At 66.8% G+C, this 56,577-nt stretch carries 49 protein-coding genes (2 of these 49 only partly in view); 27 read left to right on the top strand and 22 right to left on the bottom strand.

The window, feature by feature from the left end; translation table 11 throughout:
• Positions 1-219: the end of a methyl-accepting chemotaxis protein gene (locus tag OPU71_RS09210; protein WP_267727592.1), read on the top strand. It extends 1,404 nt beyond the left edge of the window; 219 of the gene's 1,623 nt are visible here — the last part of the coding sequence; the start codon falls outside the window, past its left edge; the stop codon is at positions 217-219.
• An 86-nt stretch (positions 220-305) separates the two neighbouring features.
• Here OPU71_RS09210 and OPU71_RS09215 read toward each other — a convergent pair whose 3' ends face one another.
• Together OPU71_RS09215 and OPU71_RS09220 are read right to left on the bottom strand one after the other, a co-directional pair.
• Entirely contained in the window at positions 306-446 is a 141-nt protein-coding gene (locus tag OPU71_RS09215) for a hypothetical protein (protein ID WP_267727594.1), read from the bottom strand.
• A gap of 178 nt (positions 447-624) precedes the next feature.
• Positions 625-2,322, bottom strand: a complete 1,698-nt coding sequence (locus tag OPU71_RS09220) for an ABC-F family ATP-binding cassette domain-containing protein (RefSeq protein WP_267727596.1) — start codon at positions 2,320-2,322, stop codon at positions 625-627.
• A 297-nt stretch (positions 2,323-2,619) separates the two neighbouring features.
• Here OPU71_RS09220 and OPU71_RS09225 point away from each other — a divergent pair, with 297 nt between their 5' ends.
• The 6 genes from OPU71_RS09225 to dapA all read left to right on the top strand — a co-directional run bounded on the left by OPU71_RS09225 (position 2,620) and on the right by dapA (position 9,832).
• The gene (locus tag OPU71_RS09225) at positions 2,620-4,353 is read left to right on the top strand and encodes an AAA family ATPase (RefSeq protein WP_267727598.1); all 1,734 of its coding nucleotides are present in this window, start codon (positions 2,620-2,622) and stop codon (positions 4,351-4,353) included.
• Between the two features lie 2 nt (positions 4,354-4,355).
• On the top strand, positions 4,356-5,099 hold the full coding sequence (locus OPU71_RS09230; RefSeq protein WP_267727600.1) for a general secretion pathway protein GspB: 744 nt from the start codon (positions 4,356-4,358) through the stop codon (positions 5,097-5,099).
• Between the two features lie 115 nt (positions 5,100-5,214).
• Positions 5,215-6,600, top strand: coding sequence for a response regulator (locus OPU71_RS09235; RefSeq protein WP_267727602.1), 1,386 nt, complete (start codon positions 5,215-5,217; stop codon positions 6,598-6,600).
• Between the two features lie 246 nt (positions 6,601-6,846).
• On the top strand, positions 6,847-7,983 hold the full coding sequence (locus tag OPU71_RS09240) for an RNA ligase RtcB family protein (protein WP_267727604.1): 1,137 nt from the start codon (positions 6,847-6,849) through the stop codon (positions 7,981-7,983).
• Complete coding sequence (gene prfH / locus OPU71_RS09245; RefSeq protein WP_267727607.1) at positions 7,983-8,612, top strand: peptide chain release factor H; 630 nt, start codon at positions 7,983-7,985, stop codon at positions 8,610-8,612. Before OPU71_RS09240 ends, prfH begins: the two co-directional genes overlap by 1 nt.
• Positions 8,613-8,956: 344 nt before the next feature.
• Entirely contained in the window at positions 8,957-9,832 is an 876-nt protein-coding gene (dapA, locus tag OPU71_RS09250) for a 4-hydroxy-tetrahydrodipicolinate synthase (protein WP_267727609.1), read from the top strand.
• 21 nt (positions 9,833-9,853) lie between these two features.
• Here dapA and hflX read toward each other — a convergent pair whose 3' ends face one another.
• From hflX to OPU71_RS09265, 3 genes are all read right to left on the bottom strand, one after another.
• Positions 9,854-11,206 (bottom strand): GTPase HflX, encoded by a 1,353-nt coding sequence (gene hflX, locus OPU71_RS09255; RefSeq protein ID WP_267727611.1) that lies wholly within the window; start codon positions 11,204-11,206, stop codon positions 9,854-9,856.
• 96 nt (positions 11,207-11,302) lie between these two features.
• Complete coding sequence (locus tag OPU71_RS09260) at positions 11,303-13,534, bottom strand: DUF805 domain-containing protein (RefSeq protein ID WP_267727613.1); 2,232 nt, start codon at positions 13,532-13,534, stop codon at positions 11,303-11,305.
• A 150-nt stretch (positions 13,535-13,684) separates the two neighbouring features.
• On the bottom strand, positions 13,685-14,164 hold the full coding sequence (locus OPU71_RS09265; RefSeq protein WP_267727615.1) for an FKBP-type peptidyl-prolyl cis-trans isomerase: 480 nt from the start codon (positions 14,162-14,164) through the stop codon (positions 13,685-13,687).
• 208 nt (positions 14,165-14,372) lie between these two features.
• Between OPU71_RS09265 and OPU71_RS09270 the strand changes: the two genes are divergently transcribed.
• Together OPU71_RS09270 and OPU71_RS09275 are read left to right on the top strand one after the other, a co-directional pair.
• The gene (locus OPU71_RS09270) at positions 14,373-15,350 is read left to right on the top strand and encodes a GAF domain-containing protein (protein ID WP_267727617.1); all 978 of its coding nucleotides are present in this window, start codon (positions 14,373-14,375) and stop codon (positions 15,348-15,350) included.
• Between the two features lie 48 nt (positions 15,351-15,398).
• Positions 15,399-15,836 carry a sensor histidine kinase gene (locus OPU71_RS09275; RefSeq protein WP_267727619.1) on the top strand — a complete coding sequence of 146 codons (438 nt, stop codon included), beginning with the start codon at positions 15,399-15,401 and terminating at the stop codon, positions 15,834-15,836.
• A 3-nt stretch (positions 15,837-15,839) separates the two neighbouring features.
• Here the strand turns inward: OPU71_RS09275 and OPU71_RS09280 are convergent, their stop codons facing one another.
• Positions 15,840-16,076 carry a DUF1653 domain-containing protein gene (locus OPU71_RS09280; protein ID WP_267727621.1) on the bottom strand — a complete coding sequence of 79 codons (237 nt, stop codon included), beginning with the start codon at positions 16,074-16,076 and terminating at the stop codon, positions 15,840-15,842.
• 151 nt (positions 16,077-16,227) lie between these two features.
• On the opposite strand from OPU71_RS09280, the gene OPU71_RS09285 reads away from it, so the two are divergent.
• Positions 16,228-17,832, top strand: coding sequence for a protein adenylyltransferase SelO (locus OPU71_RS09285; protein WP_267727623.1), 1,605 nt, complete (start codon positions 16,228-16,230; stop codon positions 17,830-17,832).
• A gap of 6 nt (positions 17,833-17,838) precedes the next feature.
• Here the strand turns inward: OPU71_RS09285 and OPU71_RS09290 are convergent, their stop codons facing one another.
• The 5 genes from OPU71_RS09290 to dbpA form a co-directional block, all read right to left on the bottom strand.
• Positions 17,839-18,606 carry an alpha/beta fold hydrolase gene (locus OPU71_RS09290; RefSeq protein WP_267727625.1) on the bottom strand — a complete coding sequence of 256 codons (768 nt, stop codon included), beginning with the start codon at positions 18,604-18,606 and terminating at the stop codon, positions 17,839-17,841.
• A complete protein-coding gene (locus OPU71_RS09295) occupies positions 18,603-19,634 on the bottom strand; it encodes a M14 family zinc carboxypeptidase (protein ID WP_267727627.1) in 1,032 nt (343 codons plus the stop codon). The genes OPU71_RS09290 and OPU71_RS09295 overlap by 4 nt, the downstream gene beginning before the upstream one ends.
• 125 nt (positions 19,635-19,759) lie before the next feature.
• Positions 19,760-20,884: an OmpA family protein gene (locus OPU71_RS09300; protein ID WP_267727629.1), complete on the bottom strand. Its 1,125-nt coding sequence runs from the start codon at positions 20,882-20,884 to the stop codon at positions 19,760-19,762.
• A gap of 95 nt (positions 20,885-20,979) precedes the next feature.
• Positions 20,980-21,867 (bottom strand): spermidine synthase-like protein, encoded by an 888-nt coding sequence (locus OPU71_RS09305; protein ID WP_267727631.1) that lies wholly within the window; start codon positions 21,865-21,867, stop codon positions 20,980-20,982.
• Between the two features lie 45 nt (positions 21,868-21,912).
• Complete coding sequence (gene dbpA / locus OPU71_RS09310) at positions 21,913-23,334, bottom strand: ATP-dependent RNA helicase DbpA (RefSeq protein WP_267727634.1); 1,422 nt, start codon at positions 23,332-23,334, stop codon at positions 21,913-21,915.
• Positions 23,335-23,599: 265 nt separating this feature from the next.
• Here dbpA and OPU71_RS09315 point away from each other — a divergent pair, with 265 nt between their 5' ends.
• From OPU71_RS09315 to OPU71_RS09325, 3 genes are all read left to right on the top strand, one after another.
• Positions 23,600-23,803, top strand: a complete 204-nt coding sequence (locus tag OPU71_RS09315) for a cold-shock protein (protein ID WP_267727636.1) — start codon at positions 23,600-23,602, stop codon at positions 23,801-23,803.
• Positions 23,804-23,937: 134 nt separating this feature from the next.
• Positions 23,938-24,195, top strand: a complete 258-nt coding sequence (gene infA / locus OPU71_RS09320) for a translation initiation factor IF-1 (protein ID WP_267727638.1) — start codon at positions 23,938-23,940, stop codon at positions 24,193-24,195.
• A gap of 135 nt (positions 24,196-24,330) precedes the next feature.
• Positions 24,331-24,651, top strand: a complete 321-nt coding sequence (locus OPU71_RS09325; protein ID WP_267727640.1) for a hypothetical protein — start codon at positions 24,331-24,333, stop codon at positions 24,649-24,651.
• A 1-nt stretch (position 24,652) separates the two neighbouring features.
• On the opposite strand, the gene sbcB is transcribed toward OPU71_RS09325, so the two are convergent.
• The 3 genes from sbcB to OPU71_RS09340 form a co-directional block, all read right to left on the bottom strand.
• Complete coding sequence (gene sbcB, locus OPU71_RS09330) at positions 24,653-26,086, bottom strand: exodeoxyribonuclease I (RefSeq protein WP_267727642.1); 1,434 nt, start codon at positions 26,084-26,086, stop codon at positions 24,653-24,655.
• Positions 26,087-26,161: 75 nt separating this feature from the next.
• Positions 26,162-27,139 carry an alpha/beta hydrolase fold domain-containing protein gene (locus OPU71_RS09335; protein ID WP_267727643.1) on the bottom strand — a complete coding sequence of 326 codons (978 nt, stop codon included), beginning with the start codon at positions 27,137-27,139 and terminating at the stop codon, positions 26,162-26,164.
• Between the two features lie 82 nt (positions 27,140-27,221).
• Entirely contained in the window at positions 27,222-28,358 is a 1,137-nt protein-coding gene (locus OPU71_RS09340; protein ID WP_267727644.1) for a metallophosphoesterase, read from the bottom strand.
• A gap of 170 nt (positions 28,359-28,528) precedes the next feature.
• Here OPU71_RS09340 and OPU71_RS09345 point away from each other — a divergent pair, with 170 nt between their 5' ends.
• Positions 28,529-29,095, top strand: coding sequence for a flavodoxin family protein (locus OPU71_RS09345; protein ID WP_267727646.1), 567 nt, complete (start codon positions 28,529-28,531; stop codon positions 29,093-29,095).
• 13 nt (positions 29,096-29,108) lie between these two features.
• Here the strand turns inward: OPU71_RS09345 and OPU71_RS09350 are convergent, their stop codons facing one another.
• On the bottom strand, positions 29,109-30,008 hold the full coding sequence (locus OPU71_RS09350; RefSeq protein WP_267727648.1) for a DMT family transporter: 900 nt from the start codon (positions 30,006-30,008) through the stop codon (positions 29,109-29,111).
• 258 nt (positions 30,009-30,266) lie between these two features.
• Here OPU71_RS09350 and OPU71_RS09355 point away from each other — a divergent pair, with 258 nt between their 5' ends.
• The gene (locus tag OPU71_RS09355) at positions 30,267-32,387 is read left to right on the top strand and encodes an acetyl-CoA hydrolase/transferase C-terminal domain-containing protein (protein WP_267727650.1); all 2,121 of its coding nucleotides are present in this window, start codon (positions 30,267-30,269) and stop codon (positions 32,385-32,387) included.
• 34 nt (positions 32,388-32,421) lie between these two features.
• On the opposite strand, the gene OPU71_RS09360 is transcribed toward OPU71_RS09355, so the two are convergent.
• Positions 32,422-33,423 (bottom strand): N-acetylmuramoyl-L-alanine amidase, encoded by a 1,002-nt coding sequence (locus OPU71_RS09360; protein ID WP_267727652.1) that lies wholly within the window; start codon positions 33,421-33,423, stop codon positions 32,422-32,424.
• Positions 33,424-33,823: 400 nt separating this feature from the next.
• On the opposite strand from OPU71_RS09360, the gene OPU71_RS09365 reads away from it, so the two are divergent.
• A complete protein-coding gene (locus OPU71_RS09365) occupies positions 33,824-35,050 on the top strand; it encodes an esterase-like activity of phytase family protein (RefSeq protein ID WP_267727654.1) in 1,227 nt (408 codons plus the stop codon).
• A 15-nt stretch (positions 35,051-35,065) separates the two neighbouring features.
• On the opposite strand, the gene OPU71_RS09370 is transcribed toward OPU71_RS09365, so the two are convergent.
• The gene (locus OPU71_RS09370) at positions 35,066-35,527 is read right to left on the bottom strand and encodes a hypothetical protein (RefSeq protein ID WP_267727656.1); all 462 of its coding nucleotides are present in this window, start codon (positions 35,525-35,527) and stop codon (positions 35,066-35,068) included.
• A gap of 248 nt (positions 35,528-35,775) precedes the next feature.
• Between OPU71_RS09370 and OPU71_RS09375 the strand changes: the two genes are divergently transcribed.
• Entirely contained in the window at positions 35,776-36,234 is a 459-nt protein-coding gene (locus OPU71_RS09375; protein ID WP_267727658.1) for a hypothetical protein, read from the top strand.
• Positions 36,235-36,267: 33 nt separating this feature from the next.
• Here OPU71_RS09375 and OPU71_RS09380 read toward each other — a convergent pair whose 3' ends face one another.
• A complete protein-coding gene (locus OPU71_RS09380; RefSeq protein ID WP_267727660.1) occupies positions 36,268-37,209 on the bottom strand; it encodes a DUF1152 domain-containing protein in 942 nt (313 codons plus the stop codon).
• Between the two features lie 337 nt (positions 37,210-37,546).
• Between OPU71_RS09380 and OPU71_RS09385 the strand changes: the two genes are divergently transcribed.
• From OPU71_RS09385 to OPU71_RS09400, 4 genes are all read left to right on the top strand, one after another.
• On the top strand, positions 37,547-38,134 hold the full coding sequence (locus OPU71_RS09385; RefSeq protein WP_267727662.1) for a hypothetical protein: 588 nt from the start codon (positions 37,547-37,549) through the stop codon (positions 38,132-38,134).
• Between the two features lie 118 nt (positions 38,135-38,252).
• Positions 38,253-39,863 carry a WS/DGAT/MGAT family O-acyltransferase gene (locus tag OPU71_RS09390; RefSeq protein WP_267727664.1) on the top strand — a complete coding sequence of 537 codons (1,611 nt, stop codon included), beginning with the start codon at positions 38,253-38,255 and terminating at the stop codon, positions 39,861-39,863.
• A complete protein-coding gene (locus OPU71_RS09395; protein WP_267727666.1) occupies positions 39,860-40,744 on the top strand; it encodes an alpha/beta fold hydrolase in 885 nt (294 codons plus the stop codon). Before OPU71_RS09390 ends, OPU71_RS09395 begins: the two co-directional genes overlap by 4 nt.
• A gap of 177 nt (positions 40,745-40,921) precedes the next feature.
• Positions 40,922-41,155 carry a helix-turn-helix domain-containing protein gene (locus OPU71_RS09400; protein WP_267727668.1) on the top strand — a complete coding sequence of 78 codons (234 nt, stop codon included), beginning with the start codon at positions 40,922-40,924 and terminating at the stop codon, positions 41,153-41,155.
• Positions 41,156-41,163: 8 nt separating this feature from the next.
• Here the strand turns inward: OPU71_RS09400 and OPU71_RS09405 are convergent, their stop codons facing one another.
• The 4 genes from OPU71_RS09405 to OPU71_RS09420 all read right to left on the bottom strand — a co-directional run bounded on the left by OPU71_RS09405 (position 41,164) and on the right by OPU71_RS09420 (position 47,687).
• Positions 41,164-41,916, bottom strand: coding sequence for a GDSL-type esterase/lipase family protein (locus OPU71_RS09405; protein WP_267727670.1), 753 nt, complete (start codon positions 41,914-41,916; stop codon positions 41,164-41,166).
• A gap of 209 nt (positions 41,917-42,125) precedes the next feature.
• Entirely contained in the window at positions 42,126-42,473 is a 348-nt protein-coding gene (locus OPU71_RS09410) for a hypothetical protein (RefSeq protein ID WP_267727672.1), read from the bottom strand.
• A gap of 163 nt (positions 42,474-42,636) precedes the next feature.
• Positions 42,637-43,998, bottom strand: coding sequence for a DUF3999 domain-containing protein (locus OPU71_RS09415; protein ID WP_267727674.1), 1,362 nt, complete (start codon positions 43,996-43,998; stop codon positions 42,637-42,639).
• The gene (locus OPU71_RS09420; RefSeq protein WP_267727676.1) at positions 43,995-47,687 is read right to left on the bottom strand and encodes a DUF2339 domain-containing protein; all 3,693 of its coding nucleotides are present in this window, start codon (positions 47,685-47,687) and stop codon (positions 43,995-43,997) included. Before OPU71_RS09420 ends, OPU71_RS09415 begins: the two co-directional genes overlap by 4 nt.
• 140 nt (positions 47,688-47,827) lie before the next feature.
• Here OPU71_RS09420 and OPU71_RS09425 point away from each other — a divergent pair, with 140 nt between their 5' ends.
• The 6 genes from OPU71_RS09425 to OPU71_RS09450 form a co-directional block, all read left to right on the top strand.
• Positions 47,828-49,069 (top strand): urea ABC transporter substrate-binding protein, encoded by a 1,242-nt coding sequence (locus OPU71_RS09425; RefSeq protein WP_267727678.1) that lies wholly within the window; start codon positions 47,828-47,830, stop codon positions 49,067-49,069.
• Positions 49,066-53,238 carry a response regulator gene (locus OPU71_RS09430; protein ID WP_267727680.1) on the top strand — a complete coding sequence of 1,391 codons (4,173 nt, stop codon included), beginning with the start codon at positions 49,066-49,068 and terminating at the stop codon, positions 53,236-53,238. Before OPU71_RS09425 ends, OPU71_RS09430 begins: the two co-directional genes overlap by 4 nt.
• Entirely contained in the window at positions 53,235-54,866 is a 1,632-nt protein-coding gene (locus tag OPU71_RS09435; RefSeq protein WP_267727682.1) for an ATP-binding protein, read from the top strand. Before OPU71_RS09430 ends, OPU71_RS09435 begins: the two co-directional genes overlap by 4 nt.
• Positions 54,867-54,956: 90 nt before the next feature.
• The gene (gene ylqF, locus OPU71_RS09440) at positions 54,957-55,868 is read left to right on the top strand and encodes a ribosome biogenesis GTPase YlqF (protein ID WP_267727684.1); all 912 of its coding nucleotides are present in this window, start codon (positions 54,957-54,959) and stop codon (positions 55,866-55,868) included.
• Between the two features lie 45 nt (positions 55,869-55,913).
• Positions 55,914-56,189 carry a hypothetical protein gene (locus OPU71_RS09445; protein ID WP_267727686.1) on the top strand — a complete coding sequence of 92 codons (276 nt, stop codon included), beginning with the start codon at positions 55,914-55,916 and terminating at the stop codon, positions 56,187-56,189.
• Between the two features lie 92 nt (positions 56,190-56,281).
• Positions 56,282-56,577, top strand: the 5' end (the start) of a protein-coding gene (locus OPU71_RS09450; RefSeq protein WP_267727688.1) for a hypothetical protein. It continues 823 nt past the right edge of the window; 296 of the gene's 1,119 nt are visible here — the first part of the coding sequence; its start codon is at positions 56,282-56,284; its stop codon lies off the right edge, out of view.

Here is a 56,577-nt window from a genome sequence, read left to right on the forward strand (position 1 = left end):
GTTGGCGATGCGGAGCAGGCGAGCGGCCGGATCGCCGAAGTGGCCGTCGCCACGCGCGAACAGAGCAACGTCAGCACCGTGCTGGCCGGGCAGGTCGAGCAGGTGGCGCGGATGGTCGAATCAACCAGTGTCGGCATGGCCGAAACCGCGCAAGCCACGCTTGAACTGGAGCGCATTGCGGCCCAGCTCAATACCGTGGTGTCGCGTTTTGAAACCTGATTGAACGGCTCGGGCCGGCCTGCGCCGGACACCGCGCCAAGCGCTTCCCCCCGCCGGGGCGCAGGGGAAGCCCGGATCAGTGGGCCTCAGTGATCCTTGGAGCCGGGCACGATGAACGGCGCCGGCGCAAAACGAAGATCCTTCTTCAGCTGCTTGGCAGCGCGCTTTTCCTTGGGGTTGAGCAGCGGCTGTTTCTTCTGTTCCTTGTTGCTTTTCTGTGCCTTCATGGTGCAGCTCCTTGATCGTCGGGTTGGGACTAGCGACTGAGCTGGATCGGCAGCGGCAAGAGCGTCGGGGCGTGAGCGTCAGAGGTGATTTCAGTATAGGCGCATGCCGGGGCCGCGCCTGTTGTGGGCAAACAATCTTTGCAGGCAGGGCCGTGCGTTGCGCAGGGCCCTTGCCGGCTCAAGGCCGTGGCGTTGCCGCAGCACTCCGCTTGGCCGACGCCGCGGCGGCTTCGCGCACCCGGCGCGCTTCATCAAGCAGGAACTGCTGGTAGTCGTCCAGGTCGCCATCGAAGGGCTCCACGCCGCCCTTGGTGACCAGCCAGAACTCGTCGCACACCGCGCGCAACAGGGCGCGGTCGTGGCTCACCAGCATCACGGTGCCTTCGAATTCGTTGAGCGCTACGCCCAGCGCCTCGCGGGTGGCGAGGTCGAGGTGGTTGGTCGGCTCATCGAGCAGCAACAGGTTCGGGCGCTGCCACACGATCATGCACAGCACCAGCCGCGCCTTCTCGCCCCCGCTCATCGTGCCGACGGCCTGATGCACCATGTCGCCACTGAAGTTGAAGGTGCCCAGGAAGGTACGCAGCGATTGCTCGGTGCCGCTCTGGCCCGGCCCGCGCAGGTGCACCGGGGTGTCCTTGGCGAGGCGGGTCATGTGCAGCAGCGGTGAAGCGGCCGGATCCAGCACGTCCAGTTCCTGCTGTGCGAAGTAGCCGATGTTCAGGCCCTTGCCTTCGCTGATCTCGCCGGCGATCGGCGTGAGCGCGTGCGCCACGGTTTTCACCAGCGTCGACTTGCCCTGCCCGTTTGCACCGAGGATGCCTATGCGCTGCCCGGCGAGGACGGATCGGTTGATGTTGCGCACGATCACCGTTGGCGGCGTGCCGGCGGGCGCGTCTTCCGGTGGTGGGTAGCCGAAGCTCGCATCGAGCATCGACAGCATCGGGTTGGGGACGTTGAGCGGCTCCTTGAACTCGAAGTTGAACTCGGCGTCGGCCAGCACCGGCGCGATCTTCTCCATCCGTTCGAGCGCCTTGACCCGGCTTTGCGCCTGCTTGGCCTTGCTGGCCTTGGCCTTGAAGCGGTCGATGAACTTCTGCAGGTGCGCGATCTTGTCGGCCTGCTTGGCCATCGCGGCCTGTTGCAGCACCAGCTGTTCGGCGCGCATGTCCTCGAACTTGCTGTAGTTGCCGCCGTAGCGGATCAGCTTCGCGTTATCAACGTGCACCGTCACCTGCGTTACCGCGTCGAGGAACTCGCGGTCGTGGCTGATCACCACCATCGTGCCGGTGTAGCGCTTGAGCCAGGCTTCCAGCCACACGAGTGCGTCGAGGTCGAGGTGGTTGGTCGGTTCGTCGAGCAGCAGCAGGTCTGAGGGGCACATCAGTGCGCGCGCCAGCTGCAGGCGCATCCGCCAGCCGCCTGAAAAACTGTTGACCGGGTTGTTCAGTTCGGCGGCGGAAAAGCCCAGGCCGAGGATCAGCGCCTGCGCACGCGCGGCGGCATCGTGCGCGCCCGCGTCGTGCAGATCCATGTAGGCGTGCGCCATGCGCATGCCATCGTCGCTCGCCTCGGCGGCGGCCACTTCGGCCTGCGCGGCGAGCAGCACGGTATCGCCTTCGATCACGAAGTCGGTCGCGCTCTGCTCGGTTTCGGGCATGTCCTGCGCCACCTGCGCCATCTTCCACTGCGCGGGAATCGAGAACTCGCCACTGTCTTCATGGATGCTGCCGTTGAGCAGCGCGAAGAACGAGGACTTGCCGGCCCCGTTGCGGCCCACGAGACCGACCTTCTCGCCCGGCGTGAAGGTGATCGACGCGCTGTCGAGCACGACCTTGATGCCGCGACGCAGCGTTACATTCTTTACGAAAATCATGGGGATGCACTTCGAAGAGGAGCGGCATCATAGCGGCCCCAGCCCCCGCGGCCCAGCATTTCCGCCAGCGGTGTGGCGCAGGGGCCAGGGCGCAGCCGCAAGGCTGGCGCAAAGGGCCACGCCGCAGCGGCCGTGCTTGCGCGAATCGGGCGGGCTGCCCGCAGACCGGATCACAAGGCAGGCTACACTTCAGGCTCGATCAATTCAGGCATCCCTTGTCATGTTGGCCATCAGCCATGTTCGCAGCACGCCTCTGCCGCCCGCTGCGCAACCTGTCCGCAGCGCGGGGCGAGCAGCGTGAGCGGAGCACCTGCCCTGGCGCCCTTGGCCGAGGCAGAGGCTGAGGCCGCGACCGACGGCCTGCCGCTCTACGCGCGCTACTTTGGCCTCAAGCGCGCGCCTTTCTCGATCGCCCCGGATCCGCGCTACCTGTACATGAGCGATCGCCACCGCGAGGCGCTCGCCCATCTGCTCTACGGGCTGAAGGGCGGCGGCGGCTTCGTGCTGCTGACCGGCGAAGTGGGCGCCGGCAAGACCACGATCTGCCGCTGCATGCTTGACCAGGTGCCGCCGCGCTGCAACGTGGCGTACATCTTCAACCCCAAGCTCACCGTCGCAGAACTGCTGCAGACGGTGTGCGACGAGTTCCACATTCCGCGCGCGCTGACCGGCCCGACGATCAAGGATCATGTCGATGCGCTCAACCTCTACCTGCTGCGCACGCACGCGGTCGGGCAAACCAATGTGCTGGTGATCGACGAGGCGCAGAACCTCTCGCCCGATGTGCTGGAACAACTGCGCCTGCTGACCAATCTTGAAACCAACGAGCGCAAGCTGTTGCAGATCGTGCTGGTCGGCCAGCCCGAGCTGCGCAGCATGCTCGCGGCGCCGGGGCTGGAGCAGTTGGCGCAACGGGTGATCGCGCGCTACCACCTCAAGGCGCTATCCGCCACCGATGTGCGGCAGTACATCCGCCATCGCCTCAAGGTGGCCGGCCTGCGCGGGCCGCTGCCGTTTGATCGCGAGGCCCTGCGGCGGGTGATGTTCCATTCGCGTGGTGTGGCGCGCCGCATCAACCTGCTGTGCGACCGGGCCATGCTGGGTGCTTACGCCGAAGGCAAACCCCACATCAGCCAGCGCATTGTCGACAAGGCGGCGATTGAGGCGCTGGACGCCGCCGCACCGCAGCGCAAACCGCGCTGGCGCCCTTGGGCCGCGGGTATCGGCATCGTGCTGGCCCTTGGTGCTGCGGTATGGGCGGGATGGTCTGCGCGTGATGCGCAACGCAAGCCGCCGGAAGCGGCCAGCGCCAAGCCGCTCGCCCCCTCGCCGGCGCTCAGGCCCGCACCGCCACGGCCGGAGCAGGCGGCTATCGTAAAGCCGGCCTCGGATATCCGGCCGGTATCGGTGTGGTTGCGCGCCGAGGATTTGCAAGCCCGCTTCGGCACTGATCCGGACGAGGCCACCGCGTGGCGGCAACTGGGGGCGGTCTGGGGCCTCGTGCTGAGCGATGCCGAGCCCTGCCGGGCCGCCTTGCGTGCCGGCTTGCACTGCTTTCGCGATACCGCGAGCAATCTGAGCATGATCCGGCAGCTTGGCCGCCCGGGCCTGCTGACCCTGCACGACGGCCAGGGCAACAGCACGCGCGCGATGCTGATCGGGCTCAGCAGCCAGACAGCAACGCTGCGTGCCTTTAACGGTGGCGAGCACACGGTCGCGCTGGCCTCGCTGGCGCCCCTCTGGCGTGGCGAGTTCGCCACCCTGTGGCGCGCGCCACCCGGCTTCAAGCCCGGCGCCTTCGATGTTGAACCCGGCCCGGCCGCCGACGACGTGGCGGCGCGGCTGACCCTGCTGGCGCAACAGGCGCCACAATTGGCCGGGCAACCGCAGGACAGCAGCCTGCGCAACGCGATTGCGGCCTTCCAGCTGGTGCAGGGGCTCAAGCCCGATGGCAAGGCTGGCCCGGTCACCCTGATGCACCTGAACCCGCTCACCGGCGTTGCCGAACCGCGCCTCAAGCTCGAACGCTGACCATGTCCTACATTCTTGACGCCTTGCGACGTGCCGAAAGCGAACGGGTCAAAGACCAGACGCCAAACCTGCACGACATGACGCTCGCCCCGCCCGAGCCCGAAGCCTTCGATGCACCGGCCAACCGTGCGCTGATCTGGTCTGCGGCAGCTGCTGTGGTGGTGGTGGCGGGGGCGGCGGTCGCTTGGCTCCTGCTACGTAACCCGGCACCACCCGGGGCTCAGGCGCCGATGGCGGCACGAGCGCCGGGCCCGGTGGCGCCCAACGCCCCCGCGCCGCTGCCGGCTGAGGCGGCGCCGGTCGCCGTGGCACCGCCTGTCGCCGAGGCGCCGCCGGTGCTTGCTCCGCCAGAGGTCGCACCACCCGTGCTCGCACCGATCGCGCCGGCGCCGCTTGCTCAGGCCGGCACCGCGCCACGGATCATCGTGCCGCCGCAGATCGTACCGCCGCCCAAGCCCGCCAGCCGGAAACCTGCGGCGCCCACGGCTCCGCCCGCCGAGCCTGCCGACGAGCGCGCTGCGCCAACGCTGAACCAGTTGCCGGCCGACATCCGCAGCGCCTTGCCGCCGATGCGCTTCGAGGGAACGGTGTATTCGGACAATCCCGCCGACCGCATGCTGATGGTCAATGGCCAGCTGCTGCACGAAGGCGAAAAGCTGGCCGGAGAAGTGCTGGTCGAGCGTATCAAGCCGCGCAGCGCCGTGCTGCAGTTCCGCGGCCAGCGTTTCGAGTTCTTCAAGCAGTAGCAAGTCCTTGAAACCATTGCCCGTCAGGGCAATGGCGGTGGCATAATCCGGCGCATGCCAGATGCATTGCGCGCCACCCCGGCGTGTGCTGCGGCATGCCCCCGGATGCCACGCCATGACCCGAAAACACGCGCTGATCGTCGACGATTCCAGTACCGCGCAATACCGCCTCAAGCGGATGCTGCGGCCCTACGACCTCGACATCAACGCGGTGGACTCCGGCGAAGCGGCGCTGCGCTTCCTCGAAGTGAATACCCCCGACGTGATCTTCATGGATCACCTGATGCCGGGCATGGACGGCTTTCGCGCCCTGCAGATCATCAAGTCGCACCCGGAAACGGCGACCATCCCGGTGATCATGTACACCTCGCAGGGCGGCGATGTTTACACCGGCCAGGCGCGCGCGCTCGGTGCGCTGGACGTGGTATCGAAAGACACGATCAGCGCGACCGACCTCACCCGCGTGCTGCGCATGATCCACATCGAGCCGCTGGCCGATGCGCCGGCGCAGCCCGCAGCACCGCAAGCTGCCACTCATGACACGGCGCCCGCGCCGGCCATCGTCGAACGCCGCCGCGCGCCGCATCCGGCAAGCCTTGAGCAGGCGCGCGCGCTGGAAATGCGTTTGCGCAAGCTTGAATTGCTGCAGGAAGACAGCCAGCGCACGATGACCGCGCGGCTGGTGCGCGAAATCCACGGCCTGCGGCAGGATCTGAAGAAAGAAATCCACGGCATCGAGCTCGCCGCAAGGCATGAGCCCCCGAGCCCGACGCTGCCGCCGGCTCCGCGCTCGGCGCTGCTGCCACGACTGGCTGCCGCTGGTGCGCTGGCGGCGCTAGCCCTTGGCCTTGTGAGCCTGCATCTCACACTCGAATCGCTGCAGCAGGGGCAGGACGCGCTGGGCAAGCGAGTGGCGGCGCAACTGGCCCAGCAAGTCGCTGCGCGGCCTCAGCCGATTCCCGCCGCTGTCGACGCCGCGCCCACGACTGACAACTACTTGCAGGATCTGGTGTGGGCGTTCAATCAGGGCGGCGCGCTCAACTATCACCCCGACAGCATCGACCGACGCGCGGTGATGCGGCTCAATGAGCTGCTTGGGCGGCTGGCGACGAAGGGGTTCAAGGGGGTGGTGGAAGTGCGCGTCGCGATCGGCGATTTCTGCCTGATCAACCCCGGCCAGTCGCAAGCGCAGATGCCCGCCGATGGCGCCAAGCTGGGCGATTGCGTGCTGGCCAGCAAGGTCTACCTGCCCGAGCGCACGCTTGAACAATACGTGCGTGAGATCGGTAACCTGCGCACCCAGCTGCCGCCGGGCGTGACGCTGGTGATCACCGGCCGCCCGGGAGCCGAAGCTTATCCGGAGGCGGCACTCGGCACCGCCGCGCGCGACTGGAACACAATCGCGCAACGCAACACCCGCTTCGAACTGAGCGTGACACCCGCGCCGCGCGGCGAAACTCCAGCGCCGCAGGTTCAAGCCACACTGGCCGGCAACGGCTGAACGCACTGTTGTATGCACGCCGCATCGCGCGGCGTGCCGCTTGCCAGTCCGCTGCGCGGGGCTTTAGCATCCGCCCCTCACATCCACTTCAACTTGCAAAGGAGAACGCACCATGACGTATCGCTGCCATTCACTTTGCAGGTCCTGCCCGGTTTAACTTCCCCACCGTCGCGCTCGCGACGGCTGTCGTGATTTGCCCCGGCCTCGGCCTGCCACGCATTTCTTCCATCAATTCTGGATTGGCAAATGGGCAATTTCATACAGCAATTGGCTGAGGGCGTTTCTTTGCTCGCCTCGGCAAAAACCTGGATCGAGGGTGACGCGATCCAGCAGTTACAAAACACTGCAAAACTCGAAGGCATGCGCCGTGTCGTCGGCATGCCGGATCTGCATCCGGGGCGTGGCTACCCGGTCGGCGCGGCGTTCTTCTCGTGCGGCCGCTACTACCCGGCGCTGATCGGCAACGACATCGGCTGCGGCATGGCGCTCTGGCAGACCTCGCTCGAACGCAGCAAACACTCGGCGGACAAGCTCGAAAAGAAGCTGGGCAATATCGACGGGCCGCTTGGCGAGGATTGGCGCGAGCTGATCGCCGCGGAGGCCCTCGCACCCAGCGGCTACGAAGCCTCGCTTGGCACCATCGGCGGCGGCAATCACTTCGCCGAAGTGCAGGAGATCGATCGCGTACTCGATGCGCCGGCGCTGCAGCGCCTGGGTGTCGACAAGCGGCGGCTTCTGCTGCTGGTACACAGCGGCTCACGTGGGCTGGGGCAGGAAATCCTGCGCGATCATGTGGTGCGCTTCAACCATGCTGGGCTCGTCGAAAGCAGCGCAGAGAGCGACGCCTACCTCGCGCGCCACGCGCAGGCGCTGGCTTTCGCTCAGCTCAACCGGCGCCTGATCGCGCTGCGGATGCTCGAACGCCTGCGCGGCGAGGGCCAAGCGGTGCTTGATCTGAACCACAACCTGCTCGCACCCGCCGAAGTGGCCGGCGAGGCCGGCTGGCTGCACCGCAAGGGCGCTACACCGGCCGACGCGGGGGTGGTGGTGATCCCCGGCTCACGTGGCGACTACAGCTTCCTCGTCGAGCCGATTGCCGATGCGGCGAGCCTCTATTCGCTGGCGCATGGGGCCGGCCGGAAGTGGATGCGCGGCGACTGCAAGGACCGGCTTTCCGCCCGGTACTCCCTGCAGCAATTGAGCCGCACCGCGCTCGGTAGCCACGTCGTCTGCAAGGATCGCAGCCTGATCTTCGAGGAGGCGCCGGAAGCCTACAAGCCGATCGACACCGTCATCGACTCACTGCTGGGTGCTGGCGTGATCCGCGTGCTGGCAAGGCTCAAGCCAGTGCTGACTTACAAGACCAGCGGGGAGGCGTGTTGATGATCCTGATGCAACTATCCGCCTCGCAGGGGCCGCTTGAATGCGCGCTGGCGGTCGCCAAGGCACTCGAGCAACTGCAGCGCGAAGCGAATGCTGATGGCGTGCGGCTTGAGCTTGTCGAACACCTTACCGGTGCGCGCAAGGGGACCTACCTGTCGGCAACGGTGACCCTTGAGGGCACACAGGCCGCCGCGCTTGCGCGCCGCTGGGCAGGGACAGTGCAGTGGATCTGCGCGAGCCCGTTCCGCCCTGGTCACGCACGCAAGAACTGGTTCATCGGCGTGGCGGTGTACGACGAACCGCCGCCTGCGCAGATTGGCGAGATCCGCTTTGAAGCCTGTCGAGCCTCTGGCCCGGGTGGGCAACACGTCAACAAAACCGACTCCGCGATCCGCGCAACGCACAGTGCCAGCGGCATCAGCGTCAAGGTTCAGTCGCAGCGCAGCCAGCATGCCAACAAGCGGCTTGCCACGCTGCTGATCGAACAGAAGCTTGCCGAACAGGCCGACAAGGCAGCCGGCGCCTTGCGTGCCGAGCGGCGGATCTTTCACCATGGTGTTGAACGCGGCAATCCGGTTCGGGTGTTCCGTGGCGAGCGCTTCCTGCCCGACGACGCTGCGCCGGCTTGATCCAAGCTGAAGTGTGTGAAGCCCTGTCGTGTTGTTTGCGACAGGGCTTCACGGCACAACGCAGCGCGACTAGACTGCGGGCTCAGCTTACGTGTCGACCTCTCGATCCATCATGCACAACGCGCTTGCCATCCGAGCCTGCACTGCGGCCTTCCCGGCCGAAGCAGACGCGCGCCTGTGCGGGCTGAAATCCAAAAAACGTCTGCTCCGCTGACGGGGAGTCGTGTCCCGTCGGGCGGCATGCCGGACGGGATCAGCCAGTCGTTTCGCAAGTCTGTTTGACCCCCGAATCGATGCCTTGCCCGACGGAACGGTGTTAACCATTCGTTCACAAGGAGGCAAGCATGCAATCGATTTTTGAAGGTCTCTGGATTCCCATCGTCACCCCGTTCCGCGAGGATCGGGTCGATCACCCGGCGCTTGAACGCTTGGCGCAGCATCTTGCGGGGCAGGGCATCGCCGGTTTCGTGGCCGGCGCCACGACCGGCGAGGGGGTCTTGCTCCGCGCGGGCGAGCAGGAAGCGGTGTTTGCCAGCTTGCGCCGGGCAGCCCCTGCGCTGCCGATCGTCTTGGGTGTCACCGCGTTTTCAACCGACGCGGCCACCGCGCAGGCGCGGGCCCTTGCGGCATTGCGCCCTGAGGGTTTGCTGGTGACGCCACCGGCCTATGTGCTCCCCGCGCAAGCGGGCATTCGGCGGCACTTCGAGGTGGTGGCCGAGGCGGCCGATCTGCCGCTGCTGGTCTACAACATCCCCTACCGCACGGGTGTGACGGTGGAGCTGGAAACGCTGCAGGCACTCGCGACGGACCCGCGCATCGCCGGCATCAAGGAATGTGGTGGCAGCCCCGAGCGCCTGATGCGCCTGGTGCACGAAACGCCGCTGCGGGTGCTGTCGGGCGACGACAGCCAGAATTTCGTTGCGCTGTGCCTCGGCGCGCACGGCAGCATCGCCGCCTCGGCGCACATCCGCCCCGATCTGCATGTGCGGATGCATGCCCTGCTGCGGGCGGGGCAGGTGGATGCGGCGCGGCAGATTGCGGTGTCGCTGCAGGCAATGATCGCGGCCCTGTTCGCAGAACCCAATCCGGCCCCCTTGAAGGCTTGGCTTGAGGGCGAGGGCTGGTGCGCCGCCGATCTGCGCTTGCCCTTCACGGCGGCTACGGCGCCCTTGCGTGAGACGCTCGCTCGCCATGGGCGGGTGTTGCAGGCCCTCGCTTGAGGGGGCCTTGGGCGCGCCGCCTCAGAGCGTGTGGCCGACCCGTTCGCGCAGGCGTTCGAGCGCCACAGCTTCACCGCGCAGCTTGAAGTGAGCGCCGTCTTCGTCGGCGCGCTCTTCAAGTACCTGGCAGGTTTCGTAGATGTCCTTGCGCAATTGCTGCGCCGACCAGGGCAGCAGCAGTTCGATTTCGACCAGATCGCGCTGGAAGAAGGCAACGATGGTGGCGTGCATGCGCGCCACGTCTTCCGGCCTGCGTGCGCTCATCACCACGCAGTCCGGGTACTGCGCGCGCAACGCGGCTTCGCATTCGGCCTGCGCGGTGGCGTCGCCGACATGGTCGATCTTGTTGAAGACGCGGATGCGCGGCAGCGTGTCGGCGCCGATTTCCTTGAGCACTTCGTCGGTCACCATCAGCTGGCGCTCGAAACCGGGGTCGCTGGCGTCGATCACATGCAGCAGCAGCTCGGCGTCCAGCGCTTCATCGAGCGTGGATTTGAACGAGGCCACCAGGCCGTGCGGCAGGTTCTTGATGAAGCCCACGGTATCGCTGACCAGGATGCGCGGCACGCTTTCCGGGTAGAGCGCGCGCACGGTCGTATCCAGCGTCGCGAACAACTTGTTGGCGACCAGCACTTCGCTGCCGGTGAGCGCACGCATCAGCGTGGACTTGCCGGCGTTGGTGTAGCCGACCAGCGCGACGCTGGGCAGGCTTTGGCGACCCTGCCGGCGGGCGCGCTGGGTTTCACGCGTGGCGTTCATGCCGACGATTTCGAGCTGCAGTTCGGCGATGCGGTCGCGGATCTTGCGGCGGTCCAGCTCGGTGTGCGATTCACCGGCGCCGCGTCCGCCTACGCCGCTGCGCTGGCGCCCCTGCGGGCCGGCCAGCTTGGCCGCTTCGCGCAGGCGCGGGGCCATGTAGCCCAGGCGCGCGATTTCCACCTGGGCCTTGGCGGCCGGTGAGCGTGCGTTGCGGTGGAAGATCTCGAGGATCACCATGGTGCGGTCCATCACCTCGCAGCCCACGGCCAGCTCAAGATTGCGCGCCTGCGACGGCGAGATCTCGTGATCGACCAGCACGAATTCGATGTCGCCGCCTTCCGGGTCGACCGACAGCGGGGTGCCGTCCATCTCGTCGAAGCCGGCTTCGCCGGTGACATAGGCGTGGATTTCCTGCCGCTTGCCGACGCCAAGGTAGCCGGTCTGGTCGAAGCCGCTGCGTTTCTGCGTAAAGGTGCGAACCACCGTCAGGCCCAGCGTCTTGGCGAGCTCACGCAGCTCGGTCAGCGAGGCTTCGAACTCGATATCGCTGACGTTAGGCAGTTGTACCGCCGCCACAACGGCACGTACGGGCTGGTCTTTGACTTCGTTTTGCATTCGCGGGTCGCAGCTTTTCAGATGGGCAAAGGCAGATAGTACCCGGCGGCGCGGGGCAGGTCGTGCCAGGCCGGCGCCGCCGCGTACAGGCGGGGCTCAGGCCTCGGCCTGCCGCTTGCGGCGGAACCAGCTCAGGCCGATCCAGGCGACCCCGACGAGGGTGAAGAGCTTGAGCCCGGTGACAAAGGGCGACGCGGGCCGCGGCGGTGTCACGCCGGTGAGCAGGCGCGGCGCGAAGCCAAAGGCTTCTTCAAGCGACTGCGGGTCGGCGAAAGCCGGGTAGTCGCCCACCCATACCTGGGGCACCTGGCGCGGGCGGTTGCCGCCTGGCGCATTCGGATTGCAGCCAGCACCCAGCGTGAGGTTGCACTCGCTGAACGGCACATTGCGCTTCTTGAGCCAGTCGCGGCTTTCATTGCATTCGGGGCAATCGACGCGGGTGTAGAGCGTGACCGGCGGCAGGCCCGCCGTGCCCAGCATCTTCACGTCGTAGACCAGCGGCGCGCGGCCCGGCGGGGTACCGATGCGGCGCGGGCAACTGGCGAGGGTGCCGGACTCGATGGCGGCCTTGATCGCGTCGGGCTTGTAGCCTTCGATCAGGGGGCCACAGGAGCGCGCGATCACCGGCAGCGGCACGTTGCCGGCCTCTTCCAGCAGGGCCGAGCGGCATGCCACACCGGCATTGCCGGGCTGCCGCACATTGCAGAAGTAGATCAGCACATCGCCCCTGACGGCGGCAAAGCTGGCGGCAATGTCCTCACACTCGGGGCAGTCATGATCACGGAAGATGACCACCCAGCCTTGCCGGGCGACGCGCTCGGCCACGCTCTCGCCAGTGTCGGCAGCCGACGAAGCGCCGGCGCGCTGCAGGTCGGCCGTCACCATCAGGTGCTTGGCGGCCATGCCCAGGTTCGAAATCCACAGCGCCAGCAGGCCGATCAGGACCAGGCAGCCGATTCCCAGCAGCTTGAGCGGCCCCTGCGCATCGTGTTCGGGCTCGCCGAACGCGTTGCTGGCCGGGTTGCCGGGGATCAGCATCAGGCTCAGATAGACGGTGATCGCGAGCATCAGTTCAAGGCCCAGCACGTAGTCGTGCAGGCGGAACAACTGGAAGACGCCGCCGGTGAAGAGATTGAGCAGGCAGATGCTGGCGACGAAGAGCACGACCCACTGGCCGCTGAGCCCCAGGTCGCGCAATCGCAGGGTGAGCAGGCGCAAGGCTGCAACCAGGGTCAGCACCACCAGCGTGGGCAGCATCGACAGCACGCTCATGCCCGCCGTCATGATGGCCGTCAGCCCGCCAAAGGTGGCCTGGCTGAGCAGATGCTCGATCACCACCACCGCGACCAGCATCACCACCACGGCCGCCAGTGCGCTGTAAGAGGCATAGCGCAAGCGGCCGATCCGTGAGCCCAGGTTCAACCAGCTCAGCCAGCCCGGCGGCGGGGCGTCGGGGTCGCCGAAGAGGTTGGCCTCCGCCGAGCCTGGCATCACCATCAACAGCACAAGCGCCCAGAAACCCAAGGTTCTGGCCAGCGTTCGTCCGGTTTCGCCGGCCGCCAGCAGGGCGCCGAAGAGCGCAAGGAAGCCGAGCAACCAGAGACCGCTGCGGTTCAGATCGTGCAGGCGCAGCACGCTCAGGCGCGCGCCAAGCAGCAGGATGAACAGGTAGAGCAGCAGCACCGCAACGATGCCGGCATTGCTCGCTGCGTTGCGAAAGCCGCCTTCGAAGGCCTGCAGCATGATCGCGGCGCCGCTGAGCTGGCCCACGAGGAACAGCAGGCTGATGAAGCACACATAGCGCAGGCAGCCCATGCGGCCATCCAGGCTGATGCCCCAGAAGCGGGTGTCGCTGTAGCCGGGCTCCGGCGCGAGGGCGTCCGCCTCGCTTGCGAGCCCGGTGCTGGGTGCGGCGCCATTGCTGGCCGCGCAGGCTGCGCAGAAGCCGGGCGCTTCGACCGGTGTGCCGCAGCGATAGCAACCGATCTTCTCGCCGGTGAGGCGGGGCGGGGGCTGCTGCGGCGCCAGTGCAAGGCCAGATTCGGTTGGGGCCGGCACGGCCTGCGGCGCGGGGGCTGCAGGCGGCGCGGCGGCAAGGTCCGGCTTGATCGTGACGTCCATGCCGATGTCGCGCAAACGCGCCATCAACCGTTCGGCCTGCTCCAGCGACTGTTTGCGTTTGATTGCCACCGCACGCCCGACGAACATGGCGTCGATCTGCAGGGCGGTCAGCTTGAGCTGGGTGCTCAGCGACTCGCGTACCGCCGCCTCGTCAAAACCGCTCAGGCAGCGGCCGCTGAAGATCACGATGAAGGTGTTGTCGTTCATGGGGCGGGCAGATTCAGGATTGGGGGCGGACGCAGTGTGCCCGCAGAAGGCCGGGTCTGTCTTGACGCTGGCGCGGCCGCGCGCGCCGGCAGGCCCGGAAAGCACAAACCCGCCAGGGGCGGGCTTGTGCGTCAGCAGCCGGATCGCTGCTTAGTGCTGGTGGCCGTGGTCGCCGTGCACATGTTCATGCTCGATCTCTTCCACGGTCGCGGCACGTACGTCCAGCACCTTGGCGCTGCAGCGCAAGGGCTTGCCGGCCAGCGGGTGGTTGCCGTCCAGCATCACGACCTGGCCCTTGATCTTGGTGACAAAGAAGTAACGCATCTCGCCATCGGCCCCCATGCGCTGCAGCTGGCCACCGACCTTCACGCCGGGCGGGAATTCACTCTTGGGCATGGTTTGCATCAGGCTCTCGTCGCGCTCGCCAAAGGCGTCTTCCACCGGCAGGTTCAGCGTCACCGAGAAGCCGGCTTCCTGGCCTTCGAGCGCTGCTTCCAGTTTCGGGAAAACGTTCTCGTAGCCGCCATGCAGGTAGGCCATGGCTTGCTTGCCATCGTTGTAGATGAACAAGCCCTTGGGGTCGGTCACCTTCAGCAGCAGGGTGACGGCGGTGTTCTTTTCGATTTTCATGGTTGCAGTTTGCCGGAGCGGATTGGATAGCCCGCCATTCTCGCCCGATCTGGCCGCCGCTTGTAGCCCCCGTCGCATCAACTGGGTGGGGCGGACTTGCGGCGGCGCTTGTCGCAGGCGCGCGACCCGGCGCATGATTGGGCGTTGGTCGGCGAACCACTGGGCTCGCATCGGCCAGCACCCTTCCCAAGACGTGCGGGGGGCCACCATGCGTCCAGCCCTGAGTGCCGAGGCAATCGTATGCCCGGATCGAGTCGCCGATCTGCTGAGCCTGCAGAACGAAGTGCTGGAGGCCGTGGCGGTAGGCTTGCCGCTGCATCAGACGCTTGATCTGTTGTGCCGGCGGGTCGAGGCCCTCGCAGGCGATGTCCGCTGCTCGGTGCTGCTGCTCGATGGCACGCACCTGCGCCACGGCGCGGCGCCCAGCCTGCCTGCGGCCTACACCGCCGCAATCGATGGTGTCGAGATCGGCCCCTGCGTTGGCTCTTGCGGGACGGCGGCGTTTCGCGGCGAAGCGGTGGAGGTCACCGACATCGCCAATGATCCGCTGTGGGCGGCCTACAAAGGCCTGGCCCTGCCGCACGGCCTGCGCGCGTGCTGGTCCACGCCGATCCGTGCCCGCGCGGGCAGCATCCTTGGCACCTTTGCGCTGTATTTTGGCCAGCCACGCGGCGCCGGCGAGTTTCACCGCGCTGCGGTGCATGCATCCACACAGCTGGCAGCGATCGCGATCGAGCGCGCCCGCATGGACGAAGCCGAGCACCAGCGGATCGAACAACTGGCCGATTCGAATGCGCGTATCGAACTGCTCAACCGCACGCTGGAGCGGCGGGTGGAGGAGCGCACCCGCGATCTGGATCGGCGCAATCTCGAACTGGCGCGGGCCTTCAACGAACTGCAGCGTGCCCAGGGCGAGCTGCTGGAGGCACGGCGCATTGCCAGCCTCGGGCGCATGGTGGCCGGCATCGCGCATGAGCTCAACACCCCGCTGGGCAATGCGCTGGTGATGGCGACAACGCTGCAGTCGCGTTGCGAACAGTTCACGCTGCAGGCGGCCGGGCCGCTGCGCCGGTCCGACATCAGCAGTTTCACGACCGACATGATGGACGCCACCCGACTTCTGGTGCAGGCGATCGAAAGCGCCGCCAGCCGCGTTGGCAGTTTCAAGGCCGTCGCGGCCGAGTAGCCGCAGGCCACGCGCTGCAGCTTTGCAGCGGCCGACGCGCTGCGTTATGTGGCCCATCTGTTCGGCCTGGAGCTGCGGGCAAACCGTTGCGAGATCTCGGTCGACGCGCCCGAGAACCTGACGCTCGACAGCTACCTCGGGCCCTTGCAGCAAGCGCTTGCGGCGCTGGTGGACAATGCTCTGGTGCACGGCGTGAAGGGCACCGCTTCGCCCGCGCTGAAGCTGGCGGCGCGCGAACTTGAAGCGGGCAGCATCGAGTTTGTGGTCAGCGACAACGGCCCGGGCATTGCGCCGGAACTGATCGACAAGGTCTTCGAGCCCTTCTTCACCACCCGGCTGGCCGAGGGCAACAGCGGGCTTGGCCTGCACCTGGCGCACAACGTGGTGCGGGGCGTGCTTGGCGGCACGATCCAGATCCAGAGTGAGCCGGGCAGCGGCACCCGCGTTACCTTGCGCTTGCCGGCGCACGCGCCCGGCAAGGCCTGAGGCTTACTGGATCGGCGCGAATCGGGGCTGGGTGACGCCTTCGTGCGCCACGTTCTCGATGAACATCGCGAAGGGCCGCACCCACATGCCGCCGGCCTTGTAGAGCGGGCGGTAGAGCACCAGTGCTTCGAGTGTTTCGCTGTGCCGCACGACGCCGATCACCTCGTATTCGCCGCCCTTGTAGTGCCGGTAGCGGCCGGGTCGCAGTTCGGGCAGGGGCGGCAGATCGGTATCGCTCATTCGGGACTCCGGCATCGCAGGCGCAGCAGGGACTGCGAGTGTAGCAAGCCACCCCGGCGTGCCGGTATAACAATCGGCCCCCGCAACGCGGGAACGTTGGCCGCACAATCGCTGTCCGACCGAAACGCCCTGCTGCATGACTGGACCGCGCATGACCGCCACCGCCTTCCGCCCCTTCGAGTCGCTTGAATTCGACAACCTCTTCGTCCGTTCGCACGCCGCAGACCCGGGCAGGGCGAACGTACCGCGCCAGGTGCCGGGCGCCGCGTTCAGCCATGTCTCGCCGACCCCGACGCGCGCGCCAGCGCTGCTGGCCTGGTCCGATCCGCTTGGCGCCCTGCTTGGCATCGCACGCCCGCCGCTCGGCGAAGGGCCGGTCGCTGAGGTGCTGGGTGGCTCGCGCGTCTTGCCGGGCATGCAGCCTTACGCGGCGCGTTACGGTGGCCACCAGTTCGGCCAGTGGGCCGGGCAGTTGGGTGACGGGCGCGCGATCACGCTGGGCGAGATTCTCGACACCACCGGCCAGCGGCAGGAGTTGCAACTCAAGGGCGCCGGCCGCACGCCCTACTCGCGCCACGCCGATGGCCGTGCGGTGCTGCGTTCGTCGGTGCGCGAGTTCCTTTGCAGCGAGGCGATGCACCACCTCGGCATCCCCACTACCCGCGCGCTTTCGCTGGTGGCCACCGGCGATGGCGTGGTGCGCGACATGTTCTACGACGGCAACCCGCAAACCGAACCGGGCGCCGTGGTCTGCCGCGTTGCGCCGAGCTTCGTGCGCTTCGGTAATTTCGAGATCTTCGCCGCCGAGAATGAAGCCACCAACCTGCGCACGCTGGCCGACTGGGTGATCCGTCACCACTACCCCGAGCTCGGCGAACCCGGCCCCGCCACCTACGCCGCCTGGTTCAAGGAGATCAGCCGCCGCACCGCGGTGATGGTGGCGCACTGGATGCGGGTGGGTTTCGTGCACGGCGTGATGAACACCGACAACATGTCCATCCTCGGCCTCACGATCGACTACGGCCCGTACGGCTGGCTTGAAGACTTCGATCTGGGCTGGACGCCCAACACCACCGATGCGCAGGGCCGCCGCTACTGCTACGGCCAGCAGGCGCAGATCGCCTACTGGAACCTCACCCGCCTGGCCGGCGCGCTGAGCGAACTGGTGGGCGACGACGACGCGCTGCGCGCCGGGCTGGAGACTTACCGCGTCACCTTCGGCGATAGCTGGTCACAGATGCTGGCCGACAAGCTCGGCATCACCGACCGTGGCGGCGACGACGAAGACGGGCTGATCACCGATCTGTTCGGCTTGTTGCAGCAAACCGAAACCGACATGACGATCTTCTTCCGCTCGCTTACCGCAGTCCCGCTTGGCGCGGGTGTCAGCGCCGCCGAGCAGATTGCGCCGCTGCGCGACGCCTTCTACGACCCGGCCGCGCTCGATGGCCCGCATGGTGGGGCGATGGCCGACTGGCTGGCGCGCTACGCGGCACGGGTGCGGGAAGACGGCGACGCGGCAGCGGGTCGCATCGCACGCATGAACGCCGCCAATCCCAAGTACGTGCTGCGCAACTGGATCGCCCAGCAGGCGATCGACGCAGCCAGCACCGGCGATACCTCGCAGATCGAACGCCTGCTCGACGTGCTGCGCAAGCCCTACGACGAGCAGCCCGAGCATGCCGATCTGTTCGCGCGGCGGCCGGACTGGGCGCGCAGCAAGCCGGGCTGCTCGGCGCTGTCCTGCAGTTCGTGAGCCACCTCAGCGCGATGCGGCCAGCCAGCGCGTGATCTGCGCGATCACCCAGTCGCCGTCGTCCAGCGGCAGATCGTGGCCGGCATGCGGGTGTTCGGCGTGGGCGCATTGCCAGCGCTGCGCCAGCGTGCGCGAGCAACGCGGGCTCACCAGCGCATCCCTCGCGCTGCTGAGCACCAGCAGGGGCGTCGCCGGCCGGGCCACGGGCGCGGTGTAGCGCGCGGCGGCCAGCAATTGCCGCAGCGCGTTGCGGCGCGATACCGGCCGTGCCTCGCGCAGCGCGACCCAGGCTTCGATGCATGCCGCGTTGTCGGCAACGCATCGCGTGGTGGCCTCGAAGATGGTGCGCTCCCATGCTGCCGCGCTGCCGCCCAGCAGGGCCAGGCGCAGCAAGGGCATGTAGTTGTGCGGCTGCAGGCGTTGCCAGAAGGGGCTGAAGGGTCGCAGGCTGGTGTTGATCAGCACCGCGCGTGCGACTTCCTGCGGATAGCGCTGCGCCCAAGATACGGTGAGCATGGCGCCGAGCGACATTGCAATGACGCGGTAGGGCGGCGCGACGCCTTGTCGCGCCAGTTCGGCGCGCGCGGCATCGGCCATCGCGTCGACGCGGGTCGGGCTCTCGCGCTGGTTGAGCATGCCATTGCCGGGCAGGTCGATGCAGTACACCGGGTGGCCCGCTTGTGCCGCGCGCAGGCGTTCGGGGAAGCTGCCCCAGTGGCCTTGTTCACGGGTGAGGCCGCGCAGCAGGACCCATGGGATCGGGCGGGCTTTCATGTCGCGCCCGTCACCGTGCCGTACCAGTCGCGCATTGCCAGTTCGTAGTGGCGCGCGCGTTCCTGCGGCGCCGGCAGCCAGCGGCTATGGCTGCTCGCGGCGCGGGCCATGAAATCGAGCCATTGCATGTGCCGCCGCAGCACGCGTTGCTGGCGGTGCGCGATACCGGGATTGAACATGCCGTGGCGCGAGAAGAGCTGGCGCGGATTCTTCTTCACCCACAGCCAGGAGCCCATCTCCAGCGTGAGCGGCAGGAATACACGTTCGGAGGACTGCGTGGCGCGCAGGTAGAGGTAGTCCCACAGATCGCCGTGGGTCAGGTAGCTGAGGCTCTGCGGCTCGAACACGTAGCTGTGCTGCGCGTGGGTCTGGTCGAAGATTTCCTTCAACGCATGCACTTCGGGCAGGTGACGGATTGGCTCGGAGGTATGCGCGAAGGGGAACCAGATGCGGTCGCGCAGCCCGAAGCCGGAGTGGCAGTCCACCGCCATGCTGAAGGGGCGCGAGAGCAGTTCGCGTTCGACCAGATCGCACAGGGCCAGGCTCTCGGCCTGCATCGGCGCGTTGCGGGGGCCGCGATACCAGGGCAGCCAGCGGGTGATGCGCTGGCCGCCGGCCAGGAATGGCACTTGTTCAAGCGCTTCGACCGGCGCATTGCGCATCAGGTCGACGCCGTTCGGGTTGGCGCGGGTATTGCGCCAGACACCCGCCGGGTTCACCAGCGGCATGAACACCATACGCAGGGTTTCAAGCTGGCGGTGAAGCAGCGCATCCCAGCGCAGGCGCACGACCAGGCTGCGCAGGAATTCGATCACCACCTCGGCGCCGATCCGCTCCAGGCCGTGAATGCCGCCGAAAAAGCCGATCGCGGGGGCATCGGGGGCCGGGTTGCCGAGGCTGATCGCATACACCGGAAAGCGATGGCGCCCGCTGGCCACTTCGCACAGCACTTGCGCATCGAGCTGGCCCGCACCCTGGCGGATGACGCGTTCCAGTTCAATCTGCAGCGCAAGTTCGGCAGGCGGCATCGGCTTCGGGCTCGGGGCGGGATCGGCAGCATAGCCCAGGCCGATTGCAGCAATTCGAGCCTGTCATGTGACAAGGCCGCCCGGCTTGCGCGGGGCGGCCTTGTGGGGCAAACGGCGCTTGCTGCTTACAGGCCGAACAGGCCCTTGAGCTTGTTGGCGGCGTCGATGGCGTTCACTGCGTCATTGATCGTGATGCCCTTGCTCGTTTCCTGATTGTTGCCTTGTGCCGGTGCTTGTTGCTGTGCCTGCCGCGTGGCGGGGGCCGTGCGCGGGGTGTTGGCTGAGATTGTGGTGCCCTGGCTGGCCGTTGCGGTGCTGCGCGCGACGATCTCGACCCGGCGGTTCTTTGCACGACCCGCGTCGGTGGTGTTGGGCGCCAGCGGCTGCGTCATGCCGCGACCGCTCGCGTTCAGGCGCCCCATGTCGATGCCCTGCTGGGTGGCCAGCGCCATCGCGACGGCGCTCGCGCGTGCTTCAGAGAGCTGCTGGTTGGCATCGGCGCCGCCCACATCGTCGGTGTGGCCGATGATGTCCAGCTGCAGCGCGGGGTTGTCCTGCAGCACCTTGCCCAGTTCCTTCAGCGTGGCGGCGGATGCGGCAGTCAGCGTGGCCTTGCCGGTATCGAACTGGAAGCCGTAGAGGTCCACCTTGCCGTTCTCGCTCAGCGACTTGGCGATCGGGCTGTTGCCGCTGACGGCGATGCGCCCGTCATCGAGTTGGCCCTTCTCGACCACGAACTGCCAAATACCGCCGTCGTTCACCCACATCGACACATAGGTGTTGCCGCGCTGCGCGGCGAGGTACTGGTTGTCGCGGCTGTAGTTCAGGTACAGATCGCGCGCCTTCATCAGCTTCTGGAAATCGCTGAGGTTGGATTCGGTGCAGGGGCGTTCGCAGGCGAACAGCTCCGTGAAGCCTGAGCGGCGCAGCGCCGACTGGTAGTTGCGGAAGATCTGCAGCGCCGACGCGGACTTGGGCGTGTCGTAGTGAATGTAGGTGACGGCGCCTTCGAGCGGCATCAGCTTGTCGGCGACGTAGTCGCCGCCGCGCCGGTAGGGCTTGCTGAGGATCAGCTGAAACTCCTCGTACTCCTTGAAATCGTAGTGGTCCATCTTGGCGCCCGGGTAGGGCGGAACTTCCGGGTGATCCGGGCCGGTTGCGCCGATTGCCGGGGTCGTGCCCAAACCGAGCAGGACGAAGCCGAGTCCGAGCAGGCGGCGGGAAAGGCGCTTGGAGTACTTGGGCAGCATTGTTTTGCCTCATGTGTGTTGGGGTCGCCGCGCATGATGCCGAATGGGTAGCGACATCGCCACCTCTGAATTCACACGGAATGTAAATCCGCGCGCTAACGCCGCCGACGCTCGCGCTGGGCGCTCTTGGCGAGCTTCTGTGCGAAGCCGCTGAAGTCGAGCCCGATCTTCTGCGACAAGGCGCGCGCCTCACGATCCACCGCCGCCCAGTCGGGTGGGTAGCCTTCGTCATTGAAGGCGAAGGCGATGCGGTTACCGTCGCCGGCCACTTCCTGAACGATCAGGCGGTCGCGGAACACCTCGCGCAGCAGGTCGATGTGGGCGGCGCTGTCTTCACCCTTCACCGCAAGATTGCAGACCAGCATGCCGGCTGGTTTGAGGCGGGCGCGGATGTTCAGGTAGAAGCGCTCGTCGCAGAAGGCCGGCACGATGCCGTTCTCGTCGTAGCCGTCGAGCAGCACCACGTCGGCACGATCCTCGGTGCTGGCGAAATACTCGACCGCATCGGCGCACAGCACCGCGAGCCGCTCATCGTCCGGCGGCACCGCGAACTGCTCGCGCAGCGCGATCACATCTTCGCTGATTTCCACCGTCGTCACGCGCGAGCGCAGCAGGTGGCGGTGGCAGAACTTGGTCAGCGAACCGCCCCCCATGCCGATGATCACTACATGCTTTGGCCGCGGCTGGAATAGCAGGAAGGCCATCATCTTGCGCGTGTAGGCGGCGTGCAGCGCATACGGCTCGGCGATGTCCATCTCGCTTTGCACCAGCGCCAGCGTGAAGTGCAGCCGCCGCAGCTTGCCGTCGTCGATCACGAAGGGGCGTGGGTATTCGCCGTCGCGCAGCAGGCGGATCAGGTAGTGGATGTCGGCGTCAGCAGCTTCGAGCAGGCGCACCACGCCGCGTTCCTGCAGGAACGCGGCGTGGAATTCCAGCAGGCCATCGGCGGTGATGCGCGATTCGAGCAATGCGGGGCGGGTCATCTGAAGTGTGAGCTTGGGTTGGAGCGGGCCTTGCGCACGTTCAGATCAGAGCCGCCTTACCTTGACGCGCTTGCCCTTGATCTTGCCGTCGCTGAGTCGGCGCACGGCCTTGTCGGCGATATCGCGATTCACCGCCACGTAGGTGGAGAGCTCCATCACGCTGATCTTGCCGACCTGTTCGCGGCTGAAGCCGGCTTCGCCGGTGAGCGCGCCCAGCACGTCGCCGGCGCGCAGCTTTTCTTTGCGGCCACCGAGAATCTGCAGGGTTGCCATCGGCGGCAGCAGCGCTTCGCCCGAGGCGTCCAGTTCGTCGAGCGTGGCCCACTCCGGCACGAAGCCCTGTGCGGTGGCGATCGCTTCGATGCGGCGTTTTTCGTTCGGGCTCACCAGGCTCAAGGCCCAACCCTGCGCATCGCCACGGCCGGTGCGGCCGATGCGATGGACATGGATCTCCGGGTCCGGCGTGACGTCGACATTTATCACCGCTTCGAGATCGGCGATGTCCAGCCCGCGTGCGGCGACGTCGGTGGCCACCAGCACCGAGCAGCTGCGTTGCGCGAACTGCACCAGCACCTGATCGCGCTCGCGCTGATCCAGTTCGCCGTGCAAGGCGAGCGCAACGATGCCCGCCGCCTGCAGGGTGTCGACCAGATCGCGGCACTGCTGGCGGGTGTTGCAGAAGGCCAGCGTGCTGACCGGGCGGTAGTGCTGTAAAAGGCGCGCCACGCCCGCCAGCCGCGCCTCGGGTGCGACTTCGTAAAAGCGCTGACGGATCTTGTCGGCGGCGTGCGATTCGGCCAGCTTCACTTCATGCGGTGTGAGCAGGAAGCGCGCCGCGATGCGCGCGATGCCGTCGGGGAAGGTGGCCGAGAACAGCAGGGTCTGGCGACTGAGCGGGCACAGGCTGGCCACTGCCACCATGTCGTCGTTGAAGCCCATGTCGAGCATGCGGTCCGCTTCGTCCAGCACCAGGGTGGACAGATCGCGCAGCAGGAGCGCCCCGCTTTGCAGGTGATCGAGCACCCGCCCCGGCGTGCCCACCACGACATGCGCACCATGCTCAAGGCTGACGCGCTGTGGCTTGGCCGGCGAACCGCCGCACAGCGTCAGCACCTTGATGTTGTCTTCGGCACGCGCAAGGCGCCGGATTTCGCCACTGACCTGCTCGGCCAGTTCGCGCGTCGGGCACAGTACCAGCGCCTGCACTTCCAGACTGCGCACGTTCAGCTTCATCAGCAGTGGCAGCGCAAACGCGGCCGTCTTGCCTGAGCCGGTCTTGGCCTGCGCGATGAGGTCCCGGCCTGCGAGTGAATGCGGCAGGCTCGCGGCCTGGATGGGCGTCATCGTGTGGTAGCCAAGCAGGCTCAGGTTGGCCAGCACGGCCGGCGGCAAACCCAGGGTGCTGAAGGGCGCGCCGCCCTCGGCGGCGATGGCCTCGGGGCCGGGAGTGTGGTGGATTTCGGTCATGCGTGATTATCGGCTGAGCGCCGCTGCTTGCGGAGACAAATCGACGCAAGGATTTTTTCTGAAGTGAAAATATTGGAAATAAAGATTGCTTTCCTGTTCGAAAGGGCGCATGGTTCGCCTCGCGTTTATCAAGCAGTGTCTTTGTTGTTAGTTCAGTACCTTCCGCAGTTCCGGTATTCCTGCCTTCATAGTTCCGCCGCCTTGACGACCGCCCAACCAGGGCAATCCCCTGTGCTTTCTTTTTATTTATTCAGGAGTTTCAAAAATGGCTAACGGCACTGTGAAGTGGTTCAATGATTCCAAGGGTTTCGGCTTCATCACCCCGGACGGCGGCGGTCAAGACCTGTTCGCCCACTTCTCGGCAATCCAGGGTGGTGGCTTCAAGACCCTTCAGGAAAACCAGCGCGTCTCGTTTGACGTGACCAAGGGTCCGAAGGGCGATCAAGCCTCGAACATCCGCCCGGAGTAATTGCTTGAGGCAGGCAGTTTCGCCTGCCACCTGCGTACTCCCGCATCCCGCCCCGCTGTGCGGCGGATGATGCCACCGAAAAGCCCGGCAATTGCCGGGCTTTTCGTTTCTGAATTGCCCAAGGAGCCAAACATATGGCGAAGGAAGAAGCGATCGTGATGAACGGTCAGGTCACCGAAGTGCTGCCGGATGCACGCTTCCGTGTCACGCTGGACAACGGGCACGAGTTGATCGCCTACACCGCGGGCAAGATGCGCAAGCACCGTATCCGCATCCTCACCGGCGACAAGGTCACGCTGGAGATGTCTGCCTACGATCTGACCAAGGGCCGCATCACCTTCCGTGCCATCGAAGCGCGCGGGCCTGCCACGCCGCAACGCCGCCGTTTCTGAGCGCCTCGCACCGCGCCGCCGTGTGCGCCGAAACGTCCGCTTACGACATTTACATTTCGAGATTCAGCCCAGCCAGCACCTCGCACGTTGAGGTGCATAGGGCGCAATCCTGCGCCACCCCGGCTGGAGAATCCGATGAAACCCCTCATTCGCGCCACCTTGTTGGCGCTTGGCATGCTGACCGCTTCGGGCGCCATGGCGCATGGCCGGGGCCATCATCATGGCCATGGTGATGATTGGGACGAGCACCATCGACGTGACCGCTATCGGGACGAATGGCGTTACCGGCAGTGGCAGGACGAATACCGATGGCGCGAGCACGCCCACTGGCGCCATGTTCACAGCCCTCACTGCCGGCACGCCGGCTACTATCCGCCGCCCCCACCGCCACCGCCCTACTACGGCCGCCCGGCGATCACGATCGGGATTGCGCCGATCGTGATCCCGCTGCGCTGAGTCAGGCCGGCGGCGCGATCGCCTCGGCGTAGTCGTACAGCGCGCCGAGGATCGCTTCGCCGCGCTCGTCGGCCGTTTCGCTCAGTGCGTCGATGCGATCGAAGAAGGCCGGCAGAGAACGCGCGCCGCCCACGCCCTGATGCAGCTGGGCGATGCGGTGCATTTCCCAGCGTGCCTGCTCGCTCTCGCTGAGCGTGGCGGGGAAGTTCCGTGCGCGATAGCGGAACAGCAGTTCTTCGAGTCGCCCATCGGCGAAGCTCACCTTTTCGCTAGCCAGTTCGGCCGCGTCCAACGAACGCAGCTGGTTCAGCACGCGCCGGTCTCCATTGCCGACAAAACCGCCGTAGAGGTCTTCGTCGACGTCCGTCGGCGTTTCCGGGGCCGGGCGCGCGAATACCTCGCGCCACAGTGCGGTCAGCGGCTTCATGTTGCGCGCCGCTTCGGCATGGCGCAGCGCCTGCGCGACATCGACGCCCCATTTCTCGGCCATCGCGGGGCTCAGCGTTTTAAGGTTGCCAATCACCACCGGTGACTTGTTGATGTGGATGGTCTTGATCGGCAGCCGCGTGACGCCCTCGGGCAGCGCGTCGGTGCGCGTGAACATGCGCTCGCGCACGGTGGCGGCATCCAGCGTGGCGAGTTCGCCCGGATCCTGCGCGAGATCCCACACGATGATCTCGTTCTTGTTCGTCGGGTGCGGGCCAAGCGGCCACACGATGGCGATGCAGCCGCGCTCCGGCCCGAACATGCCGGACACATGCAGGAAGGGCTTCGGGTTGGCGAGATCGATCTCGGCCAGCACCGCGTCTTTCTTGCGCAGCTTCAGGCAGAAATCCCACAGGCGTGGCTGCAGGCCGCGGATCAGGCGCGCCAGCGCGATTGTTGCGCGCACGTCGGACAGCGCATCGTGCGCCGCTTCGTGTGCCAGCCCGTTGGCGGCGGTGAGGTGTTCGAGCTTGAACGACGGGCGGCCATCTTCGTGCCTGGGCCATTCAATGCCTTCGGGCCGCAATGCGTACATGCAACGCACCACGTCGAGCAGATCCCAGCGGCCGCAGTCGTTCTGCCACTCGCGCGCGTAGGGGTCGATCAGGTTGCGCCAGAACAGGTGGCGGGTGACTTCGTCATCGAAGCGCAGGGTGTTGTAGCCGACGCCCACGGTGCCCGGTGTGGCCAGCTCGCGCTCGATCACCGCTGCGAATGCGTGTTCGGGCAGGCCGCGTTCGAGACAGGTCTGCGGCAGGATGCCGGTGAGCAGGCAGCTCTCGGGGTCCGGCAGGTAATCCGGCGCTGGCAGGCAGTAGATCATCTGCGGCGCGCCGATCTCGTTGAGTTCGGCATCGGTGCGCACGCCGGCGAACTGCGCCGGGCGGTCGCGCCGCGGCATCACGCCAAAGGTTTCGTAGTCGTGCCAGTAGAAGCTCAGGTCGGCCATCGGGCGGGTTCTCGCAGAGATCAGCCCGCGATTCTACGCACCCCGCGTGCCACGGCGGCGTGACGGGGCGCGCCGTTACATCGCGGCGAGTCGCAATTTCTCCCACAGGAAGGGTTTGAGCTGGGTCCACCAGCGGCCGCCGAGCGAGAGGTCGACGGTATGCGTCATGTCGCCCTGCGCGACCACGGTGCAGCTGCCGCCTGCGTCCACGATCGCCTTCTGTGTCGGCAGTACGTTGCCGCTCCAGGTTGCGCCGGTCACGCTGTCGGTTTCCTTGGCGTGGAACAGCAGCACCGGGCTGTCGCCGGCATCGAAGTGGAACAGGCTGTTGGTGTCGATGCCCGATTCGCCGAGCGTTGCGCCGGTGGCGATCGCCGCCTGCACCCGCGCGCTGACGCCCGGAAAGTCCGACACCGTGTTGAGCAGGGTGTCCGCTTCGATTGCGTTGATCAGCGAGATGCCGCCACCGGCCGAGGTGCCGATCGTCGCGATGCGGTTCGGATCGATGTGGTAGCGCGCGGCGTTTGCCCGCAGGTAGCGGATCGCGTTCATCGCGTCTTCGGTCGCCTGCTGGATCGCGCGCACGCGGATCGCCGGGTTGGCCTGGTTGTCGGGCGTCAGGCGGTAGTTGATGGTTGCGGCGACATAGCCGGCGCGCGCGTAGCTCATCGCATCGTCGCGGCGCTCCTCCTTGCTGCCGGCGACAAAGCCGCCGCCGTGGATCCAGACGATCGCGGGTTGCGGCGTGCTGGCGGTCGCGTTTGGGGGCACTGCGACGTCAAGTTCCAGGGTCAGCTCGGCGCCGCCGATTTCGAGGTTTTTGGTCAGGCTGGAGCTGTATTGCACGCCGCCCTCGTTCGGGCGCGTCGAGTAAGGCACATCGAGATACAGCGCCATCTGCGCGGTGTCGAACTGCGGGCTGACGTAGAGGCCGCTTGCCGGCGGCTGCGGCGGGCCCGGTGGCGCTTCGGGCGTCGTGCTGGCGTCGCCACCGCCGCCACATGCGGTGAGGGTGGCAGCCAGCAATGCGGCCAGGGCTTGGTTGAGCGTCATGCGTGTTCCTTGCGCGAATGATCGCGCGATCATGCAATACGCATGGCGCCGGCGAAAGCGCGAATTGTTGCCGAGTGTTGGCTCAGGCGCGCACCAGCCGCAGCCGGGTGATCTCGGACGGCGCGCCGATGCGTTTGGGCGGGCCCCAGTAGCCGGTGCCGCGGCTGGTGTAGACCCACAGATCGCGAAGCTTGTGCAGGCCGGCGGTGAAGGGTTGTTGCAGCGGCACGAAGAGGTTCCACGGGAAGAACTGGCCGCCATGCGTGTGGCCGGAAAGCTGCAGGTCGAAACCTGCGTTTGCGGCGGCTTCGGCGCTGCGCGGCTGGTGTGCGAGCAGCACCCTGGCTGCGGCGTCGGCCGGCGCGCCAGCCAAGGCTGCGAGCGGGTCGCTGCGGTGAGCGGGGTCGAAGTGGTGGGCGGTGTAGTCGGTGACGCCAGCCACCACGAGCTGGGCGCCCTGGTGCTCAAGGACCACGTGCTCATTCATCAGCACCCGCACGCCAAGCCGCTCGACCTCGGCAATCCACGCGTGGGCGTTGGAGTAGTACTCGTGATTGCCGGTGACGAAGTAGGTGCCGTAGCGCGCGGCAAGCCGCTTGAGCGGTTCGGTGTGGTGCGCAAGGTCGCGCACGCTGCCGTCCACCAGATCGCCGGTCACCGCAATCAGATCGGGCTGCAGGTGATTGACCCGGTCGACAATCCGGTCGAGATAGCCCCGCTTGATCGTTGGCCCGACGTGGATGTCGCTGATCTGCGCAATCGTGAATCCGTGCAGCTCGGGCGGCAGATTGGCCATCGGGACATCGACCTGCACCACCTTCGCGGTGCGGCGGGCGTTGATGTAACCGGCCAGCGTGATCGCGGCGGCAAGCATGACCACCGCCAGGGCGGACTGGTACGCCAGTGCGGCGGTGAGCAGCGCCGGCGCGGTGAAGGCCAATGCAGCCAGCAGCAGATCGCGCAGCAGGGTGAGGATCAGCAGCGAAGAGAACACGCCCATCGCCAGCGAGCCAGCCCAGGCGATCCGGTCGGCGTTCGCAAGTTGCGCGATGCGGCGCGAGAACAGCGAGGCAGGCATCAGCAAGGTGGAGGCCGCCAACAGCAGCCAGCTCAGGGCCTCGCCGACCACCCCAGGATCGAGCGCTGGTAGCAGGCTGCTGCCGATGTAGTAGTGCAAGAGCGCGAGCAGCAGCGTGGCAATCGTGAGGGCGATGGGCATGAGGGGCTCCGGCGGCATGGCCGGCCGATGACGATGCCGATTAGATGGGGCGCTGCGGCACCGGTTCAATCGCCCGGATGTCAGCAAACGTAAGTGCGTCGGTGCCTTGATACACAGCGACTACAATCGCGCCAAAACTGGCGCCGGCATGTTGCTGGCGCATGCACCGCATGACGACCGATCCGATGAAAAGCTTCCTCTTCCTGAGCGCCAGCACGCGCGAGCCGGGTCACACCGGCAACACCGAAACCCTTGCCCGCATCGCCGCCGCCGCATTGCCCGATGAGCTGCCGCAACGCTGGATTTCGCTGGCCCAGTGTCAGCAGTCAGCCTTTGTGGACTTGCGCCATACGGCCGGGCACTACCCCGCACCCGAGGGTGACGCTGCGATGTTGCTGGAAGCAACACTCGCGGCAAGCGACATCGTCTTTGTCTCACCGGTCTACTGGTTTTCGGTGCCGTCGCCGATGAAAACCTACCTTGATCAGTGGAGCGCCTGGATGCGCGTGCCTGGCGTCGACTTCAAGGCCCGCATGGCCGAAAAGCGCCTGTGGGTGATTGCAACCAGCGGCGATCGCGACAAGGCGCAGCCGATGTTCGACAGCTATCGCCTGTGCGCCGAATTCCTCGGCATGCAGTGGATGGGCCCGCTGTGGGGCAAGGGTGGCGCGCCCGACGCTGTGCTCGCGGACACCCACGCGATCGAGGCGGCGAAGTCCTTCCTGCTGCGTGGCTGAAGCCGCTGAGGCGTTAGCGAACGCGCTGATAGTTGGCCAGGGTGACGCCGCTCACCACCATCAGGCCGCCGATCAGCGCCGACACCAGCAGGGGCTCGCCGAGCAGCAGCACCGAGAACAGCACCGCGAAGACCGGCACCAGATTCGTGAAGAGCACCGTGCGTGCCGGGCCGATTGCCTGTACGCCTTCGGTGTACCAGACGAAGGCAAGCGCGGTGCCGCACAGGCCCATGTAGGCCATGCCTACCCACGACAGCAGGTCCGGCGCGACCGCCACGCCGCCGGCCAGCTCGAAGGGTACGGCAGCGGCCAGCATCAGCGTGCCCCACAAGGTTGACCATGCGGTGGCGGCAATCGCCGACATGCCGCGCACCGCGTAGCGGGTGATCACCGTGTAAGCCACCCAGGCAAGGATGGCGAGGAACATCAGCAATTCGCCGCGGCCCACCGCATGCGCCAGCGCGCCGCCCAGATCGCCGCGGGTGATCACCACTGCCGCGCCGGTCAGTGACAGCAACACCCCGCCCACTTCACGCATCACCAGCGGCGTGCGGGCGATGGCTTTCACCGTCAGCAGGGTCAGCACCGGCGAGAGCGCGACGATCAGCGCGCCGCGGCCGGCCGGCAGGTAGGCCAACCCACCGAAGAAGAAGAGGTTGTAGAGAAACACGCCGGTAGCGCCCATCAGCGCGGTGCCCAGCAACTGGCGGCGGCTCGGCAGGCGCAGCTCACCGCGCAGGTGGGCGTAGAGCAGCAAGGGGATGGCGGCGAACAGGAAGCGCCCGGTTGCTGCGGTAAAGTGCGGCATTTGCTGGGCAATATGGCGGCCGGCAATGAAAGCACCGCCCCAGAATGCGCAGGTGGCGACCAGTTTCAGGACGATGGCGGGAGTAAGCGGAGCGGGCGACGACATTGGGCACCTGGGGGGCGGGGGTGCTGCGATTATCGCGCGTTCGCGCGCGGATTCCGGTCAATCGGACGACGCCCAGCTGCTGATTCGCGACCGCCCGGCCCGCTGCCGCGCGTGGCTTGATTGGCCTCAAGCGGGTTTCGGGCCGCCAATGACAATTGGCACGTCGCGCCGGACAATCAAAGCCGACAATATAGTTACCCGCGATGCCCAAGCACGCGGGCAATCAAGAACCGGCACAGACCGATGAGGGGGAGAGACATGACCGCGCCACTACGATGCGAGCGCATCGAGGATTCTATTGACGCGCTCATCGAACGCGTCGGCAAGACGATCGTGATGGCTTTGCCGTTGGGGATCGGCAAGCCCAACGCCTGGATCAACGCCCTATATCGGCGTGCCAAGGCAGATCCAAGCTTGCGCCTGAAGATTTTCACCGCGCTCTCGCTCGACCGCCCGCGTGGCAAGAGTTCACTCGAACAACGCTTCCTCGGGCCATTCGTTGAACGGGTGTTCGGCAGCTATCCGGACATGGAGTACTCGGTCGACGTCAAGCGCGGCAAGCTGCCGCCCAATGTGGAAGTGTGCGAGTTCTTCCTCAAGACCGGCGAGTACCTTGGCAATGCCAGCGCGCAGGCGCACTACGTCTATTCCAACTACACCCATGCCGTGCGTGATGCGCTGGCACAGGGCGTGAATGTCTTCGCGCAGGCGGTGGCGGTGGAAGAGACCCCGGATGGCCCGCGCTACTCGATGTCGTCGAACACAGACCTCACCATCGATGCGCTTGAGCAGGCGCGCAACGTCGATGGCATCGACTTTCACCTGGTTGCGGTGGTGAACCGCGAAATGCCCTTCATGCCCAACGATGCGGTGCTGCGCCCGGAGGACATCTCAATCCTGGTCGACGATCCGGCATCGACGCACACGATCTTCGCGCCGCCCAACATGAAGGTGGACGATCAGGACTACGGCATCGCGCTCTACGCCAGCACCACCGTGAAGGATGGCGGGACCTTGCAGATCGGTATCGGTTCGCTCGGAGATGGCATCGCCCAGACCCTGATTCTGCGCGATCGCGACAACGCCACCTATCGCGCAATGCTCAAGGCCCTTGGCGGGCCCTTGCAGCGCACCCACACCTACCTTGAACCCTTCAAGCAGGGCCTTTACGGCTGCAGTGAAATGTTCGTCAACGGCTTCATGGAGCTGATCGACGCCGGCATCATCCGCCGCGAAGTGTTCGACAACGTCGCACTGCAAACCTTGCTCAATGCCGGCAAGCTCGGCCTGATTCCCGATGAGCCCATGCTCGCGGCACTGCTCGAAGCGCGCGTCATCGGATCGCCCTTGTCGCAGGCTGACTTCGACTTCCTCAAGCATTTCGGCATCCTGCATGCCGAAGTGCGCCTTGAGGATGGCGCCCTGATCCGCGGCACAACGCAGGTTGCCGCAACGCTTGCCGATGCCGGCATTCGCCATGCGGTCGCGACCCAGATGCTGGGCGATCGGCTCACGCACGGGCGCCTGATGCACGGCGGCTTCTTCATCGGCCCGACGCGTTTCTACAACCGCCTGCGCACGATGCCGCGCGAACTGCTAGCCAAGATCAACATGACGCGCATCAGCTTCATCAACCAGGTGATGGGGCAGGAGCAACTGGCCGCCACCCACCGGCGCGACGCGCGCTTCATCAACACCACGATGATGGTCACGCTGCTCGGCGCCGCAGTGTCAGACGGGCTGGATACCGGCAACCTCGTCTCCGGCGTGGGCGGCCAGTACAACTTTGTCGCGATGGGCCACACCCTGCCCGGTGCGCTTTCGATCCTGATGCTGCGCTCCTGGCGCATCGGCAAGGACGGGCGCCCCACCTCCAACATTGTGTGGAGCTACGGCCACGTCACCATTCCACGCCATCTGCGCGATGTGTACATCACCGAGTACGGCATCGCCGATGTGCGCGGGCAGTCGGATGCCGAAGTGATCAAGCGCCTGCTCGCGGTGACCGACTCGCGCTTCCAGGACGAACTGCTGGCGCGCGCCAAGATCAACGGAAAGATCGAGAAGGAATACCAGATTCCCGAATCACAGCGGCAGAACCTGCCCGAAGTACTGTCGCAACACCTGGCCGAGTTCCGCGCCAAGGGTGTACTGCCGGACTTCCCCTTCGGGACCGATCTGGATGACACCGAGCTGGCGATTGCCAAGGGGCTGATGAAACTCAAGGCGCAGCAGAAGGCGCCGCTGGCGCTGCTTGCATCGCTGATCCGGGGCTTTGGCGCGAAGCCCAAACCCGAGCTGATACAGCGGCTCGGGCTCGACCAGCCGAAGGATCTGAAAGAAAAGCTGATGCGCGCGCTCGTCGCGGGCAACCTCTGATCGCTCGCGGCTCACGCCCGCCGCGAGCGGGCGCTCAGCCGCGCTTCTTGGCCTTTGCAGCGGGGCTCTTGCCCGCGGCGGCTTTGGGGGCCGCCTTGGGTGCTGATTTCGGTGCGGACTTCGGCGCTGCCTTGAGGGACGATTTGGGGGCTGCCTTAGTCGCTGCCTTGGTTGCTGCTTTGGGGGCGGCCCGCTTGGCGCCGGCCTTGGGTGCCAATGCGCGCAGCGCCGAGGGCTTGATCGCCTCGATGTACTGGTTGTTCACCCAGCCCTCGATATCGGTGTTGCCGACCACTTCCACCCGGTTCCAGCGATCGCCGGCCTCCAGCAGCACGAGCTTGGTCCCCTTCTTCAAGGCGGGCGCCACCGCCGGGAACTCGGCCCCCGCCCCGGCGCGAATGTTCAGGCTGCTGGCCGTCACCTGGTAGTGGGGGGGCGCGTCGTCGGCACGGCCGTGCGCGCGGGCGCGCAAGGCTTCAAGCGGGAAAGCGGGGCCCGGATCGGTCTTGCGCCCGCGGGCAATGTCCTCGTGGCCCAGAATGTCCTCCAACCCGTAACGCGACACCAACAGTTCGGCCAGTTCAAAGGCGCGCTCGATCTGCGCAGCGGTATAGGCATGCCACGGGCCGGCAGGGCCGCCATGCTTGTGCGCGGCCACCACCACATCTTCCGGCGCAACGCTGCGGCCGAAGGTGGTCTGGTAGATCGTGCCCGCCTTGCGCAGTCCACCGGCATTGTCCATCTCGATGCCGATCGAATGCTGGTTCAGGCCTACGACCCCGTTCCACTGGCTGACGCCAGCATGCCAGGTCACCACGTTGAAGGGCGCCAGCTGGATGATGCTGCCATCGCGCGCCAGCACCAGGTGCGCAGAAGCGCGCGCGGCCGGGTTGCACAGCCAGTCGGCAGAGCTTTGCGCCGATGCTCCACCGGTGAAGTGCATCACCAGGAAGCGCGGCTTGAGCGCCCCGCCACGGTTCGGGGTTTCCTGTTTGCGGATGCGCTCGCCCGTCAGCCAGTGGTTCTTGATGTCCATGATCCGCCTCCCGTAGTGCGCAGCCAGCGCTGCATGTCGCCATCGCCCATCGTTCAGGCCGGTGCCAAGGGCCCTTGGCACCGGCCGTGAAAGGGGTGCTTGAGCCTTGCAGGGTTACCACAAGGCCGATACCAGAGCGCAAGCGTGCGCGCGGAGCCGAGCTGACGTCAATGCCCGGCACCGACGCTGTGGTGCCGCGCGCTGCAAACGCGACCCCCGTGCGCAAGATTTCCGGCGTGGGGTGGATTCATACGGCGTTCATATCGGCGGGCTAGGCTCAAACGCATCCGGCATTGCGAGGCCCTGTAGTGCTTCAAGGCGGCGCGGTGGCCGGTCGGTCGGCCCTGGCCTGCAGCGGTGTGCGGCCGGGCGGACATCCACCCAAGTGCGGGAGTCTCCAATGAAACGCGTTTTTCTGTTTGCCGCAATCCTGATCGCCAGCTCGGCAAATGCTGCGCCGCTTGAGTACATCGGTCAGCAGATCGTGCCCAGCGGCACCCTCTTCGCGGGCACCACGGTCGGCGGCCTGTCGTCGATTGACTACGACGCCGCCACGGGCAGCTACTTCGCCGTCAGCGACGATCGCAGCGCGATCAACCCGGCGCGCTTCTACACGCTGTCGCTCGATCTGAGCAAGTTTGTACGCAGCGCCACGCCGGGCATGCAGGGCGTTTCCTTCAGCGCGGTCACCACGCTGCGGCAGGCCGACGGCACGCCCTTCCCAAGCAACCAGGTTGACCCCGAAGGCCTACGCTTTGATGCGGCACGCAACACCGTGTTTTGGAGCAACGAGGGCGCGCGTTCCGGCGCAATCTTCCAGAACCCGACCGTGCGCGAAGCCTCGCTCAGCGGTGACCACATCCGCGATTTCACCGTGTCCGCCAAGTTCCTGCCCAGCGGTAGCGCAGCGGGCCTCGTGCCGGGCGATCGCGGCATCTACAACAACCTTGCCTTCGAAAGCCTTGCCATCTCGCACGATGGAAGGACCCTGTGGACGGCCACCGAGAACGCCCTTGCGCAAGACGGCCGACCCGCCTCCGTCGCGGCCGGCAGCCGCGCCCGCATGGTGGGCTTTGACATCGCCAGCGGCAGCGCGCTCGCCGAGTACATCTACGACGTTTCGCCGGTGGTGCAAGCCCCAGGCAAACCCACCGGCTTTGCCACCAACGGCCTCACCGATTTCGTCGCGATTGGCGATCGTCAGTTCATCACGATCGAGCGCTCGTTTGCCGAAGGCGCCGTCACGCCGGGTACGCCGGTCACTGGCAACACCATCCGCCTGTTCTACGCCGATGCGCGCCACGCCACCGACGTGTCTGCGTTCGACAGCATCGCCGGCCACAGCATCACGCCGGTGTCGAAGTCGCTGCTGCTTGATCTTTCCACGCTCACGAACGCCGACGGTTCGGCGCTCGCACTCGACAACATCGAAGGCATCACGCTCGGCCCGATCCGGGAGGGCAAACAGACCCTGGTGCTGGTGTCCGACAACAATTTCTCAGGCGGCCAGTTCACCCAGTTTGTCGCCTTGGTCATTACCACCCCGATGCCAGAGGCCAGCGGCAGCGCGATGCTCCTGCTGGGTCTGGCAACGCTTTCGGGGGTGGCGCGCTGGCGCAAGCAATAGGCCGCGGGCCCAGGCTCAGTTGAGCACGAAGTCGGTTGATTCCTTCGAGTTCTGCGTGCAGTTCGCCAGCACCCACCCAAGGCCCCGCTCCAAGCTGTAGCGAAGCGGGGTGCCGTTCATCCGTGCAATGCCGAACTTGCCCCAGAAGCTCAACGAAGCCCGCGTCTGCTCGATGGCAGACGCCAGTTCGACCTTGGTACAGCCCGCCGATACCCCGTGGTAAAGCGCAATCAGCATCGCAAGCACGCCCCAGCCCCGCCCGTTCTGGCCGGCAGCCGTCTTCGGGTAATCCACCAGTAAGGCCTTGCCTACCACCTGAACCATTTTCATGCTGAATACCGGCACGCTCGCTTCGCAGATCACCATCTTCTTGCCTTCCATCTCGACGGTGATGGTGTCGGTGAGTCGCAGCCGGCGGCCGCTGAACAGCTCTGTCCCCAGGTGATACACCTGGATCATCGGAATCGTGGTGGGCATGGCAGGGCGTCTTCCTTACGAGCACATGCCCCAATATTCGCCGGCTGTGCGTGGCGCGCACCGCACCCGAAGTCACAGCAAAGCCGGTAATCCTTCACTTGCCATTCGCATGTCCGGCGGGCGCGCCTAGACTGATATCGGGCGCCGCTGATCGCCCCACCTATACCCCAGACACCCGGCGCAAGCATGTTCGACCGGCATTGCCACGAGCCCGCCCCTGCTGGTGTGATCGCACATGAGGAATGGACATGCGAAGCCTCACGGCCGGGCTGGTGTTCGGCGTGTTTGCGATGGCAACCGCTGCTGCCGGCGAGAGCCAGTGCTATGGATCGGTCGCCAACGGGCGCATCGAACACGCGGTGCGCCTGCGCGTATCGGGCGCCAATTCCAGCGCCTACAGTGCGCTGGGTGTCGCGACGGGCCGCACCTACGTGCATTCGCGCGTCGCCGCGGTGATGGCCGATTCCTACGCCGCGCTCGACTTCGAAGCGATCGCTGAACACCTCTACGCCCTGCACCGCGCCGCAGCGGCCCACGGCATCGGCATCGCCAAGGTGATCATCGATCCGCCCTTCCTGCCGCGCCTCTTCGCCACCCGCCGCGGCGCCTACCTCAAGCAGCATCTCAGTTTCATGAAGCGCAGCGCCTGGGTGCGGCACGACGAGCACTACCACGTGGACTTCGCGCTGCCTTGCAAGGCTTTGTGAAGCAAAGTCGTTCCGAAGCCGGCCTTGTGGCCTTCAGAGCGGGATTTTCTTGAGCGGACGGCGCTGGGTCATGTTGCGATAGCGGGTAAAGCCCTTCGCTACCTCATCCATCGTTCTGCTGTCCTCGATTTCTGGCCGGAAGGTAATGCGGGACGCGATGCCCTCAAGAGTAAAGAACCACAAGAGCCCCATCAGCGGATTGATGAATTGCTCGCTGTTCCCGGTCCGCGGTGTAGGGTGAAAGTCGCCGAATTCACCTTTCATTGCACTTGCGAGCGAATTGGTGACGATGCTCATGTGCGTCGGTTGCCGTGAATTCAGGTACGCAACGAGTTTCAGGTAGCTTTCACCGTCGGGCATTTCTTTAGTTAGCGAGACTGCACCGAGGTAGGCGTCACTTTTGATCAGCGTGGCGATGTTCTCAAGGCAAGCGTGGTGATCAAGTTTGTGGAAGTGCTCCACACCGAAGCCAACAGCTACGAGGAAGCTCAGCGGCATTCTTTGCAATGAGGCGGCCACGATAGAGCATGCGTCTTCGATTATCGTACCGACGCCTGACTCGTCTCCGAACATGAGACTGTCAGTGCCCCCGTCGACCATCACCAGCGTATCGATTGCGTGCGCTTGGATCAGCGCCGCGTACCCTTCCGCGAGCGGGCGGACACCAAGCTTGTTGGAGAACGCATACATCGCGGGAGTCTCGCCCTGATCCCGAATCCATTCGAGTATGTATTTCTCCGGAAAGTAGGGGACGTCGCCCGACTCTGCAGTCACCTCATACACACCAGGAATGATTGCCTGGCAATCGGTGAACGAGAGGGCAGTAAAGGAAAGGTTCGCAAGAACGACCTTCTTTCCAAGTCTGCGCAGATACGTGTAGAGCGGGATTCCGCTTGCGATGTCGAACCCGCCGCCGGCGCCGGCAAGCAGGATCGTGCGCGAATTGGCAATGGCTTCGAAGAATGGGATTTGCATAGTGTGAGGTCGTTGGTGCGTATGGGCGGCGATGCTAGTTCAGCCCGTGCGGTTCGAGCACTACCATTCTTGCGCAGCGAGGAATACTTGGCGTTCCCGGGCATGGTCTTCGGCATCGACGATACAAACAGCCGTCCATCTGGCTCGCTCTGCCGCTGGGCTGGGGGCAGGCAATCTCACCGTTACCTTGAGCGCTAGGTTCCTGACATGGCGCCCGGAAACGGACGTTCAGTTACCCGAACCACACGGTTCGGCACCGCCGGGCGCCCCCATGCTGCGCATCGCCAGATGAGTCGAATCCATCGCCCGCCGCTTCACCGCCCTGGGCTTGATCGCCGTGCTGGCCGCCTGCGGCGGTGGTGGCGGCGATGGCAGCACCTACTGGGGCGGCGTAGCGGCCGACAGCAACGGCGACTGGGCGCTGCTCGAAATCATCGGCTACACCGGCACACAGGGGATGCAGGATGGCATGCTGATCACCCGGGTGCACAAGAACGGCCGCACCGTGATCAGCCAGAACAAGCAGGCCGAGCGCATCTACGCCGACCCGGCACTGCGCCTGCGCTACTTCATAGAGCAGAACTACTTCGGCAACTTTGGCCAACTCGAAGACGGCGTGGACAACACGCAGCCCAAGCCCGACACCCGCGAACTGTATTCCGACGACAGCCGCGTCATCGTCGGCCGTGCGGCGGGGCAGGGCTGGCAGCGGGTCGAACTGCGCGACAGTGTTGCTCTGCAAGCCGCAACGGTGCGCGAGTTGCAGGACTGGTCTGCGTGGCAGGGCGACATCACGCTGCGCCTCAATACCGGTGGGCTCCCACCGGGGCGACACGCGCTCTACCTGGTGGTGATCGACGGCGTGGACGCGCAAGGCTGGGATCGGGTGATCCACAGCGCGCCGATCAGCGTGCAGGTGGATTGATCCAGACGGCCATGCCGGCGCGTGGGGCGTGCAAGCTGTAGCGTGATTCGACTACCCTGAAGGCGCGGCGGCCGCATCCGGCGGCAACGCGCCACACGCCCGAGCGAAAGGCCACTTCGTGAAGCCCCTGAGCGGACTGGACGGCACCTTCCTGCATCTGGAAACGCCGGCAACACCGATGCATGTTGCCTCGCTGCATCTGTTCGAGCCGCCGCCCGGTGGCTGCGAACATTTTGCGCGGGCGGTGCGCGCGATGCTCGCGGCGCGCATCAAGGACACGCCGGTGCTGCGGCGCAAGCTCGCGCCGATGCCGCTGCAGTTTGCCAACCCGGTGTGGGTGGATGAGCCGGCGGTCGATCTGGATGCGCATGTGCGCCGCGTGACGCTGCCGCGGCCCGGTGGCCTGGCGCAGCTCGAAGCCTGCATCGGTGAGCTGCACGCGCAGTTGCTCGATCGCGAACGCCCGCTATGGGCGCTGTACTTGATCGAAGGCTTGGCCGACGGGCAGGCCGCTTTCTATGTGAAGGTCCACCACGCGGTGCTCGACGGCAATGCCGGCGTCGCGCTGGCGCATGCGCTGTTCGATACCGAAGCGCAGCCGCCCGAAGCGCTCGCCAGCAGCCCCGCGAGCCGGCGGCCCCGCGCGGCACCCGGCGTGCTGGCGCTCACCGCCGCCGCCGTGAAGCATGACGCCGCGCAGTATGTGAAGCTGGTGCGCCACCTGCCGGATGTCGCGCGACTGCTTGCAGGGCTGGTGACGATACCGGACGCACCCGCCGCTGGCGCATCGCGGGGCGATTCGGCTTTGTGGCGCAACTTCGCCTTCGGGCCGAAGACCGCACTCAATGTGCAGATCACCGGCGAGCGCCGCTTTGCCGCCGTGAGCTTGCCGCTCGATGCGCTCAAAAGCATCGCCGCCGAACACGCGGCCAAGCTCAACGACGTGGTGCTCGCGCTGTGCAGCGGCGCACTGCGGCGCTACTTCGCACACCACGGTGGCATCCCGAAGAAATCGCTGATCGCGGCAATGCCGATTTCGCTGCGCGAAGCGGGCAACACCGAGTTCACCACCAAGGCGACGATGGCGGTGGTGAGCCTCGCAACGCAGATCGCCGATCCGGTGGCGCGGCTCGCGTCGATCCGCGATGCATCCAGCGCGGTGAAGGCGGTGGCCAAGCGGGCCGAGTCGGTGCTGCCGACGGATTACCCCACCATCGGCGTGCCCTGGGTACTCGGCGGGCTCGCCTCGCTGTACGGCCGCAGCAAGCTGGCGAACCTGATTCCGCCGATCGCCAACCTCGTCATCTCCAACGTGCCCGGCCCGAAGGCCGCGCTCTACGCCTGCGGCGCACGGATGCTTGCCTACTGGCCGATCTCGATTGTCGAGCACGGTCTGGGTTTGAACATCACCGTGATGAGCTACGCCGACACGCTGTGCTTTGGCATTACCAGCGCGCAGAACGCGATGCCGCATCCACGCCAGTTGGCCGATGCGCTGCTCAAGAGTTTTGAGGAACTCGCGCCGGTTGTGGCACCGGCTGTTGTGCCGGCCAAACCGCGCAAACCACGTGCCGTGAAGTCCACCGAGCCGATCGGCAAGCGGGCAAACACCCGCAAGCCCATATCGCCCCGCAAACCAGCCCCTGGCCTTGCCGCCGCCTCCTGCGACGAAGCGCCGCGCCGCGTGCGTCGCAAAGCCGCCACGCCGATTGAAGGCGAGCCCACATGAGCCGCGTCAGCGCCAACGGCATACAGCTCGAATACGAATCGCTCGGTGATCCGGCGGCGCCGGTGATCCTGCTGATCATGGGCCTCGGCATGCAGCTCGTAAGCTGGCCCGACCCGTTCTGCGAGGCGCTCGTCGCACGCGGCTTTCGCGTGATCCGATTCGACAATCGCGATAGCGGCTTGTCGACCCACATCGCCGCGCGCAAGCGGCCCGGCCTGCTGCGCACCATCGTCGGCAGCGCGCTCGGCCTGCCGCCACGGGTGCCCTACACCCTTGAGGACATGGCCGACGATAGTGTCGGCCTGCTCGATGCACTGGGCATTGCGCAGGCCCACATCGTGGGTGCATCGATGGGCGGCATGATCGCGCAACTGCTCGCAGCGCGGCAGCCGCAGCGGGTACTCAGCCTCACCTCGATCATGTCGTCGAGCGGTAATCCGCGCTACGCGCGCCCCAAGCTGCGGGCGCTGCGCGCGGTACTCGGCCGCCCCGCCGAACCGGGCAATCCCGAGAGTGGTGTGGAGCACCTGATCCACGTCTTCTCGGTGATCGGCAGCCCCGGCTTCCCTTCCGATCGCGACCGACTCAGGCAGCAGATCATTGCCGGCATCGGCCGTGCATACCACCCCGCCGGCACGACGAACCAGTTGCTGGCGGTGATCGCCAACGGCGACCGCCGCCGCGTGCTCAAGCAGATCAGCGCGCCGACGCTGGTGCTGCACGGCGACGCCGATCCGCTCGTGCCGCTGGCCGCCGGGCGCGACACCGCGCGCCACATCCCCGGTGCACGGCTCCAGGTGGTTGCCGGCATGGGGCACGACCTCGCGCCGGGCGTGCAGGTGATTCTGGTCGAGGCGATCGCGCGCCATTGCTCGGCTTGACCCGCTGCGCCAGCGTGCTTGGGGATGCGTGCCTAAACTCACGGCGCAAGGTCGCGCATACGCCAAGAGCTCTCATGGAATGGGCTCAGCACGGTGTGTACTCGCTGCATTGGCAGGGCGACATCCTTGTTACACGGCTGGTCGGCGCCTGGCAGACGAAAACGCGCAGTTCATCTGATGCCGATCATCGTCAGGCTCGATGTGATGCTCGCCGAACGTAAGGTGCGTTCGAAGGCGCTGGCAGAGTTCGTCGGCATCACCGAAGCGAATCTCTCCTTGCTCAAGCAAGGCAAGATCAAGGGCGTTCGCTTCGACACCCTTGAGAAGATCTGCGAGTACCTGCAGTGCCAACCGGGCGATCTGCTGCGTTACGCGCCAGACCCTGCTGACGACGCGCTGCCTCCTGACTGAGGGGAGCCTCAGCGCGCGTTGAGCCGCTCCAGCGTGGCGCGAGTCGCCGCCAGCCAGGCGTCGGCAAGCTTGGCATTGCCGGCGCCTTCGGGCGCCATGTGCACGCCGTCGTTATCCAGATCAGCACTGGAGATCGCGCCGTTGGTGGGCACGAAGTGCAGCCGTGGGTCGAGCGCCATGCGCGTCGCAAGGCCCGGCTGCACGATGGCGTTGATGTGGTTGATGCGCGCGTTGAGCGCGCTCTCGCGCAGTGGTGGCGTTGAGCCGACGAACAGCTCTGCTTCAGGGGCGAGGGCGCGGACGCGATCGACCAGGCTGAGCAGGTTGGCGGCGATGTCTTCATCGCTGCCGGGGTTGAAGACATCGTTGGTGCCGGCCAGCAGCAGGATTACATCGGGCTTTGCAGCAGCGAGCCAGCTTGCCACGCTGCCGGCATTCGGATCGTTGCGCCGGCCGTCGCGCAGGTCATAGGAAGTCCAGCCGCCATGGCCCTCGTGCGCTTTGTCCGGTAGCCCTTCGGAGGTGTTGCTGAGGCTGCCGACGAAGTCCACCGGCAGGTTTGCGGCGATGAAGCGGCGGTAGAGCTCGAAGCGGAAGCCGCCGTATGGCGCGGGCCAGCCTTCGGTGAGCGAGTCGCCCAGCGCCATGACGCGCACACCGGTATTGAGCCAGGCGGGCGCTTCAAGCCGCATCGGCGCAGCCCCCGATTCGGCCGAGCCGCTTGAATCGACGCTACCGCCGCAGGCCATCAGGCTGATCATGGGGATTACGCATCCCAGCCGGGCCAACCTTGCAATACGCGCGGCGAGGGGTGAGCGAGCGAGGCGGCGACGCATGGGTGTCGATGTGTCTTCTGGCATTGCAGGCGACCTGGAAACTGGGTGGGTGACCCTCTATACACCAGGCGGCGATATGTCGTGCGCATCCAGCGCAAGTCCGCGGTGATTCGCCTGCCCTTCAAGGCGTGTGCCTACACCATCAGGCGGCGGATCGATCCGCACACGGAAACGAGCTGCGCCTCGTCCATCCGCTGGATGATTTTGCGGATCACCGAGCCGATCACCTGCTGCGCGCCAGCGAGGCCGAGGTTGGCCGACTGCTGCACGATGAAGCCAGCCTTTGATTCCTTCAGCGGCTGCATGAAGAAGTAATCCATGCCGCTGTTCATCAGCTCGATCACCACATCGCACAGATCCGCCACATGGTCGGTAGGATCTTCGGCTTCTTCGAGCAACACCAGCACTGCGAGCGTTTTGTGCCGCAGCGCTTCGGAGTGATAGAAGCGCATGAAGGGCTGCTCCGGCGCAGAGGCGGACATGGCGGATTTGCGTCTGGGTGAGCTGGGCATGCGCTTGATCATACGCCCCGGCTTTGTACTGCATGTCGGATTCTTCCGCGTAGCGGTTGCCTGAGGCGGCACCGGATAAACGCGAACCGATCGGGTGGTCGCGCACATGCTTTGTCGTCGCGCCGGTATCGGTTCAGCGACGCGTCTGCTTCACCAGCGACCAAGCCATCCCGCCCATCACCGCCACGCCGACGACGAGTACCGCCCACAGCACCCACTTGCGCGTTGCGGCAGGGGCGTCGGGGGTGCTGGGGCTGCTGCTGTCGGCGGCGATGGCCTGAGGGCCGAAGCTGGCTTCGGCGTCGGCGATCGTCGGGGCGCCGGCTTGGCCGTAGCCGGGGACCAGGGTGTCGACTGCCAGCGCGGCGGGTGCGGCTTTGGGCTTGCCGAGGGCGAGGGTGTAGGGCGCCGGGCCGCGGGCGAGGAAGACGAGTTGCTGCGGCGTGAGGCCGACCTGCAGCGTCGGCGCGGTGTTGCCGAGGCCGCCGCTGCGTGGGTCGGCGTGCAGGCGCAGGTGTTGTACCTCGGCGCCGCCGAGCGCGAGGTCGGGCGAGGTGCGGTCCTGCCCTTCGCCGCTGAGGCGATAGACAACACCGCTGGTGAGGCGTTGCCAGGGCGCGCGTTCGTCGCGGCGGGTGGCGACTTCGACCGGCGCCAACAGATTGCCGGGCGGCAGCGTGATGCGCAGTTGCTCGGCGCGAATCGGCGTCGGCAGCTTCAGCACATAGTCGCCCTTGGCGTCGCGCTGGGCGGCGCTCGCGGGTGTCCAGACCATCTTCGGCGCTTCGGTGTGCGCTTCGCGGGTGACGAGTTTTGCTGCGGCAATCGGCGCCGCTTCGGCCGGCTCGCGCCACAGCACACGCAGGTAGCGTGCGCCGGTGTGGCCGAGTTCGATGCGCTCGCGGCGGATCTGCTCGCCGTTGAAATCGAGCACCGCCAGCACGGCTTCGCCCTGAAGGCTGTGCCAGTGCGCGAGGTCGTCGCTGGCCTCGACGCTGACGCGATGGAAGCCGCTGACGCCCTCGCCGAGCGTGACGTCGAGCGCCGTTCGCGTGGCTTCTTTGCTGCCGGTGTCGACCAGGTAACCGCGCAGCGGCTTGCCGGCTTTGTTGCCCGCTTGCTCGCGCACCGATACCACGGTGCCGCTGGTGTCGCGCCGCACGTCCACCTGCAGATCGCCGCCACTGGTGCTGGCTTCGCCGTGCAGCGGGAACCAGCGCAGTGCGCGTTGCTGTTCGCTGGCGCGGGTCTGCGGCGGCGTGGCGATCAGCGCGAAGGGTACGGCCTCGCCGTTGGCGTTGAAGACGCGCAGATCGCGTAGATCCGGTGAGCGGGCCGCGAGGTAGGCGTCAATCGGCAGCGTGAGCCGCGCGTAAGGGGCTGCCTGCGTGACGCGGACGCTGGCTCGGGTGGCGAAGTCTGCCGCTTGTTCGGCCGCGTGGACGGCACCGCAGCACAGCAGCGCGAGCAGGGTGGTGGCGACATGGCGGCTCATGACGTGGCCTCTGGGTTCTGTTCATTCGTCTTTGGCGGCAGCGGTGCAAAGTAGCCCACCACCAGCAAGAGCACGCCCACTGCGATGAAGGACACGATGCGCGCGAGCCCGCCGGTGTTCGAGAGTTCGATCAGGAACAGCTTGGCGACCACCACGCCGATCAGCACCGCGCCGATCAGCCAGCGCACGCGATCCTGCGCGCGGTGGCCACTCACCATCAGCGCCAGCGCGGCGATGCTCCATGCGATCGAGAGGCTTGCCTGCAGCGTCATTGATGCGAAGAGCGCCGGCGTTTCGAAGGGCACGCCGGCCCAGTGATGCACTGCGCGGGCGACGCCACAGGTGTAGACGAGGAAGGCGACCGCACCGAAGCTCGGGCGCAGCAGTTGTTGCGATTCCTCGCGCATGTCGATGCGCGCGAGCCAGCGCCACACCGCGATCAGCACGATGCCGCAGGCGATTTCGAGCGGGTTGGCGAGCGGCAGGTAGGGCAGCGGCGCGGCGGAGCCGGTCGAGTTGAGATTGGCGGCGACCACCCACAGCATCATCAGCAGCGCCACCGGGGTGGCGACCAGCCTGCGGTAGGTGGATTCATGTTTGCCCAGCGGCCAGCGCTGGGGCCAGTTCTCCCGTGCGGTGAAGATGAGGTAGGCGGCGGGCACCAGCGCCCAGCCAAGCCAGCGCCATGCGGAGCGTTCGTCACCCAGTTCAGCGAACAGCGCGCGTGCTTCGAGTGCCAGCACCGTCAGCAGCAGCCAGGCGCCGAGCGCATGGGCGAGCTTGATGCCGACTTCGGGCCACGGCGCTTCGTCGCCTTCACCGAGCAGGCGCAAGGCGAGCAGATGCGCGAGCAGCATCGCGGCCCAGCCGGCCCCCGCAAGCCCGGCGAAGGGCGCGTAGCCGCTGTGATAATCGGCGGTCAGCGCGAGCCAGCCGAGCGGTGTGAGCGCGAGACAGAGGTTTGCCAGCGTGGCCCAGGCCCAGCGGCGCGCGGCCAGCGTCCACAGGATCGCGGTGGTGGCGATCAGGCCCAGCGTCGCGGCATGCTGCTGCGCCGGTGCGACGAAGCGTTCGATCTCGGCGAGCCAGGCATAGCCCCACCACAGCGCGCCCCACAGCAGGCCGAGCAGCGAGAGCTTCGGCGCGATGTCGGCGAACTGCTCGTCGCCGCGTTGTTGCAGGCGCCATGCGGCGACCCAGGCTGCGAGCGCGATCACCAGCGGCACCAGGAAACCGGCGTGACGCAGCGGCGAGAGATCCGGGTCGGCATGCAGCGCGACGCTCGGCCACACCTGCAGCAGGAAGGCTGCGGCCGCCGCCACCTGCAGTGCAATGCCGAACCACATTGCCACCGCCTGCCGCAGCGAAATCGCTAGCCACAGGATCAGCACGCCGCTGAGCGCCCATACGCCGCTCGCCACCCGCCACGGCAGCACGAAGAGCACCGCGAGGTTGATCAGCGCGAGGCCGAAGACGAGGAAGAGCCCGACGCCCGTCGACAGCCCCGGCAGCGCATCGGCATGTCGAGTCGTGAGGATCGTGCTGGCGAGCACCGTGAGGCCGATCAGCCCGCACACCACTAGGCCCGAGAGCCCTGCCGCGAAGACTTGCCCGCCGTCGGCCGCCGCGCCGTGGTTGTTGGCGAAGAACACGATGCCGGCCGCCACCTGCACCAGCATGCCGGTCAGCAGCGCGGCGCGGTCCGCAAAACGCAGCGCGGCCCACACCGTGGCAATGCCGGCAATCGCCCAGGCCACCGCGGTGGTGGTGCTGCCGGCGAGCATCGGTGCCAGCAGGTAGGCGAAGACCAGGCCCAGCACGGCAAACAACGGTTTGAGCGCGGCGTCGGCAGGCGGATTGTCTTGCGCCGCTGCCACGCGGGCGACGCGCCAGTTCGACAGCAGCGCGCCGGCCAGCATCAGCGTGCCGAGCCACGAACCGGCGAGCAGCGGGCCGGGGTCGGCAGTGCCGCTGCCCAGCGTGCGCAGGAAGAACACCGTGGCACCGGCCTGCAGCAGCAGCGCGAAGGCGCGCGCCAGCGTGCGCTGCTGGCGATGGCCGAGCCAGTAGATGCCGGCGCCCTCCACCGCCCACGCGGCGGCGGTCCATTGGTCGTCCAGCGCGAGCGGAATCGCGAGCGACGCGAAGATCACGCCGAGCGCGAGGAAGACTTCCACCAGCAGCAGGTTACGGATGCGGTCTCGCCCGAGCAGCGAGCGCGCGAGGATCAGGTAGAAGGCGCCCAGCGCGAAGGCGCTGAAGGCCATGCCGTATTCGATGTGGCGGATGATCGCCACCTGCAGGCCAAAGCCCACCAGCGGCACGCCGAACAGCAAGGTGCCGTCGATTGCGTTGGCATGCGCCAGCGCACCGCGCAGCAGTTCGCCGCGGTCACGCGCGTCGCCATCATCGCGGATCGGCGATGCCCACTCGGCCATGCGCGCTCGCGCAAACAGCAGCGCGATCGTCACGTACATCAGGAAGAAGGCGACGAGGAAGGGCTCGGTGCTGGCGAACAGCTCCGGCTGGTAGCTGCGCAGCCCCCATGCGGTGCCGATCAGGAAGGTGCCGGCGAAGCCGACCAGGTTGAGCACCCGCCAGGCCTTGAACCAGGCAATGCCCAGCACGCCCGCGTTGAGCAGCAGGAAGTAGGAGAACAGCGCGACATGGCTGCCGCCGCCGGTGGAAGCGAGGATAGGCGCCGCAAAGCCGCCTAGCGTGCCGGCAATCGCCAGCGAGGGCGCGTCCTGTTTCACCGCGAGCAGGCCGGCGAGCGCCGCGACGGCCACCATCAGCACGAAGCCGAACTGCAGCGGGATCAGCGGATGCAAGCGCATCGCCGCGAAGGTGGTGAGGTACATCACCGCCACCGCCGCGCCCTGCAGCAACAAGCCATACGGCCCATTGCGCTCACGCAGCCGCCATCCGACCACCAGCAGGCCCAGCGCAGTGGCCGCTACGCCGGCGTAGCGGAACTCGATTGGCAGCGTGGTCCGCTCGGCCGCGTAGCGCAGCAGGAAGGCCAGCCCGAGGAACAGCAGCACGATGCCCATGCGCACCAGCGTGTTGCCGCCGAAGAGCCAGGCGCGGGCGGCATCGAAGGCGCGTTCGATGAGGTTGGGGCCGGCGGCTTCGGTGCCGGGCATTTCGTCCTGCACGGCAGGCGCGTCGTCGGCGTCGGCGCTTGGCTGCGGGCGGCGCACTGCGGCCTGCGCGGCCTGGATCTGGGCCTCGACCTCGGCGTCGGTGGGGGCGCTGGCGTGGGGCAGATCAGGCGCCGGCTCAAGGCGGGGCGCTTCGGGTTTCGGCGGCAGTTCAAGCGCGGTCGGCGCCGGGGCCGGCGCCTCGGTGGCAAGCGGCGCGCTGGCCTGCTCAGGCGCTGGTGTGTCCGTCACCTGCGTCGCGGCCGCTTCGCGTGCCTGTGTGTTGGCGCCCGCTTCAAGCCCGAGGAAGCGTTCGTGAATCGAGAGGGTGACGCGGTCAAAGTGCGCGCGGAAGCCGGCCAGCGCCGCCTCGGTGCTTTCCAGCCGGGCGGCGAGCGCTTCGTTTTCCCGCGTCAGCGCAATGCTGCGGCCGCTCAGGAAACCGAGCAGCGCGCCGGTGATCAGCCCGATCCACTCATTGACCCCGTTGATCAGGGCGACTACCAGACCAGCGATGCCGCCGATCAGCATCAGAATGAAGCTCACGCGTCTCCTCCCGGGTCGTCCGATGCAGCTGACATGCCGCAAGGGCCCGAGTCTCCCACAAGCGCTGTGCGCTGAGCGTGAGCGAAGCCGCAACGCGCTGTGCGGGCAGGGTCAAGGAAGCGGGGCGTGGGCCGTTATCCATGCTGTTAACGACTGATGCGACCGTGGCAATGCGCAAGCGTCTGGTTCTCCTTGCGATCCTTCTGGCGGCGCTGCTCCTTGCGGGCGCGCTGGTGCTGCGCCAGCGTGATGCGGCGCCGATCCGGGTGGGGGTGCTGCATGCGCTCAGCGGCACCATGGCGGCGAGCGAGGCGCCGCTCGTGGATGCGGTGCGCATGGCGGTCGACGAAATCAACGCCGAAGGCGGTCTGCTCGGGCGATCGGTGGAACTGGTGGTTGCCGACGGCCGTTCCGAGCCGGCCGTCTTCGCCGCCGAGGCCGAGCGCCTGATCACGCAGGCGCGGGTCAGCGCGCTCTTCGCGTGCTGGACGTCGGCCTGCCGCAAGGCGGTCAAGCCGGTGGTGGAGCGCCATCAGCATCTGATGGTCTACCCGGTGCAGTACGAGGGCATGGAGCAGTCGCCCCACATTCTCTACACCGGCTCGGCCCCCAACCAGCAGATCGTGCCCGGCAGCCACTGGGCGATGGAACGCTTTGGCGACCGCGTCTTCCTGCTCGGCTCCGACTACGTCTTTCCCCGCGTCGCCAACCTGATCATTCGCGATCTGGTGCTGGCGCGCGGTGGTGAGGTGCTTGCCGAACGTTATGTGCCCTTGGGCGGGCGCGATTTTGCCGCCGTCGTCGATGAGATCGCCGCACAGCGGCCCGCGCTGGTGCTCAATACGCTCAACGGCGACAGCAATGCCGCGTTCATTGATGCGATGGTCAAGGCCGGCCTGGCGGCCCAGCCGGTGATGTCCTTCAGCGTCGCCGAGGCGGAGATCAAGGCCTGGGGCGGCGCACGCCTGGTGCAGCACTACGCCACCTGGAGCTACTTCCAGTCGCTTGATACACCGCAGAACCGCCGCTTCATTGCGGCCTGGCAGAAGCGCTTTGGCGCGTCGCGCCCGACCAGCGACGCGGTCGAGGCCGCCTACGTCGGGGTGAAGCTGTGGGCGCAGGCGGTGCGCGATGCGGGCAGCGACGATCCGCTTCGCGTCAATACCGCCTTGCTGCATCAGACCGTGGGTGGGCCGTCGTCGATTGCCGCAGTGGATGGGCGCACCCGGCATCTCTGGAAAATGGTCCGGATCGGGCATGTGCGCGCCGACGGCCAGTTCGCACAGGTGTTTGCCTCGGCCCATCCGGTGAAGCCAGCGCCCTGGCCCGGCATGCGCTCGCCCGAGGCCTGGCAGCGCCTGATCGAAAGCGCGCACCCGTGAAGAGCCGGCGCATCCTCACGCAGTTGCTGTTCGGCTTTCTGGTTCTCTCGCCGCTGCCGCTGGCGCTGTTTGTCTGGTGGTCGTCAAGCGGCATCGAGCGCACGCTGCAGCAGAGCGCGCTGGTGAGCCTTTCGTCGCTAGCCGACAAGAAGACCGATCAGATCAACACCTACCTCGACGAACGGATTCGCGAGAGCCAGAGCCTCGCGAAGTCGCCCACCACCCAGCACGCCTTGAGCATCCTGCCCTCGCAGATGGCCAGCGCCGACGAAGTGCAGTACGCGGTGGACGAAGCGCGCTACCGCGACTACTACGAGAACGCCGTGGTGCGGGGGGGTGATCATGACTTGCTGTTGACCGACCACGCGGGCACGGTGGTGTTCTCGATGCGCCACCAGGCGGACTTCGCCACCAACCTCAACACCGGGCGCTATCGCGACAGCAAGCTGGCGCTGGCGCATCGCCAGGCGATGGCGCTGCTTGAAACCCAGGTCACCGCCGCGGCGCCTTATGCCCCCTCAGCGAATCGCCCCGCGGTGTTCGTGGTGTCGCCGGTGATCCGCGACGGCAAGCTGTTGGGCACGATCGCGCTGCAGTTGTCGCTCGAACACCTGATGCGCGTGGCGACCGATGCCACCGGCCTTGGGCGTACTGGCGAGACCATCATTACCCAGCTCGAAGGCGGGCAGGCGCTGTATGTCACGCCCCTGCGCAGCGCGCCGGATGCGGCCTTCCGCCTGCGCCGACCAATCTCCGCCCTGGGGCGGCCGATGGAGGCGGCCATCCGTGGCGAACGCGGCAGTGGCGTTTCAACTGACTACGCCGGCACGCCGGTGATTGCTGCCTGGCGCTACTTGCCGGCCCTGCGCTGGTTCATGGTGGTGAAGACCAACGTCGATGAAGCCTTCGCACCGGCGCGGCAGTTGCGTCGGCAGAGCCTGATCGCGCTGGCGGCCTTGTCGCTGGTGGCGTTTGCGGCGGCGCTGGCGATTGCGCGCAGCATCGTGCGGCCGATCCGCAATCTCAACGAAGCCACACGGCGGATCGCCGAGGGTGAGCTTGCGGAGCGCGCGCCGATCGGCGGGAGCCGCGAGTTCCGCTTGCTCGGCAAGAGCTTCAACCGTATGGCGGACCGGCTGGCGCAGGAACAGGGCCAGCTTGAGCGGCGCGTGGCCGAGCGCACCCACGCCCTGGCATTGAGCAATGCGCGCTTCGATGATCTGGTGCGGCGCATTTCGGTCGGCGTGTACGTGTTCCGCTATCTGCCGGATGGCGGCATGCGCTTCGATTATGTGAGCCCCCGTTTTTGCGAGCTGACCGGTGTCGCGGAAGCCGATGCGCTGCGCGATGCGCGCCTGCCGTTTTCGTTGATCCACCCGGACGATCTGCCCGAGGTCATGCGGGTCAACACCCTGGCCGCGCAGACCCTTGCACCCTTCCGGGTTGAATGCCGTTTCGTGCTGGGCGGCGAAACGCGCTGGTACTACGTGGAATCGGACGGCGTGGCGGTGCCGGAGGGTGGCAGCGTCTGGAATGGTGTCGTCACCGACATCACCGAGCGAAAGCGGGGCGAACAGGCCTTGCGCCACGCCGCCGACGAGCAGCTGGCGATCTTCGAGTCGGCCACGATCGGGATCGGCTTGCTGCGCAACCGTGTCGTGATCAAGTGCAACCGCCGGCTGGAAGAAATGCTGGGCTACCAGCCGGGGGAAATGATCGGCCAGACCACGCGTGCCTGGTACCTGGACGAGCGCTCCTACCTGGCTGGCGGCGAGGTGTATGGCGAGCTGGCCGCCGGCGGCATCCACCGCCGTGATCAGGAACTGCTGAGCAAGCACGGCACCCGCTTCATCGCCAAGATCGCAGGCCGCGCGATCGACCCGAGCGACCTCTCGCGCGGCACGGTGTGGATGTTCGACGATGTGACGCAAGAGCGACAGATCGCGGCCGAGATGGAGCGCGCACGGCACGCCGCCGAAGCGGCCAACCGCGCGAAGTCCGAATTCCTGGCCAACATGAGCCATGAGATCCGCACGCCGATGAACGCGGTGCTCGGACTCACACAACTGGCGCTCGACGGCGAACGCTCGCGCGAGCAGCGCGACTACCTTGAAACCGTGCTGGCCTCCGGCCGCGCCCTGCTTGCCGTGCTCAACGACATCCTCGACTACTCGAAGGTGGAAGCCGGGCGCCTGGAAGTCGAAGCGGTGCCGATGAATCTGGAAGAGGTGCTGCGTGGCGTGGCCGATCTCTTCGCCGCGCAGCTCGAAGAGAAATCGCTCGAATTCTTTCTCGACGTGGCCGCCGATCTGCCCGCCCGTTTGCAGGGCGATCCGCTGCGCCTTGCACAGGTGCTCAACAATCTTGTCGGCAATGCAATCAAGTTTACCGAGCGTGGCGAGATCGCCCTGCGGGTCAGTCTTGGCGCCCGCGACGGCGATGCACTGCGGCTTCGCTTCGAGCTGCGGGATACCGGCATCGGTCTGTCGGCGGCGCAGACTGAACGCATCTTCCAGGCCTTCAGCCAGGCCGATGGCAGTATCACGCGCAAGCACGGCGGCACCGGGCTCGGTCTGGCGATCTGCCAGAAGCTGGTGGCACTGATGGGCGGCGAGATCGGCGTTCAAAGCACCGAAGGCGAGGGCTCGACCTTCTGGTTTACGCTGGCCGCCCGCGCGCTTGAGTCGCCCGCGCCGGGCGCCGGCCTGCAGCAACTGGGCGGCCGCAAGGTGCTGGTGGCTGCGAACGCGGCCCGCGCGCGCGCCATCCTTGCGCAACTGCTGGGCCACTGGGGCTTGCAGGTCGAACCCGTGGCCGATGGGGATGCGGCGCTTGCCGGCCTGCAGGCGGCCGCGGCCGCCGGTGCGCCATTCCACACGTTGCTGCTTGACTGGCGGATGCCCGGCAGCAGCGGCCTGGCGATCGCGCGGCGGATCAAGGCCGATGCCGAGCAGGGCCACTTCCCGTACCCGCACGTGGTGATGATGGTTGGTCAGTCTGACAGGACGGCGCTCGATGCCCTTGCGGGCGAACTGCGCCTGGGCGGCATCGTCGCCAAGCCGGTCACCGCATCGCCGCTGCTCGACGCCCTGCTGCACAGCACGCCCGTGGCCGGCCCGCCACGGCTTGGCAACGGTGACGTGGCGGCCCGTTACGAGGGCGCGCGCGTGCTGCTGGTGGAAGACAACGCGCAGAACCGCCAGGTGGCTGCAGGCTTGCTGGCGCGCCGCGGCATTGCGGTGCGCACCGCCAATGACGGCGCTGAAGCGGTCGCGATCAGCGCCGAACAGGGCTTCGACCTCATCCTGATGGACTTGCACATGCCGGTCATGGACGGCCTGGAGGCCAGCCGGGTGATTCGCGATCGCGCGGGCGCCGCCGCGCTGCCGATCGTGGCGATGACCGCGGCCGTGATGCCGGAAGACCGCGAGCGCTGCCGTGCAGCCGGCATGGTCGACTTCGTCCCCAAGCCGGTCGAACCCGAGGTGCTCGATGCGGTGCTGGCGCGCTGGCTGGGCCCGCTGCGCGTTGCCAACGGGCGTGCTGCGCCCGCCCCGCGTATGGATGCGCAGTCGCTGGAAGGCTTCGACTTTGCGGCGGCCCTGCGGCGCATGGATGGCGACGCGGCAATGCTGGGTCATCTGCTGCGCGGCTTTGCCGATGACAACCAGGACGCGGCCATGCAGATCGACGCCATGGTGGCCGACGGCTATGCCGAATCCGCCATTTCGCGCCTGCATGCCATCAAGGGGGCGGCCGCCAATCTGGGGGTGGTGGCCTTGGCCGACGCCGCACAGGCATTCGAACGAGCACTGCGGGCGGGGGCGGAAGGCAGCCTGCTCCAAGCGCGGGCCGAGCTTTTCGCAGAGGTGCTGGCGCACGCGCTTGGCATCGTCCGTGCCCAGTTCGCCACCGCGCCGGCCACCCCAGCGCCGCAGGCCGATGCCGCGGCGCTTGCGGCCGCGCTGTCGGCCCTGCGGCCTTACCTTGAACGCCGCGAACTGGTGCCCGATGCCTTGCAGGAGACCTTGCGGCGCCTGGCAGAGTACGATCCAGCCGCTGGCTTGATGCGCCGCCTGCTGCGCCAGATCGATCATTTCGACCATGATGGCGCCTTGGCGATCCTCGCGCAGATCGCGGCCACGCAGAACCTGGAGTTGCAAGCATGAGTGCGGGCGAGCCGAGAAGACCCTTGATCCTGCTGGTCGACGATCAGCCCGCGAACCTGCATGTGCTGGCCGCTTCACTCAAGAGCCAGTACCGCATCAAGACGGCCACCCATGGCGCGGCAGCCCTTGAGCTGGCGCAGATCGACGGCGACCGCCCGCAACTGATCCTGCTCGATGTGATGATGCCCGAGCTCTCGGGCATGGACGTGTTGCGTGCGTTGCGCGCGGGGGCATCGACGCACGATATTCCGGTCATCATCGTGACGGCCGACACCTCCGAGGCCAGCCAGCTAGAGGGCCTCGCGCTGGGGGCCGATGACTTCCTCACCAAACCGGTTTCGCCCGCAGTGCTGCTGGCGCGTGTGGCCAACCTGCTGCGCCGCACGCAGGCAGAGGCGCGTTTTCGCATGGTGCTGCAGCAGTCCCCCACCGCCTTGCTGATCGTGGATCGGCAACACCGCATCGCTTTCAGCAACCCGGTGGCGGAGGTGGTGTTTGGCTATCCGGCCGGTGCGATGCTCGGTTTGCCGCTTGGCGCGCTGATCCCCGATTCGCTGCGCGAACGGCACGATCAGTTTGCGCGCCACTGCTTGCGCGAAGAGGATGTGCGCCGTTCGGCCCACGGCCGCGAGCTGCCGGCGCGGCGCTGCGATGGCAGCGATTTCCCGGCCGAGATCGGCCTCTCGCCGATCCCCGGCGACGACGGCATGCAGGTACTGGTGTCGGTGACCGACATGTCGGGCCGCGCCCAGATCGAACAGCGCCTGCGCGAAGTGAACGACGCGCTCGAACAACGCGTCGCGGCCCGCACCGCCGAGCTTGAAGCGCGCAATCGCGAACTGCTTGCGGCCATCAGCAGCTTGTCCGAGGCGCGCCAGCAGGTGGCCCAGGCGGAAAAGCTCGCATCGCTGGGCCGTCTGGTGGCGGCTTTCGCGCACGATATCGGCAACCCGATCGGCAACGTGGCAACGCTCGCGTCGATGCTGGCCGAAAAGCAGCGCAGCCTGAGCGCCAGCGTCAGCGCAGGCTCGCTCAAGCGTTCCGATCTTGAGGCCTTCCTTGCAACCGGTGAAGAAGCCTACAGCCTGGTCGAACGCAACCTCGAGCGCGCGCGCGAGCTGCTGGCCTCCTTCAAGCAACTCGCGCTCGATCAGGCGACCTCGCAACAGCGCGCGATCGACCTGCTCGACTGGCTGGGCCAGTTCACCTACACCCTGTCGCCCTCGCTCGTGGGGGGCGGGCACCATGTGGTGGTCGACGTGCCTGCCGGGCTTTCGATCAAGACGGCGCCGGGCCTGCTCGGCCAGGTGATCGCCAATCTGGTGTCGAACGCGGTCACGCACGGCTTTGAAGGCCGCACCGGCGGCGTGATCCGCATCACTGCGGTGCGCACCGACGATGGCCGGATCGAGATCGCGGTGTCGGACGACGGGGCGGGCATCGCCCCCGGCGACCTGCCGCGCGTCTTCGAGCCGTACTTCACGACGCGCGCGGGCAAGGGCGGCACCGGGCTGGGGCTGGACATCGTGCGCGGCATCGTAGAGGAATCGCTGGGCGGGCAGATCGCCATTGAAAGCGCGCCCGGCGTGGGCACCACCTTCACGATCCGGCTCCCGGCGCAGGGCTGAAGCGGCGCGCTGCCGCGCGGCCTGTGTAATCCGCCCCGTCTGGTGGGACAATGGCGGGCCTGAGTACTTCCCCTTACGGACACACCCCAGATGGCGATCCAGTGGTTTCCCGGACACATGGCTTCGGCGCGCAAGAAAGCGGCCGAGAGCCTCAAGATCGTCGACATCGTGATCGAAGTGCTCGATGCGCGCATCCCCGAGGCCAGCCGCAACCCGATGATCGAAGAGCTGCGCCGTCACCGCCAGCGCCCGTGCCTGAAGCTGCTGAACAAGGCCGACCTCGCCGACCCCGATGTGACCCGCCAGTGGGTGGAGTACTACAACGCCCAACCGGGGGTCCGCGCACTGGCGCTGTCCTTCAAGAAGCCGGCGGACGTGGCGCGCATCGTGCCCGCCTGCCGCCAGCTTGCCCCGCATCGCGACGACAACAGCAAACCCTTGCGCATGATGATCATGGGCATTCCGAACGTGGGCAAATCCACGCTGATGAATGCGCTGCTCAAGCGCAAGGTGGCCGCCGTGGGCGACGAGCCGGCGGTAACCAAGGGGCAGCAGACGCTGGATCTGGGCCCCGGCATGACGCTCACCGATACGCCCGGCCTGCTGTGGCCAAAGATCGAGCACGACAGCGATGGCTACATGCTGGCCGCCAGCCACGCGGTGGGCACCAATGCGGTGGTGGAAGAGGCGGTGGCTGCCTTCCTGGCGGAGGTGCTGCTCGCGCAGTACCCGACACAGTTGGGCGCCCGCTACAAATTCAACCCGAGCGGCTTCGACGGGCCCGGCGTGGTTGAAGAGGTGGCGCGGCGGCGCGGCTGCCGCATGAAGGGTGGCGATCTCGATCTGGAAAAAGCCGCGCTGATCCTGCTGACCGACTACCGCAGCGGCACCATCGGGCGTATCAGTCTTGAATCGCCGCAGACCCGCGCCGCCATGCTGGCTGCCGCCGCACAGGTGCCGCCGGCCACCGATGCCGCACCCGACGCATCCGGCGAAGCTTGAACGGCAAGCCGGACCCTGCAACCGCTCTTCGATTGGCCCATCCGTATGCACCCGAGAACCGGTGATGAAACCATTGCGCGGCGCCCCAGCGCCGAGCTGACCTACCGCGCCGTGGCCTGGGGCGTGGCGACGCCGATCGCGATCGGCCGGCGGGTGATGCGGGGCCCGCGCGTGCCCGATCTAGCGCCGGCTGCCGGCAAGGCGGTCCAACTGAGCCTCACGCCAGTGCTGTTTGCCGCCGTGCTGGGCTGGCGTGTGCAGGCCGCGTGCTGGCGCCTGGCGCTTGGCGGCGCGCAGCGCATGCTGGGCGGGCGGCGCTGAGCCGGGCCGGGTGCCGATACCCGTCATCAAATCTTCATTGCGGCTTTGCGGTGACGGTCTAGGCTAGAAGTCCGCCAAGCAGGAGTTGCGAGATGTCCACCTTTTTCAGCGCCCCGGCCGGCCCGACTCGCGCCGGGCTGATCCGTATCGACCCGATGAGCGCGGCCGACCGCGCCCTGGTTGAAGACCCGAAGATCTGGACGCCACGCGCCTTCGGCCGCGACGCCAGCGGCCATGCATCGCAGCACGGGGTTGAATTCCGCATGCGCGGCGGGCAAATGGAGCTGACCCGCAACGATCAAAGCGAGACCAGCTTCTTCGTCCTGCCCTTTGTCAGCGATGCCGGCGGCGACCGCGTCACCGGCCCGGAAGAGGCCAGCCCGGTGCT

The organism is Niveibacterium sp. 24ML (assembly GCF_026586805.1).
In the GTDB taxonomy this organism is placed as follows: Bacteria; Pseudomonadota; Gammaproteobacteria; order Burkholderiales; family Rhodocyclaceae; genus Niveibacterium.

What these genes read in the sequence shown, in the direction of transcription:
- OPU71_RS09230 (WP_267727600.1), top strand. Translation starts at nt 4,356, where the DNA reads ATGTCCTACATTCTTGACGCCTTGCGACGTGCCGAAAGCGAACGGGTC.
- OPU71_RS09265 (WP_267727615.1), bottom strand. Translation starts at nt 14,164, where the DNA reads ATGAAAATCGAAAAGAACACCGCCGTCACCCTGCTGCTGAAGGTGACC.
- OPU71_RS09285 (WP_267727623.1), top strand. Translation starts at nt 16,228, where the DNA reads ATGACCGCCACCGCCTTCCGCCCCTTCGAGTCGCTTGAATTCGACAAC.
- OPU71_RS09365 (WP_267727654.1), top strand. Translation starts at nt 33,824, where the DNA reads ATGAAACGCGTTTTTCTGTTTGCCGCAATCCTGATCGCCAGCTCGGCA.
- OPU71_RS09360 (WP_267727652.1), bottom strand. Translation starts at nt 33,423, where the DNA reads ATGGACATCAAGAACCACTGGCTGACGGGCGAGCGCATCCGCAAACAG.
- OPU71_RS09445 (WP_267727686.1), top strand. Translation starts at nt 55,914, where the DNA reads ATGCACCCGAGAACCGGTGATGAAACCATTGCGCGGCGCCCCAGCGCC.
- OPU71_RS09235 (WP_267727602.1), top strand. Translation starts at nt 5,215, where the DNA reads ATGACCCGAAAACACGCGCTGATCGTCGACGATTCCAGTACCGCGCAA.
- OPU71_RS09395 (WP_267727666.1), top strand. Translation starts at nt 39,860, where the DNA reads ATGAGCCGCGTCAGCGCCAACGGCATACAGCTCGAATACGAATCGCTC.
- dapA (WP_267727609.1), top strand. Translation starts at nt 8,957, where the DNA reads ATGCAATCGATTTTTGAAGGTCTCTGGATTCCCATCGTCACCCCGTTC.
- sbcB (WP_267727642.1), bottom strand. Translation starts at nt 26,086, where the DNA reads ATGGCCGACCTGAGCTTCTACTGGCACGACTACGAAACCTTTGGCGTG.
- OPU71_RS09280 (WP_267727621.1), bottom strand. Translation starts at nt 16,076, where the DNA reads ATGAGCGATACCGATCTGCCGCCCCTGCCCGAACTGCGACCCGGCCGC.
- OPU71_RS09295 (WP_267727627.1), bottom strand. Translation starts at nt 19,634, where the DNA reads ATGCCGCCTGCCGAACTTGCGCTGCAGATTGAACTGGAACGCGTCATC.
- hflX (WP_267727611.1), bottom strand. Translation starts at nt 11,206, where the DNA reads ATGCAAAACGAAGTCAAAGACCAGCCCGTACGTGCCGTTGTGGCGGCG.
- OPU71_RS09370 (WP_267727656.1), bottom strand. Translation starts at nt 35,527, where the DNA reads ATGCCCACCACGATTCCGATGATCCAGGTGTATCACCTGGGGACAGAG.
- OPU71_RS09380 (WP_267727660.1), bottom strand. Translation starts at nt 37,209, where the DNA reads ATGCAAATCCCATTCTTCGAAGCCATTGCCAATTCGCGCACGATCCTG.
- OPU71_RS09220 (WP_267727596.1), bottom strand. Translation starts at nt 2,322, where the DNA reads ATGATTTTCGTAAAGAATGTAACGCTGCGTCGCGGCATCAAGGTCGTG.
- OPU71_RS09260 (WP_267727613.1), bottom strand. Translation starts at nt 13,534, where the DNA reads ATGAACGACAACACCTTCATCGTGATCTTCAGCGGCCGCTGCCTGAGC.
- infA (WP_267727638.1), top strand. Translation starts at nt 23,938, where the DNA reads ATGGCGAAGGAAGAAGCGATCGTGATGAACGGTCAGGTCACCGAAGTG.
- OPU71_RS09405 (WP_267727670.1), bottom strand. Translation starts at nt 41,916, where the DNA reads ATGATCAGCCTGATGGCCTGCGGCGGTAGCGTCGATTCAAGCGGCTCG.
- OPU71_RS09355 (WP_267727650.1), top strand. Translation starts at nt 30,267, where the DNA reads ATGACCGCGCCACTACGATGCGAGCGCATCGAGGATTCTATTGACGCG.
- OPU71_RS09425 (WP_267727678.1), top strand. Translation starts at nt 47,828, where the DNA reads ATGCTGTTAACGACTGATGCGACCGTGGCAATGCGCAAGCGTCTGGTT.
- OPU71_RS09375 (WP_267727658.1), top strand. Translation starts at nt 35,776, where the DNA reads ATGCGAAGCCTCACGGCCGGGCTGGTGTTCGGCGTGTTTGCGATGGCA.
- OPU71_RS09350 (WP_267727648.1), bottom strand. Translation starts at nt 30,008, where the DNA reads ATGTCGTCGCCCGCTCCGCTTACTCCCGCCATCGTCCTGAAACTGGTC.
- OPU71_RS09315 (WP_267727636.1), top strand. Translation starts at nt 23,600, where the DNA reads ATGGCTAACGGCACTGTGAAGTGGTTCAATGATTCCAAGGGTTTCGGC.
- OPU71_RS09270 (WP_267727617.1), top strand. Translation starts at nt 14,373, where the DNA reads ATGCGTCCAGCCCTGAGTGCCGAGGCAATCGTATGCCCGGATCGAGTC.
- ylqF (WP_267727684.1), top strand. Translation starts at nt 54,957, where the DNA reads ATGGCGATCCAGTGGTTTCCCGGACACATGGCTTCGGCGCGCAAGAAA.
- OPU71_RS09290 (WP_267727625.1), bottom strand. Translation starts at nt 18,606, where the DNA reads ATGAAAGCCCGCCCGATCCCATGGGTCCTGCTGCGCGGCCTCACCCGT.
- prfH (WP_267727607.1), top strand. Translation starts at nt 7,983, where the DNA reads ATGATCCTGATGCAACTATCCGCCTCGCAGGGGCCGCTTGAATGCGCG.
- OPU71_RS09215 (WP_267727594.1), bottom strand. Translation starts at nt 446, where the DNA reads ATGAAGGCACAGAAAAGCAACAAGGAACAGAAGAAACAGCCGCTGCTC.
- OPU71_RS09340 (WP_267727644.1), bottom strand. Translation starts at nt 28,358, where the DNA reads ATGCCCATCGCCCTCACGATTGCCACGCTGCTGCTCGCGCTCTTGCAC.
- OPU71_RS09410 (WP_267727672.1), bottom strand. Translation starts at nt 42,473, where the DNA reads ATGTCCGCCTCTGCGCCGGAGCAGCCCTTCATGCGCTTCTATCACTCC.
- OPU71_RS09325 (WP_267727640.1), top strand. Translation starts at nt 24,331, where the DNA reads ATGAAACCCCTCATTCGCGCCACCTTGTTGGCGCTTGGCATGCTGACC.
- OPU71_RS09345 (WP_267727646.1), top strand. Translation starts at nt 28,529, where the DNA reads ATGACGACCGATCCGATGAAAAGCTTCCTCTTCCTGAGCGCCAGCACG.
- OPU71_RS09435 (WP_267727682.1), top strand. Translation starts at nt 53,235, where the DNA reads ATGAGTGCGGGCGAGCCGAGAAGACCCTTGATCCTGCTGGTCGACGAT.
- dbpA (WP_267727634.1), bottom strand. Translation starts at nt 23,334, where the DNA reads ATGACCGAAATCCACCACACTCCCGGCCCCGAGGCCATCGCCGCCGAG.
- OPU71_RS09240 (WP_267727604.1), top strand. Translation starts at nt 6,847, where the DNA reads ATGGGCAATTTCATACAGCAATTGGCTGAGGGCGTTTCTTTGCTCGCC.
- OPU71_RS09400 (WP_267727668.1), top strand. Translation starts at nt 40,922, where the DNA reads ATGCCGATCATCGTCAGGCTCGATGTGATGCTCGCCGAACGTAAGGTG.
- OPU71_RS09335 (WP_267727643.1), bottom strand. Translation starts at nt 27,139, where the DNA reads ATGACGCTCAACCAAGCCCTGGCCGCATTGCTGGCTGCCACCCTCACC.
- OPU71_RS09305 (WP_267727631.1), bottom strand. Translation starts at nt 21,867, where the DNA reads ATGACCCGCCCCGCATTGCTCGAATCGCGCATCACCGCCGATGGCCTG.
- OPU71_RS09300 (WP_267727629.1), bottom strand. Translation starts at nt 20,884, where the DNA reads ATGCTGCCCAAGTACTCCAAGCGCCTTTCCCGCCGCCTGCTCGGACTC.
- OPU71_RS09415 (WP_267727674.1), bottom strand. Translation starts at nt 43,998, where the DNA reads ATGAGCCGCCATGTCGCCACCACCCTGCTCGCGCTGCTGTGCTGCGGT.